The organism is Methylobacterium sp. Leaf123 (genome assembly GCF_001423405.1).
Classification (GTDB): Bacteria; Pseudomonadota; Alphaproteobacteria; order Rhizobiales; family Beijerinckiaceae; genus Methylobacterium.
This window is the reverse complement of record NZ_LMNS01000006.1, coordinates 1-55809: the sequence shown is the minus strand read 5'-3', so window position 1 is coordinate 55809 and position 55809 is coordinate 1. Positions and strand designations below refer to the sequence as shown.

At 69.2% G+C, this 55809-nt stretch carries 54 protein-coding genes and 1 other RNA gene (1 of these 55 only partly in view); 29 read left to right on the top strand and 26 right to left on the bottom strand.

All coding sequences use genetic code 11. The features are described 5' to 3' along the window. A protein-coding gene (gene fhcB, locus ASF53_RS07240) for a formyltransferase/hydrolase complex subunit B (RefSeq protein ID WP_056196204.1) crosses the window boundary here: on the bottom strand, window positions 1–1040 show its 5' portion. 49 nt of this gene lie to the left of the window's left edge; the window shows 1040 of its 1089 coding nt (coding positions 1–1040); its start codon is at window positions 1038–1040; its stop codon lies off the left edge, out of view. A 427-nt stretch (window positions 1041–1467) separates the two neighbouring features. Here fhcB and ASF53_RS07235 point away from each other — a divergent pair, with 427 nt between their 5' ends. The 7 genes from ASF53_RS07235 (at window position 1468) to fae (ending at window position 8328) form a co-directional block, all read left to right on the top strand. Then, complete coding sequence (locus tag ASF53_RS07235; RefSeq protein ID WP_056196200.1) at window positions 1468–2466, top strand: beta-ribofuranosylaminobenzene 5'-phosphate synthase family protein; 999 nt, start codon at window positions 1468–1470, stop codon at window positions 2464–2466. Between the two features lie 110 nt (window positions 2467–2576). Beyond that, on the top strand, window positions 2577–3470 hold the full coding sequence (mtdB, locus tag ASF53_RS07230; RefSeq protein ID WP_056196195.1) for an NAD(P)-dependent methylenetetrahydromethanopterin dehydrogenase: 894 nt from the start codon (window positions 2577–2579) through the stop codon (window positions 3468–3470). Window positions 3471–3580: 110 nt separating this feature from the next. Next, window positions 3581–4705, top strand: a complete 1125-nt coding sequence (locus ASF53_RS07225) for an ATP-grasp domain-containing protein (RefSeq protein ID WP_056196192.1) — start codon at window positions 3581–3583, stop codon at window positions 4703–4705. After that, complete coding sequence (gene mch / locus ASF53_RS07220) at window positions 4635–5606, top strand: methenyltetrahydromethanopterin cyclohydrolase (protein WP_056196188.1); 972 nt, start codon at window positions 4635–4637, stop codon at window positions 5604–5606. The genes ASF53_RS07225 and mch overlap by 71 nt, the downstream gene beginning before the upstream one ends. A 182-nt stretch (window positions 5607–5788) precedes the next feature. Next, the gene (locus ASF53_RS07215) at window positions 5789–6703 is read left to right on the top strand and encodes an ATP-grasp domain-containing protein (RefSeq protein WP_056196185.1); all 915 of its coding nucleotides are present in this window, start codon (window positions 5789–5791) and stop codon (window positions 6701–6703) included. Next, entirely contained in the window at window positions 6700–7569 is an 870-nt protein-coding gene (locus ASF53_RS07210) for a triphosphoribosyl-dephospho-CoA synthase (protein ID WP_056196182.1), read from the top strand. Before ASF53_RS07215 ends, ASF53_RS07210 begins: the two co-directional genes overlap by 4 nt. A 246-nt stretch (window positions 7570–7815) precedes the next feature. Continuing rightward, complete coding sequence (gene fae, locus ASF53_RS07205) at window positions 7816–8328, top strand: 5,6,7,8-tetrahydromethanopterin hydro-lyase (protein WP_003604760.1); 513 nt, start codon at window positions 7816–7818, stop codon at window positions 8326–8328. Window positions 8329–8470: 142 nt separating this feature from the next. On the opposite strand, the gene ASF53_RS07200 is transcribed toward fae, so the two are convergent. Continuing rightward, window positions 8471–9166: a HisA/HisF-related TIM barrel protein gene (locus ASF53_RS07200; protein ID WP_056196180.1), complete on the bottom strand. Its 696-nt coding sequence runs from the start codon at window positions 9164–9166 to the stop codon at window positions 8471–8473. 3 nt (window positions 9167–9169) lie between these two features. Between ASF53_RS07200 and ASF53_RS07195 the strand changes: the two genes are divergently transcribed. Continuing rightward, a complete protein-coding gene (locus tag ASF53_RS07195; RefSeq protein WP_056196178.1) occupies window positions 9170–10204 on the top strand; it encodes a hydantoinase/oxoprolinase family protein in 1035 nt (344 codons plus the stop codon). A gap of 52 nt (window positions 10205–10256) precedes the next feature. Next, window positions 10257–10457 carry a hypothetical protein gene (locus ASF53_RS07190; RefSeq protein WP_003604767.1) on the top strand — a complete coding sequence of 67 codons (201 nt, stop codon included), beginning with the start codon at window positions 10257–10259 and terminating at the stop codon, window positions 10455–10457. Window positions 10458–10459: 2 nt separating this feature from the next. Here ASF53_RS07190 and ASF53_RS07185 read toward each other — a convergent pair whose 3' ends face one another. The 8 genes from ASF53_RS07185 to ASF53_RS07150 form a co-directional block, all read right to left on the bottom strand. Continuing rightward, the gene (locus ASF53_RS07185) at window positions 10460–11560 is read right to left on the bottom strand and encodes a YncE family protein (protein WP_056196175.1); all 1101 of its coding nucleotides are present in this window, start codon (window positions 11558–11560) and stop codon (window positions 10460–10462) included. A gap of 25 nt (window positions 11561–11585) precedes the next feature. Continuing rightward, window positions 11586–12116 carry an SRPBCC family protein gene (locus ASF53_RS07180; RefSeq protein WP_003604770.1) on the bottom strand — a complete coding sequence of 177 codons (531 nt, stop codon included), beginning with the start codon at window positions 12114–12116 and terminating at the stop codon, window positions 11586–11588. Window positions 12117–12181: 65 nt separating this feature from the next. Beyond that, window positions 12182–12715, bottom strand: a complete 534-nt coding sequence (locus tag ASF53_RS07175) for an SRPBCC family protein (protein WP_502690561.1) — start codon at window positions 12713–12715, stop codon at window positions 12182–12184. Between the two features lie 41 nt (window positions 12716–12756). Continuing rightward, a complete protein-coding gene (locus ASF53_RS07170; protein WP_056196169.1) occupies window positions 12757–13353 on the bottom strand; it encodes a DUF447 domain-containing protein in 597 nt (198 codons plus the stop codon). A 1-nt stretch (window position 13354) separates the two neighbouring features. Further along, window positions 13355–14929, bottom strand: a complete 1575-nt coding sequence (locus ASF53_RS07165; protein ID WP_056196166.1) for a DUF6513 domain-containing protein — start codon at window positions 14927–14929, stop codon at window positions 13355–13357. Beyond that, window positions 14926–15540, bottom strand: a complete 615-nt coding sequence (locus ASF53_RS07160; RefSeq protein ID WP_056196163.1) for an amino acid kinase family protein — start codon at window positions 15538–15540, stop codon at window positions 14926–14928. Before ASF53_RS07160 ends, ASF53_RS07165 begins: the two co-directional genes overlap by 4 nt. A 5-nt stretch (window positions 15541–15545) precedes the next feature. Beyond that, window positions 15546–16256 (bottom strand): (5-formylfuran-3-yl)methyl phosphate synthase, encoded by a 711-nt coding sequence (locus ASF53_RS07155; protein WP_056196158.1) that lies wholly within the window; start codon window positions 16254–16256, stop codon window positions 15546–15548. 45 nt (window positions 16257–16301) lie between these two features. Next, window positions 16302–16823, bottom strand: coding sequence for a DUF3280 domain-containing protein (locus tag ASF53_RS07150; RefSeq protein ID WP_056196155.1), 522 nt, complete (start codon window positions 16821–16823; stop codon window positions 16302–16304). Between the two features lie 220 nt (window positions 16824–17043). Here ASF53_RS07150 and ASF53_RS07145 point away from each other — a divergent pair, with 220 nt between their 5' ends. The 10 genes from ASF53_RS07145 to ASF53_RS07100 all read left to right on the top strand — a co-directional run bounded on the left by ASF53_RS07145 (window position 17044) and on the right by ASF53_RS07100 (window position 27042). Further along, a complete protein-coding gene (locus ASF53_RS07145; RefSeq protein ID WP_056196152.1) occupies window positions 17044–18312 on the top strand; it encodes a lanthanide ABC transporter ABC transporter substrate-binding protein PedA1 in 1269 nt (422 codons plus the stop codon). Window positions 18313–18490: 178 nt separating this feature from the next. Then, window positions 18491–19477 carry a YVTN family beta-propeller repeat protein gene (locus tag ASF53_RS07140; protein WP_056196148.1) on the top strand — a complete coding sequence of 329 codons (987 nt, stop codon included), beginning with the start codon at window positions 18491–18493 and terminating at the stop codon, window positions 19475–19477. Window positions 19478–19568: 91 nt separating this feature from the next. Next, the gene (locus ASF53_RS07135) at window positions 19569–20003 is read left to right on the top strand and encodes a cupredoxin domain-containing protein (RefSeq protein ID WP_003601808.1); all 435 of its coding nucleotides are present in this window, start codon (window positions 19569–19571) and stop codon (window positions 20001–20003) included. A 140-nt stretch (window positions 20004–20143) separates the two neighbouring features. Beyond that, on the top strand, window positions 20144–20419 hold the full coding sequence (locus tag ASF53_RS07130) for a hypothetical protein (protein ID WP_056196318.1): 276 nt from the start codon (window positions 20144–20146) through the stop codon (window positions 20417–20419). Continuing rightward, window positions 20416–21165, top strand: coding sequence for a lanthanide ABC transporter ATP-binding protein PedB/LutE (locus ASF53_RS07125; RefSeq protein WP_056196145.1), 750 nt, complete (start codon window positions 20416–20418; stop codon window positions 21163–21165). The genes ASF53_RS07130 and ASF53_RS07125 overlap by 4 nt, the downstream gene beginning before the upstream one ends. Next, window positions 21162–22055 (top strand): lanthanide ABC transporter permease protein PedC, encoded by an 894-nt coding sequence (locus ASF53_RS07120; protein ID WP_056196140.1) that lies wholly within the window; start codon window positions 21162–21164, stop codon window positions 22053–22055. The genes ASF53_RS07125 and ASF53_RS07120 overlap by 4 nt, the downstream gene beginning before the upstream one ends. 10 nt (window positions 22056–22065) lie before the next feature. Next, window positions 22066–22695, top strand: a complete 630-nt coding sequence (locus ASF53_RS07115; protein ID WP_056196138.1) for a hypothetical protein — start codon at window positions 22066–22068, stop codon at window positions 22693–22695. A gap of 549 nt (window positions 22696–23244) precedes the next feature. Beyond that, the gene (locus tag ASF53_RS07110) at window positions 23245–25764 is read left to right on the top strand and encodes a TonB-dependent receptor (protein WP_056196134.1); all 2520 of its coding nucleotides are present in this window, start codon (window positions 23245–23247) and stop codon (window positions 25762–25764) included. A 315-nt stretch (window positions 25765–26079) separates the two neighbouring features. Continuing rightward, entirely contained in the window at window positions 26080–26481 is a 402-nt protein-coding gene (gene lanM / locus ASF53_RS07105) for a lanmodulin LanM (RefSeq protein WP_056196315.1), read from the top strand. A gap of 201 nt (window positions 26482–26682) precedes the next feature. Further along, complete coding sequence (locus ASF53_RS07100; RefSeq protein ID WP_056196130.1) at window positions 26683–27042, top strand: hypothetical protein; 360 nt, start codon at window positions 26683–26685, stop codon at window positions 27040–27042. 103 nt (window positions 27043–27145) lie between these two features. Here ASF53_RS07100 and ASF53_RS07095 read toward each other — a convergent pair whose 3' ends face one another. The 3 genes from ASF53_RS07095 to ASF53_RS07085 all read right to left on the bottom strand — a co-directional run bounded on the left by ASF53_RS07095 (window position 27146) and on the right by ASF53_RS07085 (window position 30844). Continuing rightward, entirely contained in the window at window positions 27146–28702 is a 1557-nt protein-coding gene (locus ASF53_RS07095; RefSeq protein WP_056196127.1) for an undecaprenyl-phosphate glucose phosphotransferase, read from the bottom strand. Window positions 28703–28833: 131 nt separating this feature from the next. Then, window positions 28834–30093, bottom strand: a complete 1260-nt coding sequence (locus ASF53_RS07090; RefSeq protein ID WP_056196123.1) for a glycosyltransferase family 4 protein — start codon at window positions 30091–30093, stop codon at window positions 28834–28836. A gap of 172 nt (window positions 30094–30265) precedes the next feature. Then, complete coding sequence (locus tag ASF53_RS07085) at window positions 30266–30844, bottom strand: polysaccharide biosynthesis/export family protein (RefSeq protein WP_056196120.1); 579 nt, start codon at window positions 30842–30844, stop codon at window positions 30266–30268. A 221-nt stretch (window positions 30845–31065) separates the two neighbouring features. Between ASF53_RS07085 and ASF53_RS07080 the strand changes: the two genes are divergently transcribed. Further along, complete coding sequence (locus ASF53_RS07080; RefSeq protein ID WP_056196116.1) at window positions 31066–33468, top strand: GumC family protein; 2403 nt, start codon at window positions 31066–31068, stop codon at window positions 33466–33468. 9 nt (window positions 33469–33477) lie between these two features. Here the strand turns inward: ASF53_RS07080 and ASF53_RS26545 are convergent, their stop codons facing one another. The 4 genes from ASF53_RS26545 to ffs form a co-directional block, all read right to left on the bottom strand. Further along, entirely contained in the window at window positions 33478–33612 is a 135-nt protein-coding gene (locus tag ASF53_RS26545) for a hypothetical protein (protein ID WP_286134185.1), read from the bottom strand. A gap of 370 nt (window positions 33613–33982) precedes the next feature. Then, window positions 33983–34306: a YbaB/EbfC family nucleoid-associated protein gene (locus ASF53_RS07075; RefSeq protein ID WP_056196111.1), complete on the bottom strand. Its 324-nt coding sequence runs from the start codon at window positions 34304–34306 to the stop codon at window positions 33983–33985. An 89-nt stretch (window positions 34307–34395) separates the two neighbouring features. Beyond that, window positions 34396–36267 (bottom strand): DNA polymerase III subunit gamma/tau, encoded by a 1872-nt coding sequence (locus ASF53_RS07070; RefSeq protein ID WP_056196107.1) that lies wholly within the window; start codon window positions 36265–36267, stop codon window positions 34396–34398. 56 nt (window positions 36268–36323) lie between these two features. After that, window positions 36324–36420, bottom strand: an RNA gene (ffs, locus tag ASF53_RS24770) — signal recognition particle sRNA small type. Between the two features lie 104 nt (window positions 36421–36524). On the opposite strand from ffs, the gene ASF53_RS07065 reads away from it, so the two are divergent. After that, entirely contained in the window at window positions 36525–37013 is a 489-nt protein-coding gene (locus tag ASF53_RS07065) for a DUF5991 domain-containing protein (RefSeq protein WP_056196103.1), read from the top strand. 35 nt (window positions 37014–37048) lie between these two features. Here the strand turns inward: ASF53_RS07065 and ASF53_RS07060 are convergent, their stop codons facing one another. Then, a complete protein-coding gene (locus tag ASF53_RS07060) occupies window positions 37049–37309 on the bottom strand; it encodes a PepSY domain-containing protein (protein WP_056196312.1) in 261 nt (86 codons plus the stop codon). 150 nt (window positions 37310–37459) lie between these two features. Between ASF53_RS07060 and ASF53_RS07055 the strand changes: the two genes are divergently transcribed. From ASF53_RS07055 to ASF53_RS07040, 4 genes are all read left to right on the top strand, one after another. Next, window positions 37460–38998 (top strand): YifB family Mg chelatase-like AAA ATPase, encoded by a 1539-nt coding sequence (locus tag ASF53_RS07055; RefSeq protein ID WP_056196100.1) that lies wholly within the window; start codon window positions 37460–37462, stop codon window positions 38996–38998. A 267-nt stretch (window positions 38999–39265) separates the two neighbouring features. Next, complete coding sequence (locus ASF53_RS07050) at window positions 39266–39874, top strand: glutathione S-transferase family protein (RefSeq protein ID WP_056196096.1); 609 nt, start codon at window positions 39266–39268, stop codon at window positions 39872–39874. A 170-nt stretch (window positions 39875–40044) separates the two neighbouring features. Continuing rightward, window positions 40045–41241, top strand: coding sequence for an FIST N-terminal domain-containing protein (locus ASF53_RS07045; RefSeq protein ID WP_056196093.1), 1197 nt, complete (start codon window positions 40045–40047; stop codon window positions 41239–41241). Between the two features lie 10 nt (window positions 41242–41251). Then, window positions 41252–42616 (top strand): ATP-binding response regulator, encoded by a 1365-nt coding sequence (locus ASF53_RS07040; protein ID WP_056196089.1) that lies wholly within the window; start codon window positions 41252–41254, stop codon window positions 42614–42616. Between the two features lie 12 nt (window positions 42617–42628). On the opposite strand, the gene ASF53_RS07035 is transcribed toward ASF53_RS07040, so the two are convergent. Both ASF53_RS07035 and ASF53_RS07030 read right to left on the bottom strand, forming a co-directional pair. Next, window positions 42629–42952: a hypothetical protein gene (locus tag ASF53_RS07035; protein ID WP_056196085.1), complete on the bottom strand. Its 324-nt coding sequence runs from the start codon at window positions 42950–42952 to the stop codon at window positions 42629–42631. A 176-nt stretch (window positions 42953–43128) separates the two neighbouring features. Beyond that, a complete protein-coding gene (locus ASF53_RS07030) occupies window positions 43129–43797 on the bottom strand; it encodes a transglutaminase-like cysteine peptidase (RefSeq protein ID WP_056196082.1) in 669 nt (222 codons plus the stop codon). 244 nt (window positions 43798–44041) lie between these two features. Between ASF53_RS07030 and ASF53_RS07025 the strand changes: the two genes are divergently transcribed. After that, entirely contained in the window at window positions 44042–44461 is a 420-nt protein-coding gene (locus tag ASF53_RS07025) for an acyl-CoA thioesterase (protein ID WP_056196078.1), read from the top strand. A 35-nt stretch (window positions 44462–44496) separates the two neighbouring features. Here the strand turns inward: ASF53_RS07025 and ASF53_RS07020 are convergent, their stop codons facing one another. Together ASF53_RS07020 and ASF53_RS07015 are read right to left on the bottom strand one after the other, a co-directional pair. Further along, on the bottom strand, window positions 44497–45402 hold the full coding sequence (locus ASF53_RS07020; RefSeq protein WP_056196076.1) for an alpha/beta hydrolase: 906 nt from the start codon (window positions 45400–45402) through the stop codon (window positions 44497–44499). A 63-nt stretch (window positions 45403–45465) separates the two neighbouring features. Further along, window positions 45466–46395 (bottom strand): lytic transglycosylase domain-containing protein, encoded by a 930-nt coding sequence (locus tag ASF53_RS07015; RefSeq protein WP_056196071.1) that lies wholly within the window; start codon window positions 46393–46395, stop codon window positions 45466–45468. 223 nt (window positions 46396–46618) lie between these two features. Between ASF53_RS07015 and ASF53_RS07010 the strand changes: the two genes are divergently transcribed. From ASF53_RS07010 to ASF53_RS07000, 3 genes are all read left to right on the top strand, one after another. Continuing rightward, the gene (locus tag ASF53_RS07010) at window positions 46619–48799 is read left to right on the top strand and encodes a molybdopterin-containing oxidoreductase family protein (protein WP_056196068.1); all 2181 of its coding nucleotides are present in this window, start codon (window positions 46619–46621) and stop codon (window positions 48797–48799) included. A gap of 105 nt (window positions 48800–48904) precedes the next feature. Next, window positions 48905–50533, top strand: a complete 1629-nt coding sequence (locus ASF53_RS07005) for an ABC transporter ATP-binding protein (protein WP_056196065.1) — start codon at window positions 48905–48907, stop codon at window positions 50531–50533. 3 nt (window positions 50534–50536) lie between these two features. Then, window positions 50537–51757, top strand: a complete 1221-nt coding sequence (locus ASF53_RS07000; RefSeq protein ID WP_056196060.1) for a phosphopentomutase — start codon at window positions 50537–50539, stop codon at window positions 51755–51757. Between the two features lie 246 nt (window positions 51758–52003). Here the strand turns inward: ASF53_RS07000 and ettA are convergent, their stop codons facing one another. The 4 genes from ettA to ASF53_RS06980 form a co-directional block, all read right to left on the bottom strand. After that, window positions 52004–53656 carry an energy-dependent translational throttle protein EttA gene (gene ettA / locus ASF53_RS06995; protein ID WP_056196056.1) on the bottom strand — a complete coding sequence of 551 codons (1653 nt, stop codon included), beginning with the start codon at window positions 53654–53656 and terminating at the stop codon, window positions 52004–52006. A gap of 235 nt (window positions 53657–53891) precedes the next feature. Continuing rightward, window positions 53892–54170 carry a hypothetical protein gene (locus tag ASF53_RS06990; protein ID WP_056196053.1) on the bottom strand — a complete coding sequence of 93 codons (279 nt, stop codon included), beginning with the start codon at window positions 54168–54170 and terminating at the stop codon, window positions 53892–53894. Window positions 54171–54180: 10 nt separating this feature from the next. Next, window positions 54181–55119: a DNA/RNA non-specific endonuclease gene (locus ASF53_RS06985; RefSeq protein ID WP_056196050.1), complete on the bottom strand. Its 939-nt coding sequence runs from the start codon at window positions 55117–55119 to the stop codon at window positions 54181–54183. A 7-nt stretch (window positions 55120–55126) separates the two neighbouring features. Then, entirely contained in the window at window positions 55127–55381 is a 255-nt protein-coding gene (locus ASF53_RS06980) for a hypothetical protein (RefSeq protein ID WP_056196046.1), read from the bottom strand. Window positions 55382–55809: the final 428 nt, after the last annotated feature.

Here is a 55809-nt window from a genome sequence, read left to right as displayed (position 1 = left end):
ACGCCGGCCGCAGTCTCCGTTTCAGCTTGGGTCTTCGATGGATCGCTGGCCTCGGCATAGGCGATGACGCCGCGCCGGTCGTTCCAGAGGGCGCCGCCGACGCTCTGTCCGGGCACGCCCACGGTGATGACGACCTCCGCCGTCTCGCCCGCGGCCTCCTGAGAGCCCTCGCCGACAATGGCGATCGTCGGCAGGCTCCCGAGCCAGGCGGGGCGCGGGGCGGGCAGGGAAGCGAGCCACAGGGCGGCGTCGGCTTCACCCGCAGCGATCTGGCGGGCGCTGTCGAAGCGCCAGGAATCGTGCTCGGGCTGGTGCCGGCCGAAGCCGACGCGCGGCGCCTGTCCCGTGGTCCAGGCGGAGAGTTGCACCGCCGCGCGGCCCTGGAACGGGTCGGCGAGCGTCAGCGCGAAGAAGCGGGTGGATTCGTTGAGGTCGCGGATCAGCCCCTGGAGCATTTCCGCGCCGAGTTCGCCGACCTCTTCCGGATCGTAGATGATGACGCCGTACTGGGCCGCGAACAGGCGCTTGGCGAGATCGGCAAAGGCGGCCTCACCGGCGAGATGGCCCTTGGCGAAGGCGCGCAGATGCCCGAGCGAGATGGCGAGGCCGCCGGATTCCGCCGCGTAGGCGACGTGGCGGATCGCGCCGTTCTGAGGACCACCCAGGGAGAGCAGGGCGCGCTCCGAGCCCGCCGCGCGTCCACGGCTCGGGGCCGCGGCGGCGATCTCGGCGATCAGCTCACCGTCCCAGGGACGGTTGCCGACGATCAGGACCACATCCGCCCGGCCGATCGTCTCGGCCCGTGTCGTGCTCATCGCGCCACCGGCGCTGAGCGCGCCGAGTTCGGCATAGACGCTGGGGCCGGAGACGGGATCGAGCGAGGCGCCGAGGGTCTCGGCCAGCCGGTAAGCGGCGCGGAGTGCCGAAACCTCGGCGCTCAGGCCCGCCAGCACCGGCACGCGTGAGGCGGCGAGCAGGTCGGCCGCGGCCTCGACCGCAGCGCCTATATCCGCTGCGCCTCCCTTCACCCAGGCTGCCATGCTTCCTCACCGTCGCTTCTTCGGGCATCCCCGCGTCGAGGCGGGGCGAAAGACGGTCACGTCCGAAGGGCGCGGGCGCCCCTGGTGGAGCCTCGATGCCTCGAAATCCGGAATGCGGTTTCGGGGGCAGTGGCTCGGACCGGCTCCGCGAAGGGAGCCGGGTGGTTTTGCATTCCTGTGCCGGAGGCCGCAAGCCCCCGGCGAAGTTTGCGTCAGGATTTCGTGCGCCGGGCCGCTCTCTCCGGACGCCACGCTTTCGCGCGAAAAGGGCTCGGCGCGGCGACAACCGCATCGGCACTTGCGACGATGCTATGCCGTTGTCGCGGGCGAGGTTGTCGCGGGCGCCGCAGCATGTGAGAAGCCGCCCGCATCGTTGGGCGCGTCCGCGCCGGCCGGGCCGGCAACGTCGGCGGAAGGGAATGAGACCGTGGCCGAGGTCCCGGACCAGACGGCTGAGATCGTGAGCACGACGACATCCCGGCCGGCCGGGGGCGCCGTGCGGGTCCGTGCGCCTGCGCGCCTGCATTTCGGGTTTCTCGATCTCAACGGCGGGCTCGGGCGCCGCTTCGGCAGCATCGGCCTCGCCCTCGACGCGCCCGCCGTGCAACTCGTTGCACGCCCTGCCAAACGCGCCTCCGCCAGCGGCCCGGAGGCCGAGCGGGTGCGCGCCAACCTGCTCGCCGCCGCCGCCTATCTCGATGTGCCGGAAGCCGTGGCGGTGGAGGTCGAGGAATCGATCCCCGCCCATGCCGGCTTCGGCTCGGGCACGCAGCTCGCCCTGGCGGTCGCCGCCGCGCTGGCGCGCCTCAACGGACGCCCCTTTGCACCGGCCGACTTCGCCGACGTGCTCGACCGCGGCAACCGGTCCGGCGTCGGGCTCGCCGCCTTCACCGAGGGCGGGCTGATCGTCGATGGCGGGCGCGACGGTTCCGGCGCGCCGCCCCCCGTCATCGCGCGGCTGCCTTATCCGGAGGAGTGGCGGGTCGTGCTGATCCTCGATGAAGCCATGACCGGCGTGCATGGCTCCGTTGAGACCGAAGCGTTCCGCGAACTGCCGCCCTTCGATGCGGGACAGGCCGCCGAGATCTGCCGGATCGTGCTGATGCAGGTTCTGCCCGCCGCCGCGACGGCCGAGCCGAACGGGTTCGGCGCCGGCATCACCGCCATCCAGAAACGGATCGGCGACCATTTCGCCCCGCACCAGGGCGGGCGCTTCGCCAGTCCCGCCGTGGCCGACGCCCTCGCGGCGATCGCGCAGGCCGGCGTGCCCGGCTACGGCCAGAGCTCCTGGGGGCCGACGGGCTTTGCCCTCGTGCCCTCGCAGCGGGAGGCGGAGGCACTGGTCGCGGGGCTGGCCCGGCCGGGCCGCCTGCGCTTCGTTATCGCGCGCGGCCGCAACGTCGGCGCCTCGGTTGCCGAAGTTTAGAGCTTTTTCTTTTTCCCGTTTCAAAGAAACCTGCGCTTGACCGGCGCCAGCCGTTCCGGTTTTGCACCTGAAGCGCCTGGCAAAGGCGCGGTCACGAGAGGACGAACACCATGGCCCGCTCGATCCTGCACATGCTGACGCCGCTCAAACACATGAGCCCGTTCGACGTGAACATGGCGATCGATGCCGGCTTCGAGACGCTGATCCCTTACACGGGCGTCGATCTCACCGATGTCGTCTCGCTGACGCAGGACTCGATCTTCTCCCGCGCGCCGCAGGACGGCGTGCGCACCGGCATCTTCATCGGCGGCAAGAACGCCGAACTGGCGCTCGACATGGTGGACCGGGCGAAGAAGGCGTTCGTGCCCCCCTTCGTCAACCACGTCTTCGCCGATCCGGCCGGCTCCTTCACCACCGGCGCGGCGATGGTCGCCGAGGTCGCTCGTGCGCTGAAGGCGAAGTTCGGCACCGACCTCAAGGGCAAGCGCATCGTCATCTTCGGTGGCGCGGGCGTGGTCGCCTATGTCGCGGCGGTGATCGGCGCGTTGGAGGGGGCGCACAGCGTGCTCGTCGGCCATGACGGCGAGGAGCGCGTCTCGAAGATCGCCTTCACCATGAAGTGGCGCTTCGGCATCGAGGTCGGCGCCGTGGACGGCACCCTGCCCGAGGCGCGCCGCGCCGCGATCACCGATGCCGACGTGATCCTCTCGGCCGGCCCCGCGGGCGTCTCGATCCTGACGGCGGAGGATCTCGAATCCGCGCCGAAGCTGCTGGTCGCCTCCGACGTCAACGCCGTGCCGCCCGCCGGCATCGCCGGCATCGACGTAAACGCCAAGGACGTGCCCCTGCCGGTCGGCAAGGGCGTCGGCATCGGCGCGCTCGCCGTCGGCAACGTCAAGTACCAGACCCAGTGCCGCATGTTCCGCAAGATGCTGGAGGCGCAGGAGCCGCTCTGCCTCGATTTCCGCGACGCCTACAAGCTCGCCGTCGAGATCGCCGGCTGAGCCCGAACCTGAACCCGCTTCTCCATCGGGAGGGCGGCGCGATTCTGATCGCCGCCCAATCCGGCCGGGCGCTGGCGCAGGCCGCGCGGCGGGCGGGCTTTCGCCCATTCGTGCTCGACCTGTTCGGCGACGAGGACACCCTGGCGCTGGCCGAGAACTACCGCCCGCTGCCCGGCCGCTTCGGGGCGGGCGCCCGCGACCGGGGCGGCGTGCTGGCAGGGCTCGATGCGTTGTCGGAGGAGGCCGGCGGCACCCTCGGCGTGGTGCTCGGCAGCGGGTTCGAGGGCGCGCCGGATCTCATCGCCGAGATCGCCGCCCGCCATCGCCTGCTCGGCGCGGGGCCGGAGACGGTCGCCGCCCTCAAGGACCCGTTCCGTTTCGCGGCCTTGTGCGAACGCCTCGCGATTCCGCATCCGCCGATCGCCGCGGGTCCGGTCACGGAACGCGGCGCTTGGCTCCTCAAACAGGCGGGGGGCTGCGGCGGGTCGCATATCCGCGTGAGTGCGGCCGGCACTGCCCCGCCGGACCATTACCTCCAGGCCCGGATGCCCGGTCGCGCCTTCGCCCTGAACTTCTTGTCCGACGGCCGCCGCATCGAGCCTCTGGCGCTGACCGAACAGTGGCAGGCGCCCTCGCCGCTGCGGCCGTTCCGCTATGCTGGCGCGCTCGCCCGCGGCCGCGACGCGGCGGCGCCGATCCCGGCCAGGATCGCCGGGGAGATCGCCGGGGCGGCCCACCGGCTCGCCCGTGCCACCGGCCTCACCGGTCTGGCCAGCGCCGATTGCCTCGTGGACGGGGAACGCTGGTGGCTGCTGGAGATCAATCCGCGCCCCGGCGCCACCCTCGACGTGCTCGACCGGCGCCCGACACCACTTCTGATTCTGCATATCGAGGCCGCGCTCGGCCGGATGCCGTCAATCGAGGCCGCCCCGGTAGATGCGACGGGCGCCGAGATCTGTTACGCGGCGCGGACCTGCGCGGCGGTGCCGCCGCTCGACTGGCCGGATCACGTGCGGGATCGGCCGCGGGCCGGCAGCCACGTGGCGCGCGACGCACCGTTCTGCACGGTGACGGCCTCCGGGCCGGACGCCGCGGCGGTCAAAGAAGAATTGCGGACGCGGGCCGAGGAGGTCCGCGCTCTGCTGGAGGAAACGGAGAACAGTCATGAGTTCCAACACGAGCGCGCCGAGCCTCAACGCCCTGGCCGGGCCGCTGGTCGAGAGCCTCGTCGCTGACGCGGCCAAGCTCCGGCTCATCGTCGCCCAGGAGAACGGCGCGCGCACCGTCGATGCCGGCGCCAACGCCCGCGGCTCGATCGAGGCCGGCCGGCGCATCGCCGAGATCTGCCTCGGCGGCCTCGGCACGGTGACGATCGCGCCGATCGGCCCGGTCGCCTCCTGGCCCTACACGGTCGTCGTCCACTCCGCCGATCCGGTTCTGGCCTGCCTCGGCTCGCAATATGCCGGCTGGAGCCTCGCCGACGAGGAGGGCGATTCCGGCTTCTTCGCCCTCGGCTCGGGCCCGGGCCGTGCGGTCGCCGTGGTGGAGGAACTCTACAAGGAGCTCGGCTATCGCGACAACGCGACGACGACCGCGCTCGTCCTCGAATCCGCCAGCGCCCCGCCGGCCTCCGTGGTGAACAAGGTCGCGCGCGAGACCGGCATCGCCCCGGAGAACGTGACCTTCATCTACGCTCCGACCCAGAGCCTGGCCGGTTCGACCCAGGTCGTCGCCCGCGTGCTGGAAGTGGCGCTGCACAAGGCCCACACCGTCGGCTTCGACCTGCACAAGATCCTCGACGGCATCGGTTCGGCTCCGCTCTCGCCGCCGCATCCGGACTTCATCCAGGCGATGGGCCGCACCAACGACGCCATCATCTATGGCGGCCGGGTGCAGCTCTTCGTCGATGCCGACGACGCGGATGCCAAGCAGCTCGCCGAGCAGATCCCCTCCACCACCTCGGCCGATCACGGCGCGCCCTTCGCCGAGATCTTTTCGCGGGTGAACGGCGACTTCTACAAGATCGATGGCGCCCTGTTCTCCCCGGCCGAGGCCATCGTCACCTCGGTGAAGACCGGCAAGTCGTTCCGCGGCGGCCGGCTGGAGCCGCAGCTGGTGGACGCCTCGTTCGTGTAGATTCCTGACGCTTAGAGTGTCGAGTCCCTCTCCCCTGAAGCGGGAGGGGGTGGCCCGCGAAGCGGGTCGGGTGAGGGGAGCGCCGCTTCCGGGGAGTTCGGAGCCGGCCCCTCTCCCACCCTGCATCCGCAGGGCACCCTCCCCCGCGGAGGGGGGAGGGTTGAAGGTAACTGGAAAAACGCATGCGCATCGGGCTCGCGGCCGACAACGGCAATTGGCACAAGGCGCGGCTGCGGGAGGCCTTGCGCGGCTTCGGCGTCGAGCCGGTACTGTTCTCGCTTGCCGACGTTGCCGTCGTCACTGGCGGCGGCGAACCGCTGCGCGTCCCCGGCTTCGAGGACGGGCTGCCGGATGGCGTCCTGCTGCGCACCATCGCGGGCGGGACATTCGAGGCCACCACCATGCGGCTCGGCGTGCTCCACGCCCTGGTCGTCTCCGGCGTCACCGTCTGGAACGGGCCGTCGGCGATCGAGCGCTCGGTGGACAAGGCGGCGACCTCGCTACTGATCGCCCGCGCCGGATTGCCGACGCCCGACACCTTCGTCGTCTCGAAACGCGAGGCGGCGGCCGAGATCGTCGCCCGCGAGGCGCGGCCCGGCAAGCCGATCGTGCTCAAGCCCCTGTTCGGCTCGCAGGGCGAGGGGCTGATGCTCCTCGAAAGCCCCGATGATTTGCCGGCGCAAGAAGCCGTGAGTGGCGTCTACTACCTTCAGCGCTACGTCGCCCGCGCCGACGGGCTATGGCGCGACTACCGCGTCTTCGTCTGCGAGGGCCGGGCGATCGCCGGAATGATCCGCGAGGGCGACGGCTGGATCACCAACGTCCATCGCGGGGGCCGGCCCTTCGCCTGGGACGTGCCGGCCCGCGCCGCCGAACTCGCCGAGGCCGCGGCCGCGGCAGTCGGCGTCGATTACACCGGCATCGACCTCGTCGAGGACGGCGAGGGCGGCTTTCTGGTGCTGGAGGTCAATTCCATGCCGGCTTGGTCCGGTCTGCAGCAGGTGACCGAGGTCGATATCGCCGGGGCGGTGGCGCGCGGCTTCCTCAACGCGGTGCGCGCCGCCCGCCCGCCGCGGCTGGTCTCGGCGCTCGGATGACCGGGACGGCGCCCGGCGGCCTGCCTGCGGCGACGGTGGCCGACCTCTACCGGGCCGCCTGCCTCGCCGAACTCGACGCGCTGAAACCCGGCAACGTCCACGGCTACGCCCCCGGCCACCGCATGGTCGTGGCCGATTTCGTTACCAGCGCCGACGTATCGGCGCCGCCGCTCGCCGCCGCGGGCGCGCGCGTCGGGCAGCGGGTGCGGGGTGGGGTCGAGGCGACCTTCGCGGCCGTCGGGCAGAACACCAATCTCGGCATCCTGCTTCTCTGCGCGCCGCTGGCTCGCGCCGCGGAACAGCCCGGCCCGCTGGCCGAGGCCCTGAACGCCGTGCTGGCGGGGTTCGATGCCTCCGATGCCCGCGACGTGTTCGCGGCGATCCGCCGGGCCAATCCCGGCGGCCTCGGCCGGGCCGAGCGCCACGACGTATCCCAGGCCGATGACGGACCGGTCCCGCCGCTGCTCACGGCGATGGCGGAGGCCGCCCCGCGCGATCGCATCGCCCGCGCCTACACGGACGGGTTTCGCGACCTCTTCGCGATCGGCCTGCCGGCGCTCGCTGGCGCCCGTGCGCGCGGGCTCGTCCCGCCCTGGACCACGACGGCAGTCCATCTCGCCTATCTCACCGCCGTGCCGGACAGTCACATCGCCCGCAAGCACGGCCCCGAGCGGGCCGAGGCGGTGCGGGCGCAGGCGCAGGCGTCCCTGGCGGGCCTCGACCTCGCCGCGGCCCCGGTCGAACCACTCCTCGCCTATGACCGCGCGCTGAAGGAGTCCGGCCTCAACCCTGGCACGAGCGCCGACTTCACCGTCGCGACCTTGTTCCTCGACGCCCTCCTCTCCGCCCGCGGCGAGGCCTTCTGAAGCTTTGCCGAGCCCTCGCCCGCGAGGGGACGAATCTCGTTGCGTCAAGGCCCCCCGGCTTCCAAAAAATCGCAGATTTCAGGGCTTTGCGCGGGTTGTTCGGCGGAATGGCCCGCTGTAGGGTCCGCCCCGCTATCCGGGCAAACCGGCTCGGCTCTCAGCCGGGCGCCGCAAACAAGGATGGCTTCCAGGCCTCGCCTCCTCTCAGGGCGGGCCTTTTTTCAGGAATCCAGGGAGAGACCCCGAATGGCAAAAATCACCAAGGTTCAGGTCGGCGAAGCCCTCGTCGGCGATGGCAACGAAGTCGCTCACATCGACCTCATCATCGGACCGCGCGGTTCGCCTGCCGAGACGGCCTTCTGCAACGGTCTGGTCAACAACAAGCACGGCTTCACCAGCCTGCTCGCCGTGATCGCGCCGAACCTGCCGTGCAAGCCGAACACGCTGATGTTCAACAAGGTCACCATCAACGACGCCCGTCAGGCCGTCCAGATGTTTGGCCCGGCCCAGCATGGCGTCGCCATGGCCGTGCAGGATGCGGTTGCCGAAGGCATCATCCCGGCTGACGAAGCCGACGACCTGTACGTGCTGGTCGGCGTGTTCATCCACTGGGAAGCGGCCGACGACGCCAAGATCCAGAAGTACAACTACGAGGCCACCAAGCTTTCGATCCAGCGCGCCGTCAACGGCGAGCCGAAGGCTTCGGTTGTCACCGAGCAGCGCAAGTCGGCGACCCACCCCTTCGCCGCCAACGCTTAGATCGGAGGCAGTCCTGGGCAGAGCGAGCCTCCGCCCGCACAGCGGGGTCTGCTCCAGCGACTGGCTTCGATCTTCCTTGGACGTTAGTTAGTGATTGGGACGGCTTCGGCCGTCCCTTTCTTTTTGGAGCCTGCTTTGAACCTCAGCGCAGTCGCCTGTCATGGATCGCCGAGGCCACGAGCACTCCGGCCGCCCCGGCCTCGCTGAGCCGTACCGCATCCTCCGGGCCCCGCACGCCGCCGGCCGCATAGATCCGCCGGCCCTCGCCCGCCGCGACCGCCCGCGACACCCCCGAGAGATCGGGGCCGGTCCCGGTGCCGACCCGTGCCAGCGTCATCACGATCACATCCTCGGGCCACGTCGCCGCATCGTCGTGCAGGGTGTCCGGCCCGAGCCGCTCATCGCCGCGGCTGTCGAGGGAGAGCACGGCACCGTTGCCGAGCGCGCGCACGAGATCCGCATCCCGCTGGCTCTCGCTACCGATCACCGGGCGACCGAGCCCGAACGCGGTGAAACGCTCGACGCCCGGCAAATCCGAGAATCCGGCATCGACCCACAGCGTAACCCCGAGGCAGGCTGCGGCCACCGCCTCCAGGCTGGCGCGGTCGGGCTCCCGGCCCTCCATGATCGCGTCGAGGTCGGCGACGTAGAGCCGGTCTCCCCCGACGGCATCGAGAAGGCCGCGGGCCACGTCGGCGGGCCTGGAGCCTCTGGCCAAGGGGGTATCGATCGGGGCATAGGCGTCACGCTCGCCCGCGCGGGCGCGCACCACCTGCCCATGGCGCAGGTCGATCACCGGGATCAGCCGAAACGGCCGCCCCTCAGAACCGTGAGACATCGCGTGAACCGGACTGGAACCAGGGTCATCGGGTGGGATCTCGGCGGGGTGCATGTCAAGGCGGCCCTCGTCGAGGCGGGCCGCGTGGTCGAGGCGGTGCAGGCGCCGTGCCGGCTGTGGCGCGGCGTGCCCGCCCTGGACGAGACCTTCGCGCAATTGCCGGATTGGGTGCGGGGCGAGGCCACCCACGCCGTCACCATGACCGGCGAGCTGACCGATTGCTTCGCCGACCGCACCGACGGGGTGCATCAACTGTCCGCCTGGGCGGCCGCGACGCTCAAGGGCCACGTGCGGATCTATGCCGGCCGCGCCGGCTTCGTCTCGGCCGACAACGCCCGCGCGCACGCGGCCGACATCGCCTCGGCCAACTGGCATGCCACCGCCGCCCTGATCGGCCGGCGCGCGGGTCATGCGCTGCTGGTCGATATCGGCTCGACCACCGCCGACCTGATCCCGATCGTCGGGGGCCGGCCCGCGGCGCAGGGCTACAGCGACGCCGAGCGGCTGGAGACGGGCGAACTGGTCTATACCGGCGTGGTGCGTACGCCGCTCCTCGCCTTTGCCACCCACGCGCCCTGGCGCGGCCGGCGCACGCGGCTGATGGCCGAGACCTTTGCCAGCACCGCCGACATCTACCGGCTCACCGGCGACCTGCCGGAGGGCGCCGACCAGCAATACAGCGCCGACCTGAAGGGCAAATCGATCCCTGAGACCGAGATCCGGCTCGCCCGCATGGTCGGCCGCGACCGGGGGGAGGGGAGCGCCGAGGAGTGGCGGGCGCTGGCCGCGTGGTTCGCCGAGGCGCAACTGCGCCCGCTGCACGATGTAGCCGCGATCCTGCTGTCGCGCCCCGATCTGCCGGAGGACGCGCCGCTCGTCGTGTGCGGTGCCGGCCGCTTCCTGGCCGAGCGGCTGGCCGCCCGGCTCGGACGCCGCCCGGTGCCGCTCACCGAGATCATCGCCGGGTGCTTGAACGGCGGGGATGCCGCCTGGGTCTCGACCTGCGGCCCGGCGGTGGCCGTGGGCTTGATCGCCTGAGGAACGGGGCCGCTCCCGCGCGTTGACGGGGGCAGGTCACAAGGAGATGCGCATGACTGCAGGAAACAAGCTCGCCCGCATCCTGGCCACCCGGACCGGCGAGGCGATCGAGTTGGCTTTCGTCACCGAGGACGGCCGGACCACACGGGTTCTGGCGAGCGAGGATCAGATCGACCGCCTCGTGGATGAGCTGGAAGACGTCCTCAACTCGCCCACCGAGACGGGCTCCGGCGATCCGCCCGCAGCGGCCTGACTCTACCGCAGGAAATCCCCGAAGGCGCGCGGCCCGTCGCCGGTCGCGATCGTGCCGGTGACCGTGAGGCTCGACGGGTCGATCAGGCTTAGGGCGTTATCGCCCCAGTTGGCGACGACGATCGTCTTCCCGTCGCGGGTGGCGGCGATCCCCTCGGGGTGATCGCCGACATCGATGGCGGTGAGTGTCTTCAGGCTCGTGGGGTCGAACACCGTCACGGTGTTGGAATACTGGTCGGTCACGAATCCTTTGCCGGCGGCGAACGCGATCACGTAGGGCCGCTGGCCGGTGGCGACGCGGCCGGTCTCGCGGCCGGCGGCGAGATCGATCGCCGAGACATCGTTCGAGACCACGTTGGCGGTGTAGGCGGTGGCGCCGTCCGCCGAGAGGGTCAGGCCGAACGGGTGCTGGCCGACGGACACGCGCCGTGTCTCCCGGCGGCTCGCCACGTCGATGATCGAGACCGAGTCGGATTCGCGGTTGGCCACCAGCAGCGTGGCGCCGTCCGGCGTCACGGCGATGCCCGAGGGGGATTTCCCGGTGGCGATTTCGCCCTCCAGCGTCAGGCCCGCCGCATTCGGGCGCAGCACGAACACGCGCGCACCGTACCAATCGGCGACGTAGACCTCGCCGGATTTCGGATTGACGCCGATGCCGAGCGGGCCGCCGGGCAAATCGAGGCTCGCCCTCACCCTGCGCGCGTCGAGATCGATCACCGAGACGCCGTGACCCTCCGGGCGGGTGACGTAGGCCGTCTTCCGGTCGGGCGAGACGGCGATGCCGGCCGGCGCCCCCGGCACGGGGATCGAGTGCAGGATTTTCTGGGACGCGAGGTCGATGATCTCGACGGCGTTGCCGAGTTGCGCCGTGACCAGGGCTTCCTGCGCCTGGGCGGGCGAGCCGACGGTCAGAAGGTAGGCAAGGGCTATAAATGCCCTCCCCCCTCTGCGGGGGAGGGTGCCTCGCGGATGCGAGGCGGGAGAGGGGAGCGTCGCTTCCGGACAATGCGGAGCCAGCCCCTCACCCGACCCCCTTCGGGGGCCACCCTCTCCCGCGAAGGGGAGAGGGAGGAGCCGGCCTGTGAGCCGAAGTGAGCAGCGCATGCCGGCTCCGTATGTTGTCAAACCCTTACGAGCCCTTCTCGGCCTTGGCCTTCACGTTCTCCAGGCCCGCCTTGTAGAGGCCGAGCACGGCCTTCTTGGAGGCCTCGTCGTTCAGCTCGGGCGGCGGATCGTTGTTCATGTAGCCGCGGTAGAACGCGCCGCGCCACGTCATCTTGGTCTTGGCGCCGTCGCCCTCGAGCTCGATCGTCGAGGAATAATCGTTCACCGGCAGGGTCTTCACGTCGACCTTGGTGATCCGGTACATGAGGAGCTTCTTCTCGGCGTCGTATTTGGCGAGCTCTTCCTCGACCGTCGCGCCGCCCTTCAGGGTCAGCGTGCGGGTCGCCTTGACCTCGTTGCCGCCCTTGCCCTCGGTCTTCTCGACCACCGGAATCCAGCTTCCGTCCTGGAAATTGCCGACGATCGCCCAGACCTTGTCGGCGGGGGCGTTGATCTCGATCGACTCCGACACCTTCTGCCGGGTCGGGCCGTGGGCCTGCGCGGCGAAGGTGACCGTAGCCAGCGCCGCCACGGCGGCGAGCGTCCTGAACTTCATTGTTTTTCTCCTCCCGTTGAGGCCGCCGAGCATGGCAGCCTCATCCCTCATTCGAGCGACTTGTGTCAGGAGCCGCTCTTCTCAAGCCGGGCCTTGAGGTTCTCAAGGCTGGCATGAATCCAGGCCCGCACGCGCTTCTCCGAATTCTCGTCGTTGAGTTCGGGCGGCGGGTCGTTGTTCGGATGGCCGCGATAGAAGGCGGCCCGCCACTCGACCCGGGCCTGCGCGCCCTCGGGCTGCACCGAGATCGTGGCCGAATAATCCTTGGCCGGCAGGTCGGAGACGTCGTTCTCGAGGATGTAATAGCCGAAGCTCTTGCGCTCGGGATCGAGCTTGCGGCTCTCCTCGACGATGACGTGGCCGTTCTTCAGCGTTAGCCGGAAGACCGGCTTGTCGGCGCTGCCCTGCCGCTCGCCGCGCGCCACGTTCTCGATCCAGCCCGCATCGGCGGGGTTGCCGATCACCGTCCAGACCTTGTCGGCTGAGGCGTCGATGGTGACGCTCTCGACGATCTTGCGCCGGGTCGGCGCGTGCTGGGCTTGCGCCCCGAAGGTGGTGACGGCGAGCGCCGCGGCGGCGAGCCATGCGATCCGCTTCAAACCGGGAATCTCCTTGAGCATTGCTTGAGTCTGTCGGCGCCTCAAAGGGGGCGGCTCGTCCCGTCGAGGACGCGGCCGGTGCGCCCCAGGGCCCCCGCGACCTTGTCCTCGATCCAGTCCCAGGCCTCGCGCTCGGCGGGGCCGGCGGTCTTGGCAATGGCTATGGCATGATAGGCCATCTCCGTCAGGATCTTTTCCGGCTCCAGCATGTGGAGCCGCGTGGACAGGATCGCCGCCTCGATCACCGCGGCTTGCGCCCGGTTGTAGCCGATGAACGGCACGTGGCTCACCGCATGCACCATCCGCCCGCGGTAGCGTGGGCGCTGCGGGTCGTCCTCGATCGCCGCCACCTCGAATTCGGCATGGCCGAAGCATTCGGCGAGGCGCTTGCCGGGAATGTGATCGCAATCCACCACCGGCCAATCGCGCCGCCCGGTGACGACGCCCGCGATCACCCGCACGTCGCTCGGGGCCGAGGCCGTGAAGAACGGGCGCTCGGCGAGGTTGTCGATCGTCGGCGAGGGACGGAACGGGGCAAGCACGAAATCTTCGTCCTCGCGGATCAGGCCGAACGGCACGAGATGCATCGCGCCCGTCGCCGACAGGGTGGTGACGACGGTCTCAAGGATCAGCGGCATCTCAGTTTTGGTCCTCGTCGGGAACCAGCCGGCCGCAGACGATGCGGCCGCCCTTCGGCTCGCTGAGCGGGTCGCGGTCCGTTGCCGTGCCGCTTCCGGTCTCGGTCCGCGGCGGCGCGGCGTCGCGCTCCGGATCGGCCCGGGTCGCGCGCTCGGCGGCGGGCGCCTCGGGGCCGCTATGCTTGGTATGGGCGGATTTCGTCGGCCCGGCCGCCTTGAAGGCGGTGGTGTCTTCCTGGGTGCGGTCGGCGGCGCAGCCCCAATCGAGGGGTTCGTCCTGCACGTAGCGCTTGCCGAGGCGGAACGCGGTCTCGGCCTTGGTCAGCTCTCCGCCGAGATAGAAGGCGTGGGCGCCGTCGCTCTCCACGCTCAGTTCGGGGAAGAAGGCCATGGCGTCGGTGCCGGTGGTGTGACGGTCGCGGTTGTAGACGTGGATGCCGTCCTCGGCGACGGCGATGCGGTAATTGGGATCGCGCACCTCCGCGGCCAGGGCGGCAATTTCATCGGAGGTCTGCACGAAGGGGCGCTTGTCGTGCAGTGCGAGCAATTCGCGGCCGTAGCCCTTGGGCAGGGCGGCGTCCTCTTTGGCCGCGTACATCACCCGGCGGGCGGCGTCGTGCTCCTCCACCGTGCGGCGGGTGTGGTTCGAGACCTGCACGATCAGCACGTTGCGGATGGCGAGTTCCGAGCACATGCCGACAAGGAGCGCGGTGACGCCGAGGCTGTCGGCCTCGGTGAGTTCGGTGAGGTTGCCGGTGCCCATCATCATCTCGATGTTCGGCCAGCGCGCCCGGATCTCGCGGTAGCGGCAGATCGAATCGACGAAGCCGAAATGGATCGGCTCCAGGATCGGATCGGCCATGTAGGGGCGCCCGGCCCGCTCCATCCGCTCGATGGCACGGTCGAGGGAGGGCAGGTCGTCGGGCCGCATCGGCACGAGGATCGGCACCGCGTCGGTCTCGAAGGCGAGATCCAGCGTCTCCTCGTTGAGGCTCAGCAGGAAGTCGGCGCCGGCCCGCGCCCCGCGGGTCAACTCGTCGAGGGAGAAGGAATCGACGCTGACCTTCAGCCCGGCGCCCTTCAGCGCCCGAACGCTGTCTTCCAGGTGTGGGAACGCCGTGTCGGGCAGCCCGCCGAGATCGATCACGTCGGCGCCGCGGCGGGCGAGGTCGAGGCCCTTGGCCAGGATCTGGTCGGGCGTCATCTTCGAGGCATCGACGATCTCGGAGAAGATGCGCAGGTCGTGGCGCGAGAGATCGACCTTGCGTCCGATCAGGCCAAGGTAAGCCGGCAAATCAACGATCTCGTCCGGCCCCCGCTCGACCGGTAGGCCGAAATGCTGGGCCAGGGCCTCCGGGTTGGCGCGGCAACGGCCGGGCAGGACGATCCGAGTCGCGCCCTCGGGCATCTGCACTCGACGCTTGATGATCTCTTCGGTCATCAGCGCGGCGACCTTCACCCCGGCATCGGCGATGCTCCAGGTGAAGCGCTCGGCCGGCAGCGTCGCCGCGACCTTTTCGAGGCGGGCATGGGCCAGCTTGCCGGTGATGAAGACGAGATGTTCGGGCGCGCTCATGCGGCGTGCTTCTGATGAAAATCCTCGGGGCCGCGGATCACGATCGCGCCGTCGAAGGCGGCGGCGAAACGCGGGAACGCGGCATCGACGAAGCCGGCGCGCGCCAGGGCCGCGGGGTCGGTCTGAACGGGACGTTTTGCCGACTTCACAAGGATGCAGCGATCGACACCGAGCTGGCTCGCGAGCCACAGGGCGAGGCTGTCGGAGGTGACGTCCCAGCTCTCGGCGATCTCGGCATGACCCGCTTTGAGTGCGACCGGATCCCAGATCACGGAGCGGCCTTGAGCGAGGGCATCGGCCACGGCCTCGGGGCTCGTGGCGATGGTGAGGCGCGGTTCGAGCGCGCAAAACACCTCGGCCATGCGGCCCATCGCATCGAGGGCGAGGCGGTGGGCGAGGGCGTCGTCGAGGCCGAGCGCCGCCTGGGTCGCGCGCACCGCGTCGGCGAAGGGGCCGCCGCCGGGCACGATCGCGACGGGTGGCTCCTCCGCGCATTCGGCAAGGAGCGCGCAAAGCCGCGCCCGGTCGGTGACGAGGCTGCCGCCGATCTTGACGACGGTGCCGTCAATCTTCCCCGCGAGGCGGGGAGGGGTTGATGTCGCGTTTGCCATGGCGGTCACGCCGCGTCGGCCCGCGGGCCGGCTCGTATGGCTTCGACCGCCTGCGCTACCCGCGCGCCGTCGAGCGCCTGCCGCCGGTCGCCCGCGCGGCACAGGCCGCCGCGGAAGCCGAGATAATCGGGGGCGAGTTGCGCGAGCGCCGGGATGTCGCCGAGACCGAGCGAGCCGGCAAGGCCGCTCATCAGGCCATGGGTGCGGCATCCGGCGACGAAGGCCGCGAGGTGCGGCGCGGCCATGAGGCTGGGAAGCGCAGTGCCGCTCTTGCCGCGGGTGTCGATCATCGCGCCGACGAAGCCCGCTGCGGCGAGGCGGGCCGGCCAATCCTCACCCCCATCGTCCTCGGCGAAGAGCACGCCGATGACCCGGCCCGGCGCCTGCACGGCGGCCGCGGCCAAAGCCGCATCGTCGGCGGCACCGACCGCGATCTTGATGAAACCCACGCCGGTCGCGGCCATGGTTGCGATCGCCGCGGCGATCTCGCGCCCGGTGCCATCGCCGGCCACCGCGCTGGTGACGGCCCGCCCGCCGACATCCGCGACGATGGCGCGCACGGTCTCCGGCGGCAGCGCGCCGAGCGCTCCGCGTTCGGGATCCTTGGCGTCGATGAGGTCTGCTCCGGCCCGGAGCGCCGTCAGCGCCTCGTCGGGCCCACGGACGCTGACGAGCAGACGGGGACGCGCGGAAGAAATCGATACGATGTCGGACACGGGGAACGTTCTTGCTCAGCCTTGCGCGCCCGCACAAGCCCCGCTTCAGGAACGGCCGGGCAGCGGCTCGGCCAGGAGGCGGTTCTTCACGATCCAGCGTGTGGCGTGGGACCAGTCGTCGTCGGTGTTGGCTCTTATCACGACCTGGCCCTGGCGCACGACCTTGCCGGTCTCGGCCTCGGCGATGGTGACGACGAGGCTGAACAACTGGTTGGCGCCCTTGTCGGCGAAGGCGGTGACGGCGAGGTCCGCGCCCAGCGCCTTGGCGATCGGGGAGGCGCAGCCATTGCACTTGTAGAGCGGGCTCTCCTTGCGGATCTCCTCCGCCCGGGGGGCGAGATCGACGCTCTCGAGCCCGCCCTTCTCGGCGAGTTGCTTGCGCAGCACGTCGGTGACGAGGTCGAGACGCTTCTGGTCGGCCGGCAGCGGCTTGCGGCCATAAGCCAGCGTCGGATCGTTCACCTCCGCCGGGAAGATCGCGGCCTTGCGCGCCGCGTCCTCCGCCGAGGCTGTGCCGCTCAGCGTGGACAGGAGCGCGAGGGCGGGTAGGAGGGCGCGAAGTCGCATGGGGTGAGAGCCTCGGACGGGCGCGGGGCCGCGCGGACCGACGTTAACTTGGTGTCCCGGAGGATTTGGCAACCGTCGGCGGAGCGTATCGGCATGTCCGATAACGGCGATGAGGCAAGTGATGCCACTGGCCCCATGCTCGCCCAATCGCGTCATCTTATGAAAATCTTATGCTTCTCTCGTTGAGGCCGGTGGCAAGATGTTGCTAGCGTGCCGGGCAATGCGTTTGTCCGTTCCGCTCCTCCTCGCCGCCGGTCTCGCGACCAGCCCGGCCGTATTCCTGGCCGCTCCCATCCACGCCCGCGCCCAGGAGCCGAAGGCGGCCACCGGCGAGCCGCCGCCGGGTTCACCCGCCAGCGAGACGCCCGCCCCGGTCCCCGGCTCCGAGACCCACATCGCTATCCTCTACCGCCCGGTGCCGGCGCCCTCGTCCTACGATGCGGAGGCCGATCCCGAGGATCTCGGCGTGGCCGGCGCCCGCATGGCGGTGAAGGACAACAACACCACGGGCCGCTTCACCAAGCAGACCTTCGCGCTGGACGAGGTCGCCCTCGACGGCGAGCGCGACCCGGTGGAGGCGGCCAAGGTGCTTGCGGACAAGGGCGTGCGGTTCTTCGTGCTGGCCCTGCCCGCCGCCGAGGTGCTGGCGGTGGCCGATGCGCTGAAGGAGACGGGCGCGGTCATCCTCAATGCCGGGGCGCCGGACGACCGCCTGCGCGGGGCCGATTGCCGCGCCAACCTGTTCCACGTGCTGCCGAGCCGCGCCATGCAGACGGATGCGCTGGCGCAATATCTGACGCTGATGCGCTGGCGGAAGATCTTCCTCATCGTCGGCCCGACCGAGCGCGACAAGGCCTATGCGGATGCGATGCGGAACTCCGCCCGCAAGTTCGGCCTCAAGATCACCGCGGAGAAGCCCTGGACCTTCGGGCCCCTGGCCAAGGCCCGCGGCGACACGCCGACCCGGGCCGAGGCGATGGTGTTCACCCGCGGGCTCGATTACGACCTCGCGGTGGTCGCCGACGAAGAGGGTGACTGGGGCGATTACGTCCCGTTCCGCACCGTCGATCCACGCCCCGTGGCCGGCACGCAGGGGCTGATCGCGACGACGTGGCACCCCACCCTGGAGACCTGGGGCGCGGCCCAGGCGCAGAACCGTTTCCGGCGGCTCGCGAGCCGCCTGATGCGGCCGCTCGATTATCAGGTCTGGGCGGCCGTGCGCACGGTCGGCGAGGCGGCGACGCAGACGCGCAGCACCGATCCGGCCACGCTCGCGGCCCATCTCGTGAAGCCCGAATTCTCGCTGCCCGCCTACAAGGGCGTGTCGCTGACCTACCGGTCCTGGGATCACCAACTTCGTCAGCCGATCATCGTGGTGCAGCCCAAGGCGATGGTTTCGGTGGCGCCCGAACAGGGCTTCATCCACCAGCGCACGCCGCTCGATACGCTGGGGGCCGACATGCCGGAGACCGCGTGCAAGTTGCCGTGACCGCGTGCGGACGCGATTCGGGCGTGTCGGCGGGCGATGCGGCAATCCACCGCCCGGTGCGCTTCAGCCGATCACCCGTTTTTTCTTTGAGGGACGGGGCCGCGGGGCCCATGTCGCTCGAGCCGATATGGACGCAGGCGCGCGAGACGACGCGCCGCAGACGACAGGGAGGACGCCGATGGTCGCTCGCTTGAGGGCAGGACTGGGCTGCGCGCTGCTCGCGGGCGTATCGCTCGGGAGCGCGGGAAGCGCGCAAGCCTTTACCGCCTACGTCACCAACGAGAAGGCCAACACCGTCTCGGTCATCGATACCGAGACCCTGGCGGTGACCGGGACTTGGAAGGTCGGGCGGCGCCCCCGCGGCGTGACGCTTTCCAAAGACGACAAGGAGCTGTTCGTCTGCGCCAGCGACGACGACCGCATCGACGTGCTCGACACGGCGACCGGCAAGGTGGTCCGCTCCCTGCGCTCCGGGCCCGACCCGGAACAGTTCATCCTCGATCAGAGCGGCAACCCACTCTACGTCGCCAACGAGGACGACAGCCAAGTCACCATCCTCGACATCGAGAAGAACAAGGTGCTGGCCGAGATCCCGGTCGGCGTCGAGCCGGAGGGGATGGGGCTGTCGCCGGACGGCAAGGTTCTCGTGAACACCTCCGAGACCACCAACATGGCGCACTTCATCGACACCAAGACCTTCGAGGTGATCGACAACGTGCTGGTCGATGCCCGGCCGCGCTTCGCCGAGTTCTCGGCGGACGGCAAGTTCCTCTGGGTCTCGGCGGAGGTCGGCGGCACGGTCTCGGTGATCGATGTCGCCACCCGCAAGGTCATCAAGAAGATCACCTTCAAGATTCCGAGCGTCACCGACGAGCAGATCCAGCCCGTCGGCGTGCGCCTGACCAAGGACGGCACCCGCGCCTTCGTGGCGCTCGGGCCGGCCAACCGCGTCGCGGTGGTCGATGCCAAGACCTACGAGGTGCAGAAGTACCTGCCCGTGGGCCAGCGCGTCTGGCAGCTCGCCTTCACGCCCGACGAGAAGCAGCTCTACACGACCAACGGCACCTCTAACGACGTCTCGGTGATCGACGTCGAGGGGCTGAAGGTGGTGAAAAGCATCCCGGTCGGGCTGCTGCCCTGGGGCGTGGCGATCTCGAAGAAATAAGTTCAGTTCGCCGGCTAAGGCGTCGTCCCGAAAGGTGGTTGCCGGCTTTCGGAAAAGGGCGATGCAAAAACAAGAAACCGGAGGAAGCGACATGAGATGGACCACGCGCCTCGGCCTCGCCGCCGCGGCCCTGATGCTGGCCGCCGCCCCGGCCGGTGCCCTCGACCTCACCAAGAAGCGGCAGAACCTGCCCGACCTCGTGCTCGGCAACGAGGAGGGCAACGACTTCGTGGTCGAGAACAAGGATATCGAGCTGGAAGCCGGCAAGGCCTATCGCCTGCGCATCGTCGCCAAGGGGCGGCAGGAGTACAAATTCTACGCCCCCGAGTTCTTCCGCTACATCTGGTTCAACCAGATCGTGATCGAGCACAAGGAGATCCACGGCGGCGGCCCGCCCGACCATCTCGAATTCGACGATCCCGGCGAGATCGCCATCGAATTCGTCGCCATCAAGCCGGGCGCCTACAAATGGTATGCGCAAGGGCTTGAAGAGAAGGGCATGGCCGGCACGATTACGGTGAAGTGAGCTTGATCATGCGCAGCGGCTTCCTCTTGCACGCGATTTTACCCCTCTCCCCTCTGCGGGAGAGGGTGGCCCGCGCAGCGGGTCGGGTGAGGGGAACGACGCTTCCGGAAAGACCTGAGCCGACCCCTCTCCCGCCTCGCATCCGCGAGGCACCCTCCCCCGCAGAGGGGGGAGGGGTTTTCGTTGCGGCTGCTTTAGCCCTTACCCTTCTGGTGACGCCCGTGCGCGCCGACGACAAGGCCGCCTGCGCCGAAGGCATCGCCGCCGTGAAGGCGCGTGTCGAAAAACTGGCGGCCGAGTCCGTCCCGCAGAAACTCACCCGCGCGCTGAAGATCGCCGAGCGCGAGCAGGGGGAGGGCGAGTTCGACGAGTGCCTCGAAGCGCTCGACGACGCCAAGCGGGCGCTGCCGAAATGAGCGCGGCACTCGAGGTCACCGGCGTTAGCCACCGCTTCGGCCAGCGCGCGGCGCTCGAAGGCGTGTCGATCACGGTCGAGCGCGGGCATTTCATGGCGCTGCTCGGGCCCAACGGTGCGGGCAAGACCACGTTGTTCTCGGTGATCACCCGGCTCTACAACAATCAGGAGGGCCGGGTCGCGATCCTCGGCCATCCCCTGGACCGCGAGCCGTCGCGGGCGCTCGCGGGCCTCGGCGTGGTGTTCCAGGCGCGGACGCTGGATACCGACCTCACCGTCGCGCAGAACCTGCATTACCACGCCAGCCTGCACGGCATCGGCCGGGTGGCCGCGCGTGCGCGCATCGAGACCTTGCTCGCCCGCGTCGGCCTCGCCGAGCGGCGCGACGACAAGATCCGCACCCTGTCCGGAGGCCAGTCGCGGCGCATCGAGATCGCCCGCTCGCTGATCCACGCGCCGCGCTTGCTGTTGCTCGACGAGCCCACCGTCGGGCTCGACCTCGAATCGCGCGCCGACATCGTCGCCATCGTCCGCGCCCTGGTGCGGGAGGAGGGGCTCTCGGTGCTGTGGGCGACCCACATCTTCGAGGAGATTTCGCCCGAGGACGACGCCGTGGTCCTGCACAAGGGCCGCATCGTCGCCCGCGGCCTTGCCGGGGAGATCGGCGGGCCCGGTGAGACGCTGGAGGCCGCCTTCCGCCGCCTCGTCGCCGAACCCGACAAGAGAGCCGTGAAGTCCGCCGCATGAGTTCTCCTTCGAACCCCGCCGCCGCTGCCCATGCCGAGGACGGCGCGAAGACCGTGCCGCATGCGGGCCGGCTCGATGCGGTCGGCTACCTCATCGCGCTCGGGGGCATCGTGCGCCGCGAGCTGCTGCGCTTCTTCCACCAGAAGGAGCGGTTCTTCTCGGCGATGGTGCGCCCGCTGGTCTGGCTGTTCATCTTCGCGGCGGGTTTCCGCAACACGCTCGGCACCTCGATCACGCCGCCTTACGAGACCTACGTGCTCTACGAGGCCTATGTGGTGCCGGGGCTCGCGGTGATGATCCAGCTCTTCAACGGCATGCAGTCCTCGCTCTCGATGGTCTACGACCGCGAGGTCGGCTCGATGAAGGTGCTGCTGACCTCGCCCTATCCGCGCTGGTCGCTGCTGCTGGCCAAACTGATCGCGGGCGTGAGCGTCTCCATCGTCCAGGCCTACGCCTTCCTGGCCATCGCGTGGTTCTGGGAGACCGGCATTCCGCCCATCGGCTATCTCGCCGCCCTGCCGGCCTTCCTGGCCTCAGGTTTGATGCTCGGGGCGATCGGCCTGTTCCTGTCGTCGCTGGTGCGGCAACTTGAGAACTTCGCGAGCGTCATGAATTTCGTGATCTTCCCGATGTTCTTTGCCTCTTCTGCCCTATATCCGCTCTGGCAGGTTCGGGCATCGAGCGAGTGGCTCTATCTCATCTGCCAGGCCAATCCGTTCACCCACGCGGTCGAATTGGTGCGTTTCGCTCTCTACGGGCGCTTCGAGCCGGTCGCCTGCGCCGTCGTGGTCGGCACCGGCCTCCTGTTCTTCACCCTCGCCGTGATCGCCTACGATCCGGGCCGCGGCATCATGGCCCGGCGCGGCGGACCGGCCGGCGAAGCTGCCTGAGAGACCTCCCATGATCCGTCGTTCCGTTCGTGCCCCGCTTTGCCTTGCCCTGCTCCTCGCGGCCGGGCCCGCGCTCGCGCAGCCCAAGGCCGATCCGGATTGGCCCTGCCCGCAGCGCAAGGTGACGACGCTGGGCTACGGCTCGTTCTGGACCGGGCCGGATCTTGCCGAGGCCGGTGAGTGGGGCAGCGACCGCGAGGCGGCCCAGCTCGCCCGCAAGCTCGCCTCCCGCCGCACCGAATTGCGCGAGGTCGACACCCTGCTCGATGAATTCGCGCAGAAGGCCGATCCCGCCGAGAAGGGCAAGCGCCTCACCCGCGTCTTCGCCGGGGTGTTCGAGATCATCAACGGCGAGCGCAGCACGGTGATGAACGGGATCAGCCGCTATGCCCAGGGCCAGCGCCGTCTCGCCGAACGCATCCGCGACGAGGCGGACAAGGTGAGCGAGATGAAGGACAGCCCGGAATCCGACTCCACCAAGGTCGCCTCCAAGGAGGCCGCGGACTTGGAAAGCAAATTCAACTGGGACCGGCGCATCTTCGACGAGCGGAACCAGTCGGTTTCCTATGTCTGCGAAGTGCCGACGATTCTCGAGCAGCGCCTGGGCGAAATTGCCCGTCGCATCCAGGCGCATCTCTGACCGGCTTTCGGGCGGAAGCGACGAGTCTGCTTCCGCCAAGCGCCGCGGTGCGAGCGTAACGAACCGACCGGTCCACGATGTCGTGTTGGGATTCGTGCTCGTCCGCGAATGCCGAAGTATTTTCCTTCGATTTTTGCCGCCCTGCCATGTAATTGCCTGGCGTGATGCAGCCTGAGGCTGAGCGTCATGATTTCAGGATGCGCTCCGACAACGGCTGTTTCGGTCGCACCGAAGCACCCTGAGGTGGGGCAAACCGATTTTCGGAGCAAAGAGACTCGGCGGGATCTTGGTCGGGCCGGCTGCCGAAAGCCGACGAACTATTGCCGAATGATCCCGGAACAACCTGCCGTTTTGTCCGTAAGTCTTTGACGGAACGGCAGAAATATGTTGCCAGAACACCACGCTTCCGTGGAAGCTTGAGCGTCTCATCAGAATTGGTCCCGTAGACGCTCGGCAGCGATTGTCGTTACCCCCCTCCATCAGCAACATCCGGCAACGGTTCCGCTCGAACGGGCCGCACGCACGAATGACAAGGGCTGGGGAATGACAATGCGGGTGCTGCGAGGCAGCCTCATCGCATCGGTTGCGCTGCTTCCGGGACATGTGATGGCGCAAGGCGCGGGCGGCGGAGAGGCCGTTACGCTCGAAGAGATCAGCGTCGTCTCGAATACGCCGGTGGCGGCCTCGCGCCGGGTCGTGGCCACCCAGACCCCGTCGGGTCTGCGCGAAGTGACCGTGCTCGACGGGATCGACCGCAACAAGCTGCCGCAGAACACGAGCGTGCTGACCGCAGGCGACGTCTCGCGTGTCGGCTTCCCGAGCACGGTGCGGGCGCTCGATGAGCGCGTCGGCTCGATCAGCGTCAACAACGCCCAGGGCAACCCCTTCCAGCCGACGATCACCTATCGCGGCTTCGAGGCCTCGCCACTCGGCGGCTCGCCGCAGGGCGTGGCCGTCTATCTCAACGGGGCCCGTTTCAACACCTCGTTCGGCGACACGGTGCAGTGGGATCTGATCCCCGACATCGCCGTCGATCGGATCGAGCTGGAAGGCTCGAACCCGGCCTTCGGCCTCAACGCGCTCGGCGGCTCGCTGGCGGTGTCGCTCAAGAACGGCTTCACCTACCAGGGCAGCGAGATCAACGTGCTCGGCGGCTCGTTCGGCCGCGGCGCGGTGGCGTTCCAGCACGGCCAGCGCATCGACAATATCGGCCTCTACGTTGCCGGCAACAAGCTCGGCGAGGACGGCTGGCGGCGCCATTCCCCGTCGCGTCTCAACCAGATCTACGCCGACCTCGGCGTGCAGGGCGAGAAGAGCGAATTCCACTTCAACGTCATCGGCGCCAGCAACAGCCTGACCGGTAACGGCACCGCCCCGGTCGAGCTGCTGAAGACCGACCGCAGCGACGTCTTCACCTATCCCGACCAGACCAAGAACGACTTCCTGCGCTTCCAGCTCTCCGGCACCTACGACGTCACCCCGACCATCACCGTGCAGGGCAACGCCTATTACGGCCTGTTCCGCCAGCGCACCGCCAACGGCGATGCCGCCGACGTGGAGAATTGCGAGGCCGATGAGCGGTTTGTCTGCTCCGAGGGCGCCGACGACAACCAGTTCTTCCTGCGGGACCGCACCGGCAGCCCCGTGCGGGCCGACCGGCTGCGCACCTTCAACTTCGGCGGGGTCAACCCGGTCTTCGCCGACCGCTTCGACGAGGGCGGACCCTACGCCTTCCTCAACCAGACCCGCACGAATACCGACAATTTCGGCGCTACGGTCCAGACCGTGGTGCGCGAGACGCTGTTCGGCCTGCCGAACCGCTTCGTCCTCGGTGGTTCCTATGACGGCGGACGCACCCGCTTCGGGGCCGACAACTCCATCGGCGGCCTGACCCTCGACCGCGGCTTCTCGCCCCCCGGCATCGTCGTCTCCAGCGACGACGGCATCATCACCCCCGTCTCGGTTCATACCTCGAACGATTACGGCGGCATCTACTTCGCGAACAACACCGACCTGACCGACCGGCTGACCCTGACGCTGCAGGGCCGGTTCAACATGGCCAAGATCGTCCTGCGCGACCAGATCGGCACGGCGCTGAACGGCGACCATTATTACCAGCGCTTCAACCCCGGCATCGGCGCGACCTACAAGGTCATTCCCGACTACCTCGTCGCCTACGGTGGCTACACGGAAGCCAACCGCGCCCCGACCCCGGCCGAACTCTCCTGCGCCGATCCGCTGGCGCCCTGCTCGCTCACCAACTTCTTCGTCGGCGACCCGCCGTTGAAGCAGGTCGTGGCGCGCACGGTCGAGGCCGGTATCCGCGGCCGCATCCCGCAACCCGACGAGTATTTCGGCGGCATCCTGTCGTGGAAGGCCGGCTTCTTCTCGACCCGCAACGACGACGACATCCTGTTCGTGCCGGCCCCCGACACGATCGGCCGCGCCTTCTTCCGCAACGTCGGCTCGACCAAGCGGCAGGGCGTCGAGGCGAGCCTGTTCTACACGGCGCCGCGCTGGAACGCCTTCATCGACTACGCCTTCGTCGATGCGACCTTCGAGTCGCCGGTCGAACTCGCCGCGCCCGGCAACCCGTTCAACAGCGCGGGCGGCGACGAGAGCGGCGTCGTGCTCGTGCGTCCGGGCAACCGCCTGCCCGGCGTCGCGCCGCACCAGCTCAAGGTCGGCGTGCAGTATCAGGTGACGCCGGAATGGCGCGTCGGGGCGCTCGCGCGCTTCGCCACCGGCAAGTTCCTCGTCGGCGACCCGACCAACCAGAACAAGACCACCGGTGACTTCGCGGTGTTCGGCCTCAACACGAGCTACCGCGTGGCGTCGAACATCGAACTCTACGGCTATGTCGAGAACGCCTTCAACGCCAACTACGCCACCTTCGGCACGTTCTCGCCGGTGAACGAGGTTCCGATCGTCCGGGTGCCCAACGCCACCTCGAACCGCAGCCTCGCGCCCGGCGCGCCGGTGGCGGCCTTCGGCGGCCTGCGCATCCTGTTCGAGCCGCCGCCCGCGGCTCCCGTGGTCGAGCCGTTCCCGCTGGTCCGGAAGGGCTGAGCGGGCCACGGAGCCGCACACGCACCCGGACCGAATCCGGTCCGGGACTTCTCTCGAACGACGCGAGCGGCGCGGTTCTCCGGAACTGCGCCGCTTTGCTGTTTGACCGAAACTTCACGGTTTTGGGCCGTCGGGATCTGCGAATTCCGCTCCGCCTGTTGCCAATTTCTCCCGGGCAAGATACGCAATCTAAGCGAGGCCGAACGGCCGCTTTGCCCGAGGCTTGTTGGCCTGAGGTAAGGCGGTTGTGTGCGCTTCCGCGATGTTGCCGTCTGCCCGGTTTCGCCGGGCCTCTTCGATCAGGAGTTTGCCCTTATGGCGTTCCGCCTCTCGTCTGCCATTCTTCTCGCCGCGCTCGTCGCTGCTCCGGCCTATGCCGCCCCGACGACGACCACGAAGGTCGATATCGCCGCCTTCGATCCGGACAAGGACGGCACGATCGATCTCAAGGAGGCTCTGGCCGCCGGCTCCGCCGCCTTCGACAAGCTCGATCCGGATAAGGATGGCACGCTCGATGCCAAGGAGCTGAAGGGCCGCGTCAGCGAGGCCGACCTCAAGAAGCTCGACCCGGACAACGACGGTACCCTCGACAAGAAGGAATACCTCGCCGCCGTCGAGGCGCAGTTCAAGGCTGCCAACCCGGACAACGATGGCACCATCGATGCCAAGGAACTGGCGAGCCCGGCCGGCTCGGCTCTGGTCAACCTGATCCGCTAAATTCCCCGACACTTCGTTCGGGACGAAAAAGGGTGCGGATCGCGAGATCCGCACCCTTTTTCATGTCCACCAGCCCCGTTCCGGGGCGTGGGCGAAGCGTCGCAGAGCGGAACCCTAAGGGGCCTTCGAGGACTGTTCCGGCCGAAGCGGGCGGTCACGGGACCAGCTCGTAACAAGCCGATCCGGAGGAGCCCCCACCCCATGCGCATTGCCCTTACGCTGCCTGTTGCCCTCGCCATCCTCGTCACCGCTGGCCCCGCTTTGGCCGTCACCTGCAAGGACGACATCTCCACGGTGGAGCGGCGGCTCAACAGCGCCGGTGCGGAACAGGTGACCGGTAAGGAGCCTCCGGGCGGCGCCACCTCCTCGAACTCGCCCAAGGCCCTCGACAAGCCGCCGGCCGGTGCCCCGTCCGATCCCTCGACCGTGCCGACGAAGGCGGGCGTGGAAGAGGCGCGCACCCTGCTTGCCAAGGCGAAGGAGCAGGACAAGGCCGGCCAGGAGACCGCCTGCCAGGACACGATGACCAAGGTGAAGGAGAAGGCCGGCGCGCTACCGTAGTTCGGCGCAACCGCCCAAGCACATCATTCCTTGAGAAATGAAAAGGCCCAGGACTGCGCTCTGGCGGTCCTGGGTCTCGTCCCGTCCGTGGTCTCAAGGATCCTCAATACGCGTTGTCGGTCTTAAAGAGCGCGAGCGGCGTGGTGAGCAGGATCTTGAGGTCGAACAGGATCGACCAATTCTCGATGTAGTGCAGGTCGTGCTCGACCCGGCGTTGGAGCTTCTCGCTGGTGTCGGTCTCGCCGCGCCAGCCATTGATCTGCGCCCAGCCGGTGATGCCGGGTTTGACCTTGTGGCGGGCAAAGTAGCCGTCCACCACCTGATCGTAGAGGGTGTTCGCCGCCTTGGCCTGGACCGCGTGCGGGCGCGGCCCGACCAGCGAGAGGTCGCCGCGGATCACATTGAAGAGCTGCGGCAGCTCGTCGAGCGATGTCTTGCGGATGAAGCGGCCGACCGGCGTCACACGGGCATCCGTCTTGGTGACGAGCTGCGCCGCACCGGCATCGCAGAGATCGACATACATCGAGCGGAACTTGAAGATCTCGATCAGCTCGTTGTTGAAGCCGTAGCGTTTCTGCCGGAACAGCACTGGGCCCGGTGAGGTCAGCTTCACCGCGAGCGCCACGGCGATCATCGCCGGTGAGAGGGCCAGCAGCAGCATCAAGCCGACGAGGCGGTCGAACACGCCCTTCAGGATGACGTCCCAATCGGCCAGCGGCTTATCGAAGACGTCGAGCAGCGGCACGCCGCCGAGATAGGAATAGGCGCGCGGGCGCAGGCGCAGCTTGGTCGCATGGGCCGAGAGGCGGATATCGACCGGGAGCACCGAGAGCTTGGCCAGCATCTGCAGGATGCGCGTCTCGGCCGAGATCGGCAGGGTGAACACCACGAGATCGACGGGCGCGTGGCGGGCATAGGTGACGAGGTCGCTGACATTGCCGAGCTTGGGATAGCCGGCGACGTCCGTGCTGGATCGATCGTCCCCCCGATCATCGAAGATCCCGATAATGCGGATGCCGTTATCGCCGCTCGCTTCTAGGGCATGGATCAGTTCCACGGCCGCCGGTCCGCCGCCGACGATCGCGGTCCGACGGTCGAAGCGCCCCTTGGCCATCTGCATGCGTACGAAGGCCGAGAGCGCGGCGCGTCCGCCGAGCAGGATTCCAAGGCCGGCCATGTAGTAGCTGAGCAGCCAGATCCTGGAGTAATGGTCGGCGACCTTGCCGAGCACCATGGCCGCGGCCACCATCAGAAAGGCGATGGACCAGCCGGTGGCGAGCTTCACCGTCGTCCGCTGCAGGTCGCGGAATGCGCTGATCCGGTAGCTGCCCGAGGCTTGGAAAAGCCCGAGCGCCGCCAAGGTCACCGCCAGAATGGCAGCATGGTAGCGCGGCGCGAGCGGAACGACGCCCCGCAGCAAGGCCTGATGCAGCGCCAAGCCCAGCAGGATCAAGCCGCAGAATTCGGCGAGCCGCACACAACCCGCGAGCACGACCGGCGACAGCCACGTCGCTTTCGGCGGGGGTGGCTCAGGGATCGATGCGGACGGCCCGGCCTCAGGATTGGTGTCGCTGTGGAGGGGGAGCGGCGCCGGTACGGATGTCAGCGAGCCGTTTTCCCTCGCGACCTTGAGCAGATCCCGAACGTCGATGGCGCTCATTGGAATGTTCCACGTGAAAACATCGAGCCTCTCCGGCTGTCCAGTGTGCCGGATCGTCCTTCACGAAAGCCTAATGGGCGGGTGAGGCGGGCTGTGGAAAACGGGGACACCGATCGTATCGACATCCGCTCTCAAGCCGTCACGGCGGCAGAGACCGTCCGCAGGCGCTTCGCATTGAAGGCGGCGGCGTAGCCGCACAAGACGTCGGTCGCCATGCGGTTCATGGAAAAGCGGGTGCGCAGCGAATTGCTGAGCGCACGGGCACGGCCGTCCCGGCGTGACGGTTCCTCATCGAGGATGCGGAGGATGGCAGCGCTCAGCGCCTCGCAATCGCCGGGCGGGACCAGATCGGACGAGAAGGCCCCGAAGATTTCCGGGATGCCGCCGACATTGGTCGCGACCAGGGGCTGACCGGCCGCCGCGGCCTCCAGCACGACGTAGGGCAAGGACTCAGCCAGCGACGGCACTACCATGACTCGGCCGCGTCCGAGCACCGGCCGGATCGCCTGGGGCGGCTCGAACGCGATGGCATGGCGCAGACCGAGATTCTCCGCCATCGCGGCGATGCTCTCGGTATCGGGGCCGGAGCCGACCATGAGAAGCCGGAGGTCGCGGCCCTGGCTCCGCAGCCGCGCCAGCGCCCGCAGCAGCACCGGCAAGCCCTTGGCCTCACGCAGCTCACCGACATAGACGAGATCGAACGGATCGTCCGTCGTCTCCACGGGGGCGAACTCGGCTTCCGCGATGCCGTTATGGACGATGCGTTCGAGACGCGGTGCGCCTCCGGCAAAGGCGGCGTGACGCGAGGCGACGTATTCGCTCTCGAACAGGAATAGGTCGGTCGCCCGCGCCATCACCTGCTCCGCGGCCATGTAGAGCCGGTGGAGGGGCGTTCCCGGACGGTAGTTGTAGCTGCCGCCATGCGGGGTATAGGCGCGGATCACCCGGCGCCCGGCCGTGCCGAGCGGGGCGAGGCGGGCGAACACGCCGCCCTTCGCACCATGGCCGTGCAGCACGTCGGCGCCCACCGCGAGGGCTTGGACCCTTACGGTCCGCAAAACCTGAAGGTCGCTCGCATGCGGGTTCCGGCGCATCGGAACGCGGGTGACGCCGAGGGCAAGGTAAGGGGCCAACTCCGCCAGGGTCCGTTCGGCCCGCTCGCCGCCGGTCGAGGCATCGCAGACGAGGCCGACGGCGTGCCCGGCCTCTGCCTGGAGGCGGGTGAGATCGATGACATGGCGAAACAGGCCGCCGACCGGGGCCCGGAAGACATGGAGGATGCGGTGCCGCTCACCGGAGCCAACGCGGGACGACAGGTCTGTGATCGGATGACCCGTCGAACCCTGGGGCGTCAGGGTGGTGGTCAAAGGAGTGGCGAAGGGAGAGGCCACGGCAGTCGGTCTCCGCGCGGGCGGCCCCGCTGTGGGGCCCGATCCGGCGGAAGATCATCATGGCGCGGTCAGCACCCGGTTAAGGGGCAAGCGCAAATGGCAGGCGGAGGCCGCTCGCGGCCGGCTTTTGCGGATCGCGGTTAGGCCTTGGTGAACGTCGTGATGCGCCAACTTAGAAGAACCGCTCCTTGACGACGATCGTGTCGCCCGGCCGCACCGGGTAGGACATCGGGACGATGCCGTTGATGAGTCCGCCCTTGCCCTCGCGGGTCAGCACCGCGTAGTCGCGCGCCGCCCGGGGGCCGAAGCCCGCGGCGATCGCCACCGCCGTCTCGACGGTCATGCCGTTGACGTAGGGGTACTGCCCGGAGGTCGTCACCTCGCCGAGGATGTAGAAGGGCCGGTAGGCATCGACCTCGACCGTCACATGCGGCTCGCGCACATAGCCTGCGGCGAGCTTCGCTTCGATCAGCCGGGCGGCCTGGGCTGTCGTCTGCCCGCCGACCTGAACCACGCCGATCAGCGGCATCGCGATCCGCCCGCCGCCATCGACCGCGTAGATGTTGGACAGGTTGTCCTGCCCGAACACGATGACCCGAAGCTTGTCGCCCGCCGCCAGGGAGTAGCGCGTGCCGATGGAACCGGTGCCGGTGGCATCGAGATCGACGGTCCGGAAATCCGGACGCAGGCAGCCGCCGAGCGCGAGGACGGACGGAAGGGCCAGGAGAAATGCGCGCCGCTGCATCGCCATCGCCGTTGTGAAGAACCTTGGCGTTACTTAACGGCGCATGGTTAACGAATGCTGATCCGACCGGGCGGCCGTCTGGCATCACATCTTGGGTTCGGCGCCGCGTCTCGAATGCCGACGACGGCCGGTGGCGGCTCTTAACGGGAAGTCAACCTTAACGACCTCAACTGGCCCAAGACGGATCGATCACCCCGATCCGCGTCCTGCCTTCGTAAAGACTGCCCATGCCGCGCCTCAGGCTGTCGACCGATCCGTCTCTTCCGCCCTCCGGTGGGCCCGGTGGGCCCGGCGATGGATTGGCGGTGGCGCAGATTGGCGGCGTTCTGCGCCGCTCCTGGGCCTGGATCGCCGTGCCGACGCTGGTGGCCGCGATCGGGGCGGGCGTCTTCGTGCAAGTGGTGACCCCGCGCTACACCGGCGAAGCCAAGGTTCTGCTGGAAAGCCGCGATCCCGCCTTCGCCCGCACCGCCGCGGAGCGGACGGACCAGATCCAGCCGATCGACGAGCAGGCCGTCGCGAGCCAAGTTCAGGTGGCGATGTCCCGCGACATCGCCCGCGAAGCGATTCGCAGCCTGAAGTTGGTCGGAAACCCCGAATTCGATCCGGAAGCCGAGGGCAGTTCGGCGATTCGGCGCACGCTGATGATGCTCGGCCTCGTCTCGGCGCCGATGGATCGTCCCTCCGAGGATCGCATTCTCGAAAGCTACCTCGACCACCTGCTGGTCTATCCGGTCGGCAAGTCGCGCATCCTCGCCGTCGAGTTCCGCTCGCGCGATCCCGAACTCGCCGCGCGCGGCGCCAACACGGTGGCGGATCTCTACCTCGCCTCGCTGGAAGCGGCCTCTGTCGATACCGCCCGCTACGCCTCGACCTGGCTCGGCAACAACATCGCGAACCTGCGCGCCCGCGTCGCCGAAGCGGAGGCGAAGGTCGAAGCGTTCCGCGCCAAGCACGGCTTGATCGGCACGGGCAGCAGCGCGACGGCTCAGCCGCTCTCGTCCCAGCAGCTCTCCGAATTGTCGAGCCAGCTCTCGCAGGCGCGCACGATCCAGGCGGACCTGACCGCCCGCGCCAAGCTGCTCAAGGACATGATCAAGGAGGGCCGCGCCTTCGAGATTCCCGATGTCGCCAATAACGAGCTGATCCGGCGCACGGTCGAGAGCCGCATGGCGATGCGGGCGCAGCTCGCCCTCGAATCACGCACGCTGCTGCCGGCCCATCCGCGCATCAAGGAGCTGACGGCCCAGGTCCAAGATCTCGAGAATCAGATCAAGGCCGCCGCCGAGCGCGTGGTGCGCACCCTCGAGAACGACGCCAAGATCGCGGGCGCTCGGGTCGAGAGCCTGCAAGCGGCGGTCCAGGGCCAGCAGGACGTGGTCGCCAAGGGCAACACCAGCGAGGTGGAGCTGCGCGCCCTGGAGCGCGAGGCGAAATCCCAGCGCGAACAGCTCGAATCCTATCTTGCCCGCTACCGCGAGGCGGCGGCGCGTGACGCCGAGAATGCCAGCCCGGCCAATGCCCGCGTGGTGTCCCGTGCGATCGTGCCCGATCTGCCCTCCTTCCCGAAGAAGCTGCCGATCGTCGCCTTCGCCACGATGCTCGCTTTCCTGCTCGCGAGCGCGAGCGTCGTCGGCCGCCATCTCCTCGTCACGCCCTCCGGGCCAGACGGAGACCGCACCGGGGATGAGGGGGAGCCCGTGGTTCAGAACACCCGGACCGATCGCCCGCGCGACTTCTACCCCGAGCCGGAGCCGCCCGCGTCGCGCCGTCCTGCCTACGAGCCGGTCTATGGCGGTGCCTATCCGGCCTCTGCGGCAGACCGATTCGCCCCGGCCCTGGCCTTCGCCAACTCGTTGCGGGCGACGGCGACGGTGCATCACCCGGTCTTCGCCAGCACGGCACCGATCGGATCTGAGGCCGCCGCGCCCAGCGATGGGGCGAAAGCGACCAAGGACGGGCTCGGCGTCCCCGCCAAATCCTCCGCCTCCTATGCCGACCTCGAAGGGCTGATCGCCCGGCTGGGGAACGGAACGAGCAAGTCGAACGGCACGGGGCAGTTGCCCGCGTCGTCCAAGGGGGGCTGCGTGCTCGTGGTCGAAACCCCGCGCGCCGACGGCACGCCCGGTCTCGCTTCCAATCTCGCCCGTGTGCTCGGGCCGCGCTACCAGACGCTGCTGGTCGATGTGAACGGCGTGGTCACCGGACCGTCCGAGCCGGGGCTGACCGATCTGGTGGCGGGTGCGGCCGACTTCCTCGACGTGATCCAGCCGGTGCGGGGCTCGCGTCTCCATGCGGTGAAGCGCGGTGCGGCGCCTCTCGATGTTCTGGTGGAGGAGCCGCAAGGCCTCGCCATCTGCCTCAACGCCCTGTCGCAGAGTTACGACTGGGTGCTCTGCCGCCTCGATGCGCGGAACACCGAGGACGGTGCCGATCTCATTCCAGCGGTCGGACCCTGCATGGATTCAATCGTGATCGCCTCGGATGCGGCGTCCGATGATCCGGCCCTGGTCACGCTCTATCGTCTCGCCAAGGAAACCGGCGTGGGCCGGGTGGTGGTGGCCCGCCATGGCGAGGACGTGGAGCCCACGCCGAGCCTGGAAGGGACGCCTCTGCGGCTTTCGGCCTGACGCGCCGGTTCAGCAGCGCTTGCCGCGCTCTTCTTCCGTCGCGGTCATCGCGGCGGCGACGCGCAGGGCCCAGAGATTGGTGCCGACAAGGGCCGCGAGGACAACGCACGCGGCGATCAGAGAAACCGAGAGCAGGATTGGCACGGTCTCTCCCCGAATCAGGGCGGTGGTTCCGCCGGTCCAGATCGGAGGGACCGGCGGAACCGCCGAGCCTCGCTAAGGGGGGGCCGCGTTCGACCCGGCACAGACACCTTGCCTTTCTGGCGAAAGAGCTGCCTTAACAAAATTTAGAGTTGTGCGGGTCCGTTCGGAGAACGTTCAGACCCGAACTCGGACGGGCCCCGATGCGTCAGGGACGGCCTAGCCAAGTCACTGATATCTCCCGCTGATTTCACGAATGAATTCTGTACGAGGGCAATGGATATCACCCTCACGACAGCGTGTGGCAAGGCGACGCACACATCCGGCCGAAGCCTTGCCGACGGTCCAAAAACAAGCTGTTGCCGAAGCAAGCCTAGAACGGCAGCTTCATGCCGGGCGGTAGCGGTAGGCCCTTCGTCAGTTCCGCCATCTTCTCCTGGGCCGTCGCCTCGGCCTTGCCGCGGGCGTCGTTGCAGGCGGCGACGATCAGGTCTTCCAGGATTTCGCGTTCATCGGCGACCATCAGGCTCGGATCGATGGAAATGCCGAGCACCTGACCCTTGGCCGTCATCCGCACGGTCACGGCGCCGCCGCCGGACGCGCCCGATACCTCGACCGCTTCGAGTTCGGTCTGAACCGAGGCCATCTTCTCCTGCATGGCCTGGGCCTGCTTCATGATGCCCATGAGGTCGCGCATGGTGGGTTCGCTCCGGTTCCGGTCGAGAAAGGGTTGGCTCCCCGCACTTAGGCGCGGGAGCCCGAGCTTGCCAGGGTGAGGCGTGCGCCTCAGGCGTCCTCGTCCGCCTCTTCGGGCGGAGGCGCGGCCGGTCCGGCGCCGTCGGTCTCCGGCGCCTTGTCACGCACATTGACGATCTGCGCGCCGGGGAAGCGTGACAGCACTTCCCGCACCAGCGGGTGGGCGGCGGCGTTCTGGTGACGGGTCTCTTCGGCCGCCCGCGAGTTTTCCGCGAGCGTCGGCGCGCCCTGCTCCTTGGAGAGCGCCACCAGCCAACGCCGGCCGGTCCAGGCATCGAGGGCGCGGGCGAGATCGGTCGGGAGGCTCTGCCGGCCGCCGGGGGCGAGGCGGAACTCGATCCGCCCCTCCTCGAAGCGCACCAGATGCACGTCGCGCTCCAGCGCCACCTTCAGCGCGATGTCACGGGCCGCCTCGGCCTGGGCGACCACGTCCTCGAAGCGTCCGAGCCGCGGACCGGCGGGAGCCACCGGAGCCGGGCGCGCGGCGGGTTGCGGCGCCGCGGCGGTGACGGGGGAGGGGACCGCGGCCAGGGTCGGCCGCGGCGCGGGTTGCGGGGCGGGCGGCGCCATTTGCAGCGCGGCCGAGCCGTGCGAGGCCATGGCGGAGCCGCCGTCGCGTCCGAGGCTCGGGCGCGCGCTCGCGGCGCCGTTGCCCTCGGACGATGCGATGTCGGCGCGAAGCTGGCGCAGGGCCTCGTCGGGCGTCGGCAGGTCGGCGGCATAGGCAAGCCGCACGATCGCCATCTCGGCCGCCGCGAGCGGGCGGGGCGCAGCCTGCACTTCGGGCAGCGCTTTGAGCAGGATCTGCCACGCCCGCGACAGTGCCCGCACCGGCAGGCGCCCGGCGAACGCGACGCCGCGCACGCGCTCCGCCTCGCTTAAGGTCGGGTCGGCCTCCGCGCCCGGCACGAGCTTGAGGCGGGTGACGAGATGGGTGAAGCCGGCCAGATCCGAGAGCACCACCGCCGGGTCGGCGCCCGAATCGTATTGGGCGCGAATCTCGGCGAAGGCGGCCGGCACGTCGCCGCGCATCACGGCCTCGAACAGATCGACGATGCGCGAGCGGTCGGCGAGGCCGAGCATGTCGCGCACGCCCGCAGCCGAGACCGCGCCCGCCCCGTGGGCGATGGCCTGATCGAGCAGCGAGAGCGCGTCGCGCACCGAGCCCTCGGCGGCGCGGGTGACGGCGGCGAGCGCCTCGTCCTCGGCCTCCACGCCTTCGGCGGCGCAGATCTTCTTCAGGTGGGCGGAAAGCACGTCGGCCTCGACCCGGCGCAGGTCGAAGCGTTGGCAGCGCGACAGGATCGTCACCGGAACCTTGCGGATCTCGGTGGTCGCGAACACGAATTTGGCGTGGGGCGGCGGCTCCTCCAGCGTCTTCAGGAAGGCGTTGAACGCCTTCTCCGAGAGCATGTGGACCTCGTCGACGATGTAGACCTTGTAGCGGGCCGAGACCGGCGAGTAGCGGATGCCGTCGATGATGCCGCGGACGTCGTCGATGCCGGTATGCGAGGCGGCGTCCATCTCCAGCACATCCATGTGCCGGGATTCCATGATCGCCTGGCAGTGCTGGCCGAGCTCCGGCATCGACACGGTGGGGCCGGTATCCGGCTGGCCGGTGCGCAGATAGTTCAGGCCGCGGGCGAGGATGCGGGCGGTGGTCGTCTTGCCGACGCCGCGCACGCCGGTCAGCATCCAGGCCTGCGGGATGCGGTTGGCCGCAAAGGCATTGGCCAGCGTGCGCACCATGGCGCCCTGGCCGATCAGGTCATCGAAGGTCTGGGGGCGGTACTTTCGCGCCAGGACGCGATAGGGGACCGCGGCCGGCCCAGGCCCGGACATAGCGGCGGGCATGCCGGGCAGGCCCGGCTCGTCGGTGAGCGTGCCGTGCGTCTCGTCCATGCCGCCGTTCGGATTGTCGGAAGAGGCCGGGCCGTCCGGCTCATGCGGACAGCGAGGGTGGGAGGCTGGACGAAGACCCGCTCGGTCTCGTTAGGGCTGCTTCCTTCCGGACCTGACCCGGTTGGCGAGTGAAACGTCCCTCGCCAACCTCCCGCGCCGTATATGACGGCCCGCGCGGCGGGATGCAAGCGGGTTGCCTCCCTCCACACGCGCGGCCATGCTTCGGGTCAGCGACAAGGCCAATTCAGGGAGAGGCCATGCGGACGACGACGATCCCGGCGCGCCTCGCCGTCCTCATGCTGCTGGCCGGCCTGTCCGTGCCCGCCGGCGCGCAGGATCGGGCCGGCGGGCCGGCACAGGAGGGGGCGCCGAAGGATTGGCAGGGCCGTTACCGCTACGAGCACGCGGCCGGCCGCACGGCCGGCGGCACGGGCATCGTCGTGAATTACGACCTCGTGATGCGGCCCCCCGATGTCAGCGACGGATGCGTTCTGACCATACGGGGCTTCCAGTCCGACGAGACGATCCGCTGCCGGACCCGTCGGGAGGGGCAGGATCTCGCGGTGACGTTCGATCGCTACGGCGACGGCAGAACGGTCAACCAGTACGGGGTGGCGGTCTACAAGCCGGGCCAGCCCCTCTTCACGCTCGCCAAGGGTGTGGCGCTGACCACGCGCTGGCAGGGCCTCAAGCCGGACGGGCAGGGCGTGGCCGACAGCGGCGCTTACCTCAAGAAGGTCCGGTAGTCCCGGAGAGGCGACCTCTCCGGGAGCGGCGGGCCTTACTCCGCCTTGCGCTTGACGATCTCCAAGGTCTTCGGGTCGAGCTTCAGGTCGAACTGCTTGCCGTTGGCGTCGATGGCGTCGTCCACCTCGATCATGCCGTCGTCGAGTTCGATCTCCTTCCACTTGGTGAAGCCCTCCTTCTTCAGGATGTCCTCGACCTTGGTCTGCTGATCGGGCGGCAGCTTCTCGTCGGCGAGCGCCGGACCGCTGAGGAGAGCAAGGCCGAGGGCGACGGCGGCAAGGGGGCGGAAGGACATGAGACGCTCCACATTCACAAGAGACGTCGGGCGAACGGTCGATCACCCCGGTTGTTCCTGCTTGATCGCCGGACAGCCCCGCTTGTGATTGCCAGCGCGCGTAGTGCCGCCTAGGTTGCAACCTCCGGGTTCGGAGCTTGCCGCAACACCATGGTCACGCGCGTCGCCACCGTCGCCTTCGAGGGGATCGAGGCGCGTGCCGTCGATGTGCAGGTGCAGATCGCAGCCGGCGCCGTCGCCTTCACCATCGTCGGCCTGCCCGACAAGGCGGTGGCAGAATCGCGCGAGCGGGTGCGCTCGGCGCTGATCGCTTCGGGGCTGGCTCTGCCGGCCAAGCGCATCACGGTCAACCTCGCCCCGGCCGATCTGCCCAAGGAGGGATCGCATTACGATCTGCCGATCGCGCTCGCGGTGATGGGCGCCATCGGCGCCCTGCCCGCGGACGCGCTCGGCGGCTATTGCGTGCTCGGCGAACTGGCGCTCGACGGCTCGATCACCGCCGTGGCCGGCGTGCTGCCCGCGGCGATGGCGGCCAACGGGCGCGGCCTCGGCCTGATCTGCCCGGCCGCGACCGGGCCCGAGGCGGCTTGGGCGGCGGGCGACATGGATGTGCTGGCGCCGCGCTCGCTGATCCAGCTCGCCAACCACTTCAAGGGCAGCCAAGTGATGGCCCGGCCCCAGCCCGCGGTGGCGGCCCCCGCCGGGCCGATGTCGGATCTGCGCGACATCAAGGGCCAGGAGGGCGCCAAGCGCGCCCTGGAGATCGCGGCCGCCGGCGGCCACAACCTGTTGATGAACGGCCCGCCCGGAGCCGGCAAATCGATGCTCGCCGCGCGCCTTCCCTCGATCCTGCCGCCGCTCGGTCCGCGCGAGTTGCTCGAAGTCTCGATGATCCAGTCGGTCGCGAGTGAGTTGAAGGGCGGCGCCCTCTCGAACCGGCGGCCATTCCGCCAGCCGCATCATTCCGCCTCCATGGCGGCTTTGGTCGGTGGCGGGCTCAACGCGCGGCCCGGCGAGGCCTCGCTCGCCCATGGCGGTGTGCTGTTCCTCGACGAGCTGCCCGAATTCACGCCCCAGGTGCTCGATTCCCTACGCCAGCCGATGGAGACGGGCGAAATCATGATTGCCCGCGCGAACCATCGGACGACCTACCCGGCGCGGTTCCAGCTCGTGGCGGCGATGAACCCGTGCCGCTGCGGCATGGCGCTGGAGCCGGGCTATGCCTGCCGCCGGGGGCCGAACGAACGCTGCATCGCCCAGTACGGCGCCCGCATCTCCGGGCCGCTGCTCGACCGGATTGATCTGCGCATCGAGGTCGCGGCGGTGACCGCCGCCGATTTGATCCTGCCGCCGCCCGTGGAGGGCTCGGCCGAGGCCGCCGCACGGGTCGCCGCCGCCCGCCTGCTCCAGAGCGCGCGCTACGCCGCCCTCGGCCTGCCGGCGGCGACGACCAACGCCACCTGCCCGGCCACCGTGATCGAAGCCGCCGCCGCGCCCGATGCCGAGGGCGCGGCGCTGATCCGCCACGCGGCCGAGACCATGCGGCTCTCCGCCCGCGGCTTCCACCGCACCCTGCGGGTCGCCCGCACGTTGGCCGACCTCGACGGCGAGGCGCAGGTGCGCCGGCTCCATCTGGCCGAGGCGCTGTCCTACCGGGCGCGGGGCGAGCGGCCGGCGGCCGCAGCCTAGGGGGCGCGATCCGGTGGGATGGGCGCGAACCCGTTCGAGGGTCTCTCACGAAACGCCCGCCGCGCTGGCGTCCCCTAAGCGAGAGCCGTCTCCGATCGGACGGCATCGGGCCTGCGCTTCTCGGTCTTTGGTTTGAAACCCATTCCTTCGGCGAACCGGTGACCTCTTCGTCGGAATGCGCTCTAAGGCCGCCCGCTGAGGCGGACGAGGGCAAGGCTTTGCCGTCTCAGGACATCGCAATCGTCTTGGCCTGGGAGAGGCTCGGTTATGATCACCGTGTTTCACGCACCGCGGACCCGCTCGCTGCGGGTGTTGTGGATGCTTGAGGAGATGGGGCTGCCTTACGAGGTCCGCCTCGTCGATTTCCCGAGACATCGGGACGATGCCGAGTTCATGCGGCTCAACCCGGCCGGTTCCATCCCCGTCTTGCGGGATGGTGATGTCGTGATCAGCGAATCCACCGCCATCATCGAGTATCTGGTCGCGCGCTACGGGCCCACAGACTTGGCCCCGCAACCGTCGGACGCCTCTTATCCTTCATACCTTCAGTACCTCCATTTCGGAGAGGCCAGCCTCGCCGGCCCAATGACGGTCGTTGCGTATTGCTGGTTCATCGGCCCTGAGGATCAGCGGGAAAATCCGGGCGTCGAGGCGGCTCGGGCCATATTCCGTGGTCGGCTACCAGCCATCCAGAGCCGCCTTGAGGAGCATGACTATATCGCGGGGCCCGCATTCACGGCCGCGGACCTGTCCGTCGTCTACGCTCTCGGACTTGGCCAGGCGCTTCGCGCCGTCGAGACATACTCACCTGTCATCCAGGAATACCTCGCGCGCTGCCGAGCCCGCCCCGGATTTCAGCGTGCCGCGCTGAAGTGACCGGGGATTTTGCGGGATCCCATCCGTGATCTCCCGGAGGGGGCTGCAGCCCGCATCCGCACGGCTCGGCCCCGCCCATTGCCACGCCCCTGCACCGCGGACATAGTCGTGCACAATAGGTCAGGGGCGGCCGGCTTGCTGGAACACACCCTGTGCGAGGGAGCGAGGCGGTGGTGCACGGCACGCAGATGCGGCGGCATCTGTGCGGAATCCAGACGGCCTGGACGGATGCGGCCGAGGCTTTGGACGCGGTCGCAGCCGTGGCGGGGGCCCTCGACCGGGCGTCCGTCGGCCATCTGATCGTCTTCTTCTCGCCGGCCTACGAGGCGGACACCCTCACTGCGGCGCTGGCCGCACAGTTTCCCGGCATCGGGCTCACCGGCTGCTCCACCTCCGGCGGGATCAGCCCGGCGGGCTCGATCGACCGCGGCCTCGTCGCCATCGCCTTTCCCCGCGAAGGCTTCCGCATCGTCGCGGGCCTGCTCACCGACATCGCTCGGCTCGACGTGGAGGGAGCGGCCTCGATCGTGCGCGGCCTGCGCCGAACCCTCGACGGGGGGCGGCCGGATGGCGGCAGGGGCCAACGCTTCGCCCTCTCGCTGATCGACTCGCTCGCCAATGCGGAGGAGACGGTGGTCTCGGCGGTGGCCTGGGCGCTCGACGGCATCCCGCTCATCGGCGGCTCGGCCGGCGACGATCTCGCCTTCCGCAGCACGGTGCTGATCCACGAGGGCCGGCTCTGTCGCGACGCGGCGGTGATCCTGCTGGTCGAGACCGATTTCCCGATCCGCATCTTCAAGAGCGACAATTTCGAGCCGACGAACCGCAAGTTCGTGGTCACCGCCGCCCGCGAGGACGAGCGGCGCGTCACCGAATTGAACGCCGAGCCCGCGGCGCGCGAATACGCCATGGCGGTGGGGCTCGATCCGGAAAACCTTTCGACGATGAGCTTTGCCGCCTACCCGCTCGCGGTGAAGATCGGCGGGGAGTATTACTGCCGCTCGATCAGCCGGGTGGAGCCGGACGGCTCGATGACCTTCTTCTGCGCCATCGGCGAGGGCGTGGTGCTGACGCTAGCGCAGCCGCGCGACATCGTCGAGGCGACGCGGGCCGAACTCGAAAGCCTCGACGCGTCGCTCGGCGGGCTCGACCTCGTGATCGGCTTCGACTGTGTGTTTCGCCGGCTCGATGCCGAGAGCCGGCAGGTGCGCCACCGCATCGCCGACCTGTACCGGCGCTACGGCGTGGTCGGCTTCGAGACCTATGGCGAGCAGTACCGCTCGATGCACCTGAACCAGACTTTCACCGGCATCGCGATCGGCCGAGCCGAGGCGCCGGAGCGCCGCGACGCCAAGACTGCGCCGTGACGACGGCCCAATGAACCGCCCAGGCCCCTGGATGGAACCGCCCGCCGAACCGCAGACCGTCGAGGCCCTGACGCATCGGGTGGCCAAGCTCGAGCGCATCAACGCGGCGCTGATGGCCCATGTCGAGCGCACCATGGACCAGCAGGGCGGCGCCTACTCGCTGTTCCAAACCGCGATCATGCTGGAAGGCCGCGTCCGCGCCCGCACCGAAGAGCTGACCGCGCTGATGAACAGCCTGGAGCGCTCGAATGCGGCGATGCAGGCAGCCAAGGAGGAGGCCGAGACCGCCAACCGCTCGAAGACGCGCTTCCTGGCCGCGGCCAGCCACGATCTGCTCCAGCCGCTCAACGCCGCCCGCCTCTCGCTCTCCGCGCTGACCGACCTCGCGCCGGGGCCCGAGGCGCAAGGCATCGCCCGGCAGGTCGAGCGCGGCCTGGAGACGATCGAGGATCTCATCAAGGCGCTCATCGACATCTCGAAGCTCGATGCCGGCATCGTGCGCCCGGTGGTGAAGCCGGTGCGGCTCGCCGACCTCGTGGCCGGGATCGAGGCGAGCTTCCGGCCCTTCGCCGAGCGCAAGGAGCTGCGCCTCGTCACCCGCTGCGCCGACCTCGTGGTGGAGACGGACGGGATCCTGCTCCAGCGCATCCTCCAGAACCTCGTCTCGAACGCGATCCGCTACACCGAAAGCGGCGGCGTGCTGATCGTGGCGCGTCGGCGGGACAAGCTCTGCCGGATCGACGTGGTCGATACCGGCTGCGGCATTCCCGAGATCGAGCGGGCACTGGTCTTCGAGGAGTTCTTTCGCGGCGCGCGCGAGGGCGACGATGGCGGGATCGGTCTCGGGCTCGGCCTCTCGATCGTGCAGCGCATGGCCTCGACGCTGGGGCACGCCATCGAACTGCATTCCCGCACCGGCCACGGCACGCGGCTGAGCCTGACCCTGCCGCTTGCCACACAACGCCCGGACCCGCGGGTGACCCTCGCCCCGCTCGCGACGGCGCTGACGGGCGCGCGGGTGCTCGCGATCGATAACGACGCCTCCACGGCGGAGGCGCTGCAACGGCTCCTGCGCAACTGGGATGCCGAGGTGCAGGTGTTTCGCGATCTGGCCGGCGTGGTCGCCGCCCTCGGCGCCGGTCTCGCGCGGCCGGACGTGATGGTGATCGACTACCACCTCGACAACGGCGCCTGCGGCCTCGACGTGGTGGATTACCTGCGGCGTAACCGGGGTTGGGTGACGCCGGTGATCCTCACCACCGCCGACCACGGTGCGGACATCGCCGCCCGCGCCCAGGCCACGGGGGCCGAACTCGTCCACAAGCCGATCAAGCCGGCGCAGCTGCGCTCGCTGCTCGCCTACATGCTGGCGTGAGAGTCGGGCGGATCAGAGGGCGCTGTAACGCCGCTCGCCCATCAGCCGGTCACGCGCGCGGGCGACGAGGGCCGGGCGGATGCGGGTGACGTCCTCACCATCGAGCAGCGGCGATCCGGCGAGCACGCCGAGATAGGCCTCTTCTCGGTCCTGGCAGGTGGAGACCGCCTTGGTGGCGGCGAAGCTGCGGCTGGTGGTGCGGATCTGCTCCGCGAACGCGGCGTCGAGACAGGCCTGCCACGCCGCGTGGCGCGCTCCCTCCCGGCTCTCCGCCCGCACGGGGAGGGCGGCGAGAAGGGCGAGGGTCGTGAGGCTGGCGAGGAGGACGCGACGCATGGGACGAGCGGACCCTGGGACGGCGAACCTGAGGCAGTGACGGGGTTTTCCGGCGCGGCACACGCTCGTGGAAACCTCTCATCAACCTTGGCAGCCGAACCGTTAAAGCCTCCTAACGCGCGAGGTCCGGGTCCGGTCCCGATTTGGGACGAGGAAAAATCTCTGAAAAAGTTCCCTCAGCGGTTGGCCGCCGTGAGCGGCGAGGCGTCGCGGCCGAGCGCCATCCAGCCCACCGCTTCCTGGCTCTCGCGCTTGACGAAGGTGTAGCCGGTCTGGCGCCAGGGCAGCACCGCGTTGGTCTTGTTGTCGAGCACGAGGTCGCCGCGGTTGGTGATGATCGTGAGGACCGCGTGGCCCTCGCCTTTCTCGTCGATGACCACGGTCATCCGCATCGCCCGGCGCGGCAGGCCGGCCTCGACCAGCAGGCGGCGCTTGAGGAGCTGGAAGTCCTCGCAATCGCCCCGGCCGTCCTCGGCGAGATCCCAGCGGTCGGCGGCGCGCCAATGGTCCCCATCGGTCACCGCTTCCACCGACCGGTTGATCCGGCGGTTGACCGCGTTGATCGTCTGCCACAGCGCCGGGGTCAGGGTGACGCTGGCGGCCTCGGTGCGATCGACCGCGCATTCGCCGGGATACCGCTCGCAGAACTCGGCCCAGGCGGCGATCGGCCGGGCGGGGCCGGTGGTGACCGCCGACAGGCTCATGGCGGGCAGCGCGGCAGTCGGCTGGGCCTCGGCGCGCGGGGCCGGCCCGAGGAGAAAAGCCCCGGCCAGGGCGAGGCCCGCCAGCAGGCGGGTCGTGAGGGCGGGCCGGACGACACAGAGCTTGGAGAACGCGATTCGCATGGCCCTGACCGAGCAGTTAAGCTTCCGTTAATGAAGCTCTCACGGCCGTTCGGTTCCCGCAATCGGCGAGTTAAAAATCGGTTAACGCGATCCGTCGCATTTGATCGATCGGGGTCGGGACGTCCGCGGCGAGGCGCAGGAGCATGCGCGAGACAAGTCCCGAGCACCGTCACCGGGCGCGGTGGCGGCGCCGCCACGGCACCTGTTAGGCTTGGGCTTATCTCAAGATTTGCAAAGCCTTCCGATGACCAGCGAACTGCCTTCTGCCGAGTCCGCGCAGCCCACCGATCGCGGGCCGGCGGTGATCCGCACCGTGGCGATGCCCACCGATACGAACCCGGCCGGCGACATCTTCGGTGGCTGGCTGATGGCGCAGATGGACATGGCCGCCGGCAACGTCGCCGCGCGCCGGGCACGGGGGCGCTGCGCCACGATCTCGGCGGAGGCGATGACCTTCCACCGCCCGGTCTTCGTCGGCGACGAGGTGAGCTTCTATGCCTGGATCGTGCAGACGGGCCGCACCTCGATGCGCATCCAGGTCGAGGTCTGGCGCCGGGAGCGGGAGGGCGAGGCCACCATGAAGGTGACGGAAGGCCTCTTCACCTTCGTCGCCATCGGGCCGGATCGCCGACCGCGGCCGATCCCGGAGGAGCGGGCGGTCTGAAGGACACGTCCGCGTCGCGAACGCGGATCGGGCTTTCAGTGCATCGTCAGCGTGGTGAGCCGGCGCGCGCCCGCATGCTGGTGCAGGAAGGCGCTCATCTCGGCGAGCACCGGCGCCTTGCGGCGGAAGCTGACGGAGAGCGACAGCAGCGTGTCGGCATGGTCGAGGCCCTCGTAGACCCGCTCCTGCACCGGCACGCGGGCCGTGCGCAGGCGCTCGGCAAGGCTCGCCGTATTGCGGGGCCGGACCACGGTGTCCTTGTCGCCGGTGGCGAGGAAGGTCGGCGGTGAGTGAGCCCCGGCATAGGAGATGGGCTGCGTCGCCTCCGGGTCGGGCGCCTGTCCGAACACGTCGATCGAGGTCTTCTGGTCGAAGGGCAGGAAGTCGTAGGGGCCCGACAGGCCGGCCACCGCCCGGATGACCCGCGGATCGACGCCGGCCTGGCGCAGATATTCGGTGTCGAGCCCGAGCATCGCCGCGTTGTAGGCGCCCGCCGAGTGGCCCGCGAGCACGATCCGGCTCGGGTCGCCGCCCTGCGCGGCGATGTTGTCGCGCACCCAGGCGATGGCCGCCGCCCCGTCCTTCAGGAAGTCGGGAAAGCGCACTTTCGGATGGAGCCGGTAATCCGGCAGCACGGTCACGAAGCCCTGCGCGGCCAGGGCCTGCGCGGCGAAGGCGTAGTCGTCCTTGCTGCCGCTGTTCCACGAGCCGCCGTAGAAGAACACCAGCACCGGCGCCCGCTCCACGGGCACGGTCGGCACGAACACGTCGAGGCGCTGGCGCGGGTCGGCGCCGTAGGCCGCGTCGCGGATCGCGAGGCGCCCGCCCTTGTCGCGCGGACCGAGCGCATCGAACAGCGCCAGCGGCGAGCAGCCGCTCAGGCCCAGGGCGGTGAGCCCGAGGCAGACCAACGAGACGAGGGAGACGAATGCCTTGATCATGTGGCCCGTGATTGACGTGGCGGTCGCGGCGGATTCATGGCCGCGGGGTGGCGACGTTGGGAGTTATGTCCTCAGGACGATGCAGGCGCCGCCGACACTGCGGATCTTCTGGCAGAGGCCGTCGGCCGCGTTCCGGCTCTCGGCGGGGATGCGCACCCGGTAGAAGGTGCGCGTGCCGCGAAAGCGCAGGCGGGTGCCGACGATCATCGGGCGCACCTCGCCGATCACGCTGGTGTAGCGAACCCGTGCGCGCTGGAAGCTCGCCAGCGCCAGCGACTTCGAGAAGTTGCCGGCGAGCTGCACGCCCCAGGGGGCGGCCGGGCCGCCCTCGACGGACAGGGCAAAGCGATCTCCGCGCGACGGGATGCGCAAGGCGGCGGTGACCTGAAGGCAGCTCTGCGTCTCGGCCTCCGGCGGGGGCGGCTTGTCCTCCAGTGTTCCCTCGGTCTTCTTGCCCTCGGCCTTCTTCGCCGCCGGATCGGCGCCCTCCGGCATCTCGACGCTGGCGTTCGGCCGCCAATCCTCCGCCGGGCGCCCGGTGATGCCGATGACGTAGGCCCGCGTCTCCGCAGGCAGGCCGCCGCTGCCGGCGAGCCAGGCCGAGACGCGCCCCGGCCCGCCATTATAGGCCGCCGCCGCGAGGCCGAGATTGCCGAACTGCCGCTTGAGATCGGCCAGGAAATGCGCCGCGTGCGGGATCGCCTGTTCGGGGTCGAACGGATCGCTGAGCCCGCGATCCTTGGCCGTGCCCGGCATGAACTGCGCCACGCCCTGTGCGCCGGCCGGGCTCACCACGCCGACGCGAAACGCGCTCTCGCGCCAGATCAGGCGGGTCAGGAACGGCACCGGAAGCTTCCGCGCCTTGGCCGAATCCTCGATCAGCCGGCAGAGCGCCTGCTCCACCGTCTCGCTCTCGGGCGAGGGGGCCGCACGCGAGGGACCGGCGAGCACGGCGAGGGCGGCCGGCAGAAGAACGAGGGCGAAACGAGACACGGCGGCTGATTTAGGGCGCCGGCCCGGGAAGGGGATGGCCGCGCGCTTCCTCGCCACGGTCTGCCCTGCTGATGGGCATCATTGTGCCGGGCCTGACGCTTCGCCAGAGGGTTGTACCTTAGTACCGTTCTAAGAATTGTACTATTTTTCCTGCGTTCCGCGCGCTAGGCTCGATGCTTGCAAGAGCCGGACGCCAAGATCCGGCCTCATGAGGAGGAACACGATGCTCGAAGAGCGCATCTCGGAGATCGACGCCGAGGCGGCTGCCAAGTCCGTTTCCGAAGCCGTCACCCGGCTCGGCGCCTGCCCGCACGACTGCCCCGACACCTGCTCGATGATCTACACCGTCGAGAACGGCCGGCTGATCGATGTGCGCGGCAACCCCGACCACCCGATGACCCGCGGCGCGCTCTGCGGCAAGCTCAAGGACTTCGACCGCCACCACTACAACCCCGACCGCATCCTCTACCCGATGCGCCGCGCCGGCCCGAAGGGCAGCGGTCAGTTCGAGCGGATCACCTGGGAGGAGGCGCTCTCTGAGATCCACCGCCGCTTCACCGGCATCATCGAGACGCACGGGGCGGAAGCGATCCTTCCCTACAACTATCTCGGCAACGAGGGCGTGGTGCAGGGGCTCACCGTGGGTGACGCCTTCTTCAACCGCCTCGGCGCGACGGTGGCCGAGAAGACCTTCTGCGGCTCGGGCTCCTGCACCGCGTGGCTGCTCACGGTGGGCCCGACCAACGGCACCGACCCGATGAGCTTCGCGCAATCGAAGCTCATCGTGATCTGGGGCTGCAACTCGGTCTCGACCAACATCCACCACTGGCACGTGGTGAAGGAGGCGCAGCGCCACGGCGCCCGCGTCATCGTGATCGACCCCTACCGCTCGCGCACCGCCGCCCAGGCCGACTGGCACCTGATGCCCAAGCCCGGCACTGACGGCGCGCTCGCCATGGCGATGATCCGCGTCATCATCGAAGAGGGCCTGACCGACGACGACTACATCGCCCGGCACACGGTGGGCTTCGAGCCGCTGAAGGAGCGGGCGCAGGCCTTCACGCCGGAATACGCGTCGGAGATCTGCGGCATCCCGGCCGAGGACATCCGACAACTCGCGCGCGAATACGCCACCACCCGCAACGCGGCGCTTCGGCCCGGCGTGGCAGTGGAGCGCAGCGCCGGCGGCGCCCAGGCCCTGCGCGCGATCTTCTCGCTTCCCGCCCTGACGGGGTCGTGGAAGGATCCGGGCGGCGGCGTCTACCAGATGCCGCTGTGGGAATTCCCAGTGCATTGGGACCGGGTGTGCCGGCCGGACCTGATCCCGGAGGGCACGCGGGTGCTCAACGTGCTCAAGCTCGGCGAGGTGCTGACCGGCGAGGCGGGGATCGAGCCCGGCATCCACGCCCTGATGGTCTACAACGCCAACCCGGTCTCGAACTCGACCGAGACCGCCAAGATCAAGCGCGGGCTGGCCCGCGAGGATCTGTTCACGGTCGTCAGCGAACACTTCGTCACCGACACCGCCCGCTACGCCGACATCCTGCTCCCGGCCACCATGGCGGCCGAGCACGACGACATGATGTTCTCCTGGGGGCACTTCTTCTTCACCCTGAACCAGAAGGCGATCGAGCCGCCGGGTGAGACGGTCTCGAATGCCGAGCTGTTCCGGCGGCTCGCCAAGACCTTCGGCTTCACCGAGCCCCAGTTCTCCATGAGCGAGACCGAACTCATGGAATGGTATCTCGATTGGGAGAGCCCGAAGCTCGGCGGCATCGGCATGGACCATTTCCGCCAGCACGGCTGGTACCGCCTCAATATCGGCGATCCCGACACGCGCACCCCGCATGCCGAGGGCAACTTCCCCACACCGTCCGGCAAGTGCGAGTTCTACTCGGAGGCCGCGATCACGAGCGGCAACTTCGTCGCGCCGCCCTTCCGGCAGATGTACGAGCAGTTCCAGGGCGGCGAGGCCCTCGATCCGCTGCCGGGCTACGTGCCGGCCAACGAACGGCCGGAGACGAATCCGACCCAAGCCGAGCGCTACCCGCTCAACATCGTCTCGCCGAAGAGCCACGGCTTCCTCAACTCGCAATACGCCAACGAGGCGCACAAGGTCCGGGCGCAGGGGGAGCAGACGATCCTGATCAACCCGGCCGACGCGCTGAGCCGCGAGATCGGCGAGGGCGCGCTGGTGCGGGTGTTCAACGATCGCGGCGCCTTCCACGGGCAGGCGCGGGTGACCGAGGAGGTGCCGCCGGGCCTCGTCATCGCCTCGCTCGGCTACTGGCACTCGCTCAACCGCGACGGGGCGGTGAACGTCATCAGCGCCTCGACCTATGGCGGCATGGGCCACTCGCCGACCTTCAGCGACAACCTCGTGCAGGTCGGGCTGGCGCAGTAGCGCGACGCGAAGACGATTCGCGCGGCCGGCCCCGCGCGCTATAACCCCTCGGCCCGCCGCTCCGACACCGGATCGCGGCGGGCCGTTTTTGTTCGCCGGGGTTCGATGTCCGATACGCTGCTGACCGTCGAGGATCTCTCGGTCGCCTTCCGAAGCGGGACACGGGAGACGCGCGCGGTGGACCGCGTCAGCTTCGCCATCGAGCGCGGCGAGACTCTGGCCCTGGTCGGCGAATCCGGCTCCGGCAAATCGGTGACGGCGCTCTCGATCCTGCGGCTGCTCGACGGCGCCGCCCATCACCCGGGCGGCAAGATCCTGTTCAAGGGGCGCGACCTGCTCGCGCTGCCGGAGCGCGAGATGCGCGCGGTGCGCGGCGCGGACATCACCATGGTGTTCCAGGAGCCGATGACCTCGCTCAACCCGCTTCATTCCATCCAGCGGCAGATTGGCGAGGTGCTGGAGATCCACCGCGGCCTGAAGGGGAAGGCGGCGCGGGCCCGCATCCTCGAACTGCTCGATCTCGTCGGCATCCGCGACGCCGAGCGGCGGCTCGGCGCCTATCCGCACGAATTGTCCGGCGGTCAGCGCCAGCGCGTCATGATCGCCATGGCGCTCGCCTGCGAGCCCGATCTGCTGGTGGCCGACGAGCCGACCACCGCCCTCGACGTCACCGTCCAGGCGCAGATCCTCGCGCTGCTGGCCGACCTGCAGAAGCGGCTCGGCATGGCGATGCTGTTCATCACCCACGATCTCGGCATCGTCCGGCGCATCGCCGATCGGGTTTGCGTGATGCTCGCCGGCCGGATCGTCGAGGCGGGCCCGGTCGATCGGGTCTTCACCCGGCCTCAGCACGAATACACGCAAAGGCTGCTCGCCGCCGAACCCACCGGCCGGGCGAACCCTGTGCCCGATCACGCCGAGGAACTGGTCGAGGCCGGGCCGCTCAAGGTGTGGTTTCCGCTCAAGGCGGGTCTGCTCCGGCGCACCGTCGGCCACGTCAAGGCGGTCGATGGGGTGCGGCTCCGGGTGCGGGCCGGCGAGACCGTCGGCGTCGTCGGCGAATCCGGCTCGGGCAAGACCACCCTAGGCCTCGCTCTCCTGCGGCTCACGGAATCCGAGGGGCCGATCGTGTTCCTCGGGCAGCGCATCGAAGGGCGCGGCCCCGCGCTGATGCGGCCCCTGCGCAAGGACATGCAGGTGGTCTTCCAAGACCCCTACGGCTCGCTCTCGCCGCGCATGTCGGTGGGCGACATCGTCGCCGAGGGGTTGGCCGTGCAGGGGCTGGTGAAGGGAGGCGACGAGCGCCGCGCCCTGGTGGCGAAGGCCCTCACCGATGTCGGGCTCGATCCGGCGGCGATGGACCGCTACCCGCACGAATTCTCCGGCGGTCAGCGCCAGCGCATCGCGATTGCCCGCGCCATCGTCTTGAAGCCCCGCTTCGTCGTGCTCGACGAACCGACCTCGGCGCTCGACCGTTCGGTGCAGGCGCAGATCGTGACGCTCCTGCGCGATCTCCAGCGCGAGCGCGGCATCGCCTACCTGTTCATCAGCCACGACCTCAAGGTGGTCCGCGCGCTCTCGAACTACGTCATGGTGATGCAGCACGGCCAAGTGGTCGAGGAGGGCCCAGCCGAAGAGATCTTCGCCGCGCCCAAGACCGACTACACCCGCACCCTGTTCGCCGCGGCCTTCGAGATGGATGCCGCGACCACCGCCGAGATCGAGCCGGCCTGACGCATGGCCCGCGCCCTCCTCATCGTTCTCGATTCCGTCGGCATCGGCGGCGCTCCGGATGCCGACCGCTACGGCGATGCCGGCTCGGACACGGTCGGGCACATCGCCGAGGCCTGCGCCGCCGGGGGCGGCGACCGGCCGGGCCTGCGCGCCGGGCCTCTGCGCCTGCCGAACCTCGCCGCGCTCGGCCTCGGGCTGGCCTGCGAGGGCGCCACCGGGCGCGTGCCGCCGGGGCTCGCACCTGAGGGATCGGTGCAGGCGCTCTGGGGCCACGCCGTCGAGACCGCGGCCGGCAAGGACACCCCGTCAGGCCATTGGGAGATTGCGGGCGTGCCGGTGCGGGAGGCCTGGGGCCACTTCCCCGATACGCAGCCGGCTTTCCCGGCCGAACTGACGGCGGCGTTGATCGAACAAGCAGGGCTGCCGGGCATCCTCGGCGATTGCCACGCGTCGGGCACCGCGATCATCAATGCGTTCGGGGCCGAGCATGTCCGGACGGGCAAGCCGATCTGCTACACCTCGGCCGACAGCGTGTTCCAGATCGCCGCGCACGAGGAGGTGTTCGGGCTGGAGCGGCTCTACGAGACCTGCCGGATCGCGCGCGAACTCTGCGACTCCTACCGCGTCGGCCGGGTCATCGCCCGGCCCTTCCTCGGCAGCGAGACGGACGGCTTCCGCCGCACCAGCCGCCGCAAGGATTTTTCCGTCGCGCCGCCCGCCGGGACGCTGCTCGACCGGCTGGAGGCCGCCGGCCGCGCCGTCGTGAGCGTCGGCAAGATCGGCGACATCTTTGCCCACCGCGCCACCGGCCGCGAGATCAAGCCCGCCGGCAACGCCGCCTGCCTCGACGCGGCGCTCGACGCCTTCGCCGGACTGCCGGAGGGGGGCTTCGTCTTCCTCAACCTCGTGGATTTCGACACCGAGCACGGCCACCGCCGCGACGTGCCGGGCTACGCCGCCGAACTGGAAGCCTTCGACGCGCGCCTGCCCGAGATCCACGCGGTCCTGAAGCCCGGCGATCTCTGCCTCATCACCGCCGACCACGGCAACGACCCGACCTGGACCGGCACCGAGCACACCCGCGAGCAGGTGCCGGTGCTGGCCTTCGGGCCGAAGGTCGCGCCCGGTTCGATCGGGCGGCGCGACACCTTCGCCGATATCGGCGCTTCGGTGGCGGCCCATCTCGGCCTGCCGCCGCTCGGCGCGGGTAAGGCGTGGTGGTGAGGGGCTTGCGCCTGCGCTCCCATCAATCCGCCTCACCCTGAGGTACCGCGAAGCGGCCTCGAAGGGTCTTCCAGGGATCGCGAGCGATCTGGAGGATCCTTCGAGGCCCGCTTGACGCGGGCACCTCAGGATGAGGCGGAGGGAAGGAGAGCCGAGGTTCAGAGTGCCTCACATGACTCCCGGTTGCCGAACGGCTCCACGTTGGTCAGGGCGGCGCACCAGGGGGCGTGAGAGGCACTCAGGCGATCAGCGCGAAAACTTCTTGTACTTCAGCTTCTTCGGGATGATCGAATCGAGCCCGAGACGGCGCTTCTTGTCCGCCTCGTATTCCGAGAAGTTCCCCTCGAACCACTCGACGTGGCTGTCGCCCTCGAAGGCGAGGATGTGGGTCGCGATGCGGTTCAGGAACCAGCGATCGTGGCTGATGATGACGGCGCAGCCCGCGTAATCCTCCAGCGCGTCCTCAAGGGCGCGCAGGGTCTCCATGTCGAGGTCGTTGGTCGGCTCGTCGAGCAGCAGCACGTTGGCGCCGCCCTTGAGGGTGCGGGCCAGATGCACCCGGTTGCGCTCACCGCCCGAGAGGGTGCCGACCTTCTTCTGCTGGTCGCCGCCCTTGAAGGCGAAGGCCGCGCAATAGGCGCGTGAATTGATCTCGCGCTTGTTGAAATAGATGATGTCGTTGCCGCCCGACACTTCCTGCCAGACGGTGGCGTTGGGATCGAGCGCGTCGCGCGACTGATCGACGTAGCCGAGCTTGACCGTCTCGCCGACCGAGATGCTGCCGCCGTCGGGCTTCTCCTGGCCGGTGATCATCTTGAACAGGGTGGTCTTGCCGGCGCCGTTGGGGCCGATGACGCCGACGATGCCGCCCGGCGGCAGCTTGAACGAGAGATCCTCGATCAAGAGGCGGTCGCCGAACGCCTTGTTGAGATGATCGAACTCGATGACGTTGGTGCCCAGGCGCTCGTCGATCGGGATGACGATCTGCGCCGCCGCGTCGATCTTGTTGTTCTGCTTGGCCACCAGCTCTTCGTAGCGGGTGATACGCGCCTTCGACTTCGACTGCCGGGCCTTCGGGGACGCGGAGATCCACTCCTGCTCGCGATTGATCGAGCGCTGGCGGGCCATGTCCTCGCGGCCCTCCTGCTCCAGGCGCTTCTGCTTCTGGACGAGCCAGGCGGAGTAGTTGCCCTCGTAGGGGTAGCCGCGGCCGCGATCGAGTTCGAGAATCCAGCCCGTGACGTTGTCGAGGAAGTAGCGATCGTGGGTCACGATCAGGATCGCGCCCGGATACTGCTTGAGATGGCCCTCGAGCCAGTTCACCGTCTCGGCGTCGAGGTGGTTGGTCGGCTCGTCGAGGAGCAGCAGTTCCGGCTCCCACAGCAGCAGCTTACACAGGGCGACGCGGCGGCGCTCGCCGCCCGACAGGGTCGCGACGGGCTGCTCGTCGCTCGGGCAGCCGAGCGCCTCCATGGCCTGATCGACCTTGGAATCGAGCTCCCAGAGGTTCTGGGCCTCGATCTGGTCCTGGAGGGCGGTCATCTCGTCCGCCGTCTCCTCGGAATAGTTCATCGCGAGTTCGTTGTAGCGGTCGAGCAGCGCCTGCTTCTCGGCCACGCCCTCCATGACGTTCTCGCGCACCGACTTGTTCGGATCGAGCTGCGGCTCCTGCGGCAGGTAGCCGACTCGCGCGCCCTGCGCGACGAAGCCTTCGCCGGTCCAGTCCTTGTCGATGCCGGCCATGATCTTGAGCAGCGTCGATTTGCCGGCGCCGTTGATGCCGAGCACGCCGATCTTGGCGTCGGGGTAGAACGACAGGTTGACGTTCTCGAGGACCTTCTTGCCCCCGACATAGGTCTTGGTCAGACCCCGCATGTGGTAGATGAATTCGCGGGCCATGTGCGTTCGTCCTGCGTGAAGCGTGGGGGCCGGTCGGGCCGGCGGTCGCGGATGCGTGGCCTCTCGCACGAGGCTGGCTCTGTCGAGCCAAGATGCTCGAGCCATGCCGCGCGGGGCGCCGTCCGCTCGCGGATGAAGAATTTCGTGTTCGAGTATCAGGGCCGCTCCGCAGGGGCAAGGCGAAGGCCGGACAGGCGAGGGCCGGATACCGATCCTGATATGAGGGCGGTGCGCCTCAAGCGAAAGGGTTGCGCGCCGGCTCGGCCGTCTCCGGCTCCTCGGGCACGGCGTCCGGCAGATCCTCCGCTTCGAGGGTGGCGACCACCGCATCGAGCAGGCTCTTCAGCGCCCTCGCCCGCTTCAACCCCGCTCGGTCGCGGGTGAGGTCGAGGCTGCCATGCAGGGCGATACGGCGCGTGCCGTTCTCGATGGAGAAGCCCGCGAAGGTTTGGACGCCGGCATCCTCCGCGAAGGGGCGGAAGGGGAGGGCGGGATCGGCTTTGCGGCGCGGCATCGGGGGCTCCTCAGAAGATCGCGCGCATCAGCTCGCGCCAGAGCCGGCGCAGCACATCGATGGCCAGTTGCTTGAGGAAGTCGGCGAAGGATTCCTGGCCGCCGCGGGAGAATTCCTGCGGCTCGGGCAGCGTCATCGCCTTGGCCTTGCTCGCCTCGGGCAGCGACGGGAATACGTCGAGCCCCGCCGTTTCCCGCAGGGTCGCGAGCGAGACCGCGCGCCACTCCGCCCCCGCCGCATTCGGCACGAGATAGGCCCCGGCCTCGCCGGTGCGCGGATCGTAGATCGCCTTGAACATCTGGGTCGGCACCAGCACCCGCCCCTTGATCGCCCCGATTGAGCGGCCCTCGAAGATCGGGCCGGTTACGACGAAGATCTCGCCGCGCGCGCTGGCGAGCCGGCGCACGCTCTCCTCGATCGCCGCCCAGAGGCTGCGGTTCAGCGCCCGGTTCTGGGGCACGATGTTGGCGAGGCTGAAGGATTCGGCCTGGGCGACCGCGCTCGGCATGTCGCCGGCCGGGGCGAGATGGCCGCGGTCGTAGCCGCTCCGCAGGTAGTCGGCGAGGCTCGCGCGGTCGTCCTCGGGTAGCCGGTCCTCGTCGTGGAAGGCGTCGGCGCGCTCGACCCGGCGGGCGGCGGACACGCTCCGGCGCGTCAGACGCTCGGCGGCGTAGAGCGGCGTGCGCGACACGCCCGAATGCAGCACGGCGAAGGCCTCGAAGCAGAGCGGCACGGCTCTGTCGGCGAGCTTCGGATTGGTCAGCGTCGGCGCCCGGCCGTCCGCGAACATGGCCGGGCAGGCCGGAGCCCCCGGCAGGACCCGGGACGCCTCCGGCAGGATCCGGGACACCTCCGGCAGGATCCGGGACACCTCCGGCAGGGCCTGCGCGATCGCCGCGTGGGAGATGACGACCAGTAGAAGGGCCGGAACGAGGGAACGCAGTGCCATCGCCAGGTTAGTAGCAGACCCGGACGCGGCGGGGGCCGGACGGCGTCTCCCGCCAGCGGAAGCCGCAGGGGCGTCCGAGCGGATCGATCAGCGGGCGGATGTCACGGTCCGGCGGTCCCGGCGGGCGACGGCAGCGGACGTCGTCGGGGCAGCTCGCTGCGCTGGGCCGGGGCCTGCCGGCATCCGCCGCCCAGGCCGCGCTTCCGCCGATCAGGGCGAGCGCCAGCGCGGCCGTGGCCGATAACGTTGCGGCGATAGGCATCGGGCGGCAGCCTCGGGGATCAGCGGGGGAGATGTTGATCAATGCAGCCTTCATCCATAATTGAGGGCGCGTCACGCGTGAAATCGTGGGGCTGCCTTAACTCTGAAGGCAGACGAAGCGGACGAATCGTCTGAAAGACGCGCCGCTGTTGCAGCAAGATCATGGTATCCCGTGATCGGTTTGCGCTAGAATGATCGTTCATATGTCCCGGGGAGAGCTGTTTCCGGGGGCGGGCGAATTCCGAAGGCAGGCCGCGTTCGAGGATTCGGGCGTGCGGCCCTGCAAGAGCCGCCTGCCGACGGAAACGCATTGAGAGACGGGTGAAGGCTTTGGCACTAGCGGACACGACGATCCTTGAGGGTCTTGAGACGCCGGATCGTCTCCGGCTTCTGCCGGAGAGCGAGCTGCGGCGGGTCGCCGACGCCGTG

What these genes read in the sequence shown, in the direction of transcription:
- mtdB (WP_056196195.1), top strand. Translation starts at nt 2,577, where the DNA reads ATGGCCCGCTCGATCCTGCACATGCTGACGCCGCTCAAACACATGAGC.
- mch (WP_056196188.1), top strand. Translation starts at nt 4,635, where the DNA reads ATGAGTTCCAACACGAGCGCGCCGAGCCTCAACGCCCTGGCCGGGCCG.
- ASF53_RS07215 (WP_056196185.1), top strand. Translation starts at nt 5,789, where the DNA reads ATGCGCATCGGGCTCGCGGCCGACAACGGCAATTGGCACAAGGCGCGG.
- ASF53_RS07210 (WP_056196182.1), top strand. Translation starts at nt 6,700, where the DNA reads ATGACCGGGACGGCGCCCGGCGGCCTGCCTGCGGCGACGGTGGCCGAC.
- fae (WP_003604760.1), top strand. Translation starts at nt 7,816, where the DNA reads ATGGCAAAAATCACCAAGGTTCAGGTCGGCGAAGCCCTCGTCGGCGAT.
- ASF53_RS07200 (WP_056196180.1), bottom strand. Translation starts at nt 9,166, where the DNA reads ATGTCTCACGGTTCTGAGGGGCGGCCGTTTCGGCTGATCCCGGTGATC.
- ASF53_RS07190 (WP_003604767.1), top strand. Translation starts at nt 10,257, where the DNA reads ATGACTGCAGGAAACAAGCTCGCCCGCATCCTGGCCACCCGGACCGGC.
- ASF53_RS07185 (WP_056196175.1), bottom strand. Translation starts at nt 11,560, where the DNA reads ATGCGCTGCTCACTTCGGCTCACAGGCCGGCTCCTCCCTCTCCCCTTC.
- ASF53_RS07180 (WP_003604770.1), bottom strand. Translation starts at nt 12,116, where the DNA reads ATGAAGTTCAGGACGCTCGCCGCCGTGGCGGCGCTGGCTACGGTCACC.
- ASF53_RS07170 (WP_056196169.1), bottom strand. Translation starts at nt 13,353, where the DNA reads ATGCCGCTGATCCTTGAGACCGTCGTCACCACCCTGTCGGCGACGGGC.
- ASF53_RS07165 (WP_056196166.1), bottom strand. Translation starts at nt 14,929, where the DNA reads ATGAGCGCGCCCGAACATCTCGTCTTCATCACCGGCAAGCTGGCCCAT.
- ASF53_RS07160 (WP_056196163.1), bottom strand. Translation starts at nt 15,540, where the DNA reads ATGGCAAACGCGACATCAACCCCTCCCCGCCTCGCGGGGAAGATTGAC.
- ASF53_RS07150 (WP_056196155.1), bottom strand. Translation starts at nt 16,823, where the DNA reads ATGCGACTTCGCGCCCTCCTACCCGCCCTCGCGCTCCTGTCCACGCTG.
- ASF53_RS07145 (WP_056196152.1), top strand. Translation starts at nt 17,044, where the DNA reads ATGCGTTTGTCCGTTCCGCTCCTCCTCGCCGCCGGTCTCGCGACCAGC.
- ASF53_RS07140 (WP_056196148.1), top strand. Translation starts at nt 18,491, where the DNA reads ATGGTCGCTCGCTTGAGGGCAGGACTGGGCTGCGCGCTGCTCGCGGGC.
- ASF53_RS07135 (WP_003601808.1), top strand. Translation starts at nt 19,569, where the DNA reads ATGAGATGGACCACGCGCCTCGGCCTCGCCGCCGCGGCCCTGATGCTG.
- ASF53_RS07125 (WP_056196145.1), top strand. Translation starts at nt 20,416, where the DNA reads ATGAGCGCGGCACTCGAGGTCACCGGCGTTAGCCACCGCTTCGGCCAG.
- ASF53_RS07120 (WP_056196140.1), top strand. Translation starts at nt 21,162, where the DNA reads ATGAGTTCTCCTTCGAACCCCGCCGCCGCTGCCCATGCCGAGGACGGC.
- ASF53_RS07115 (WP_056196138.1), top strand. Translation starts at nt 22,066, where the DNA reads ATGATCCGTCGTTCCGTTCGTGCCCCGCTTTGCCTTGCCCTGCTCCTC.
- ASF53_RS07110 (WP_056196134.1), top strand. Translation starts at nt 23,245, where the DNA reads ATGCGGGTGCTGCGAGGCAGCCTCATCGCATCGGTTGCGCTGCTTCCG.
- lanM (WP_056196315.1), top strand. Translation starts at nt 26,080, where the DNA reads ATGGCGTTCCGCCTCTCGTCTGCCATTCTTCTCGCCGCGCTCGTCGCT.
- ASF53_RS07100 (WP_056196130.1), top strand. Translation starts at nt 26,683, where the DNA reads ATGCGCATTGCCCTTACGCTGCCTGTTGCCCTCGCCATCCTCGTCACC.
- ASF53_RS07095 (WP_056196127.1), bottom strand. Translation starts at nt 28,702, where the DNA reads ATGAGCGCCATCGACGTTCGGGATCTGCTCAAGGTCGCGAGGGAAAAC.
- ASF53_RS07085 (WP_056196120.1), bottom strand. Translation starts at nt 30,844, where the DNA reads ATGGCGATGCAGCGGCGCGCATTTCTCCTGGCCCTTCCGTCCGTCCTC.
- ASF53_RS07080 (WP_056196116.1), top strand. Translation starts at nt 31,066, where the DNA reads ATGCCGCGCCTCAGGCTGTCGACCGATCCGTCTCTTCCGCCCTCCGGT.
- ASF53_RS07075 (WP_056196111.1), bottom strand. Translation starts at nt 34,306, where the DNA reads ATGCGCGACCTCATGGGCATCATGAAGCAGGCCCAGGCCATGCAGGAG.
- ASF53_RS07070 (WP_056196107.1), bottom strand. Translation starts at nt 36,267, where the DNA reads ATGGACGAGACGCACGGCACGCTCACCGACGAGCCGGGCCTGCCCGGC.
- ASF53_RS07065 (WP_056196103.1), top strand. Translation starts at nt 36,525, where the DNA reads ATGCGGACGACGACGATCCCGGCGCGCCTCGCCGTCCTCATGCTGCTG.
- ASF53_RS07060 (WP_056196312.1), bottom strand. Translation starts at nt 37,309, where the DNA reads ATGTCCTTCCGCCCCCTTGCCGCCGTCGCCCTCGGCCTTGCTCTCCTC.
- ASF53_RS07055 (WP_056196100.1), top strand. Translation starts at nt 37,460, where the DNA reads ATGGTCACGCGCGTCGCCACCGTCGCCTTCGAGGGGATCGAGGCGCGT.
- ASF53_RS07050 (WP_056196096.1), top strand. Translation starts at nt 39,266, where the DNA reads ATGATCACCGTGTTTCACGCACCGCGGACCCGCTCGCTGCGGGTGTTG.
- ASF53_RS07040 (WP_056196089.1), top strand. Translation starts at nt 41,252, where the DNA reads ATGAACCGCCCAGGCCCCTGGATGGAACCGCCCGCCGAACCGCAGACC.
- ASF53_RS07035 (WP_056196085.1), bottom strand. Translation starts at nt 42,952, where the DNA reads ATGCGTCGCGTCCTCCTCGCCAGCCTCACGACCCTCGCCCTTCTCGCC.
- ASF53_RS07030 (WP_056196082.1), bottom strand. Translation starts at nt 43,797, where the DNA reads ATGCGAATCGCGTTCTCCAAGCTCTGTGTCGTCCGGCCCGCCCTCACG.
- ASF53_RS07025 (WP_056196078.1), top strand. Translation starts at nt 44,042, where the DNA reads ATGACCAGCGAACTGCCTTCTGCCGAGTCCGCGCAGCCCACCGATCGC.
- ASF53_RS07020 (WP_056196076.1), bottom strand. Translation starts at nt 45,402, where the DNA reads ATGATCAAGGCATTCGTCTCCCTCGTCTCGTTGGTCTGCCTCGGGCTC.
- ASF53_RS07010 (WP_056196068.1), top strand. Translation starts at nt 46,619, where the DNA reads ATGCTCGAAGAGCGCATCTCGGAGATCGACGCCGAGGCGGCTGCCAAG.
- ASF53_RS07005 (WP_056196065.1), top strand. Translation starts at nt 48,905, where the DNA reads ATGTCCGATACGCTGCTGACCGTCGAGGATCTCTCGGTCGCCTTCCGA.
- ASF53_RS07000 (WP_056196060.1), top strand. Translation starts at nt 50,537, where the DNA reads ATGGCCCGCGCCCTCCTCATCGTTCTCGATTCCGTCGGCATCGGCGGC.
- ettA (WP_056196056.1), bottom strand. Translation starts at nt 53,656, where the DNA reads ATGGCCCGCGAATTCATCTACCACATGCGGGGTCTGACCAAGACCTAT.
- ASF53_RS06990 (WP_056196053.1), bottom strand. Translation starts at nt 54,170, where the DNA reads ATGCCGCGCCGCAAAGCCGATCCCGCCCTCCCCTTCCGCCCCTTCGCG.
- ASF53_RS06985 (WP_056196050.1), bottom strand. Translation starts at nt 55,119, where the DNA reads ATGGCACTGCGTTCCCTCGTTCCGGCCCTTCTACTGGTCGTCATCTCC.
- ASF53_RS06980 (WP_056196046.1), bottom strand. Translation starts at nt 55,381, where the DNA reads ATGCCTATCGCCGCAACGTTATCGGCCACGGCCGCGCTGGCGCTCGCC.